Raw genomic sequence first — 57671 nt, 5'->3', positions numbered from 1 at the left:
AATTATAGGGTTAGTTGTGTCAGGCCCTGGTGGATGAGGAACAATAACAGGTGGCACATGCAGTGGATTTGATCTTGGGTTAACTTCATCATCATCACATGATACTAAGCATAAAGCTAACAGTAGCAGGAGATGTATATAATTCTTATTCATAGCAGTAGAATAAAAACTAAGGAAAGCACCCGCACAAACAGCAGCCAAAGCTGACTGCCGTTACTTCAATAGTGAAATAGAAGGAGGAATTCTCATGAAGGCTTCGCTTGCCCTAGAGTAAGGTTATGATTTTGCTCGCAGATCAGGTATCCTAAACGGATAAGAATTTTGAATGACTCAAAATTGATTCGGAGTTTGTACTGTTTTTATCTTTTGTGCCATCAATCCAGAATGGCCGCATAGTCTCTCTTCAACTGTGATTACATCCAGTTTACATTATCTATTTATACGAGATTCCGTAAACTGTCATATTATTAGGATGAGTACATAGCCTTCTTTTCTTTGTGAATGCACCATCAGAAGGGCTAATTATTATTTTATTCTGAGGGAACACACGAAGCCGCAACTTATTGATATAAAACCGTTTAAAACCAATCTGTTCCTTGTTACAGTATTCTCACCCTTATATTTTCCTGCCAGAATCAACTTTCGCACACCGGTACCATTACTCTTACTTCTGCAGGACAACAAGCCAATAAAAGAATAGAAAAAGGTATATAACTACTGGACCACCCCTCGTTAAGGTTAACAGGTACCAGGGAAGAATTTGCTTTAAATAACCTTCTATGGAAACTAGTTTTAGCCTGATATTTGTCGTGTTGTCAGTATGATTCTTACAAAACAGAAGCTTCAGCGGCAGTTTTCGCTGCGCAACCTCCTGCTTCCTGTGCTACTGGGGCTGGGGGTGCTCGGCTATATGCTGTACAAGAACTACGATCCAGGCCATTTACATACGCTGGCACAGGCAAGCCCTTTTTGGATCGGGATGGCTCTGCTTGTGCTCTTTGTCCGCGACTTTGGCTACATGTACCGCATTCGCCACATCACCGATAAGGTGCTTACCTGGAAGCAGAGCTTCAACGTGATCATGCTCTGGGAATTCGCCACCTGTGCCCTCCCCTCGGTAGTTGGTAGCTCCACTATTGCTGCTTACATCCTGACAAAGGAGAAGATTCCATTGGGTAAGTCCATTGCACAGGTAATGCTGACGGCTATGCTGGATAACCTGTACTTTGTGATCGCTGTGCCCCTGGTGCTCCTGTTTACGCATGGGCAGGTATTGCCAGAGCTGGAGGGGCTGGATGAGGCGGTGCGGCAGACCCTGGGTATTGCCTTTTTCATCTCTTACCTGATGATCGCTGTTTATGCCTGCTCCATGTTCTATGCCCTTTTTGTTAATCCCAAAGCCGTAAAGCGCCTTCTGATAAGGTTAGGGCAGCTAAAGCCCCTCCACCGTTGGCGCGAGCCGCTGTTTCGCCATGCCAATGAATTATTGATCGCATCTAAACACATGCGCACCAAAAGCATCTCCTACTGGTGGCATGCCAGCATTTCCACAGTATTTGTATGGACGGCCCGCTACGCCATCATCGGTTTCCTTATTGCCGCCTTCACCCAGTTAAGCGCCTACGAGCACCTGGTGGTGTTTGCCCGTAACCTGATCTATAAGATCGTGCTGTTTGTTTCGTTCACTCCAGGTGCTGCCGGCTTTGCCGAGATATCGTTTCCGGCTTTCTTCGGGGTGTTCATCGGGAGCTTCACAGTAATTATAGTGCTGCTCTACCGGCTGCTTACCTATTACCTGTACCTCCTGGTAGGAGCCTTGATCTTTCCGCGATGGGCATCAAGGGTATATAGCACAGGTACAGCAGCAGAAGAGCAACCGAAGAATATGCCAGCCCAATCTCAACCATCTACGGAGCCAGTGGTGCAATAACATTAATTGGCTGCGCCTACCCTAGGAAAGCGCCTGTGGAGAAGGATCGCCCGCCGGTTTGGAGCGGTCTTCAGGAAGCGGGACAAACTCTGTGTTATCTGAAGGAGGTAGAAGAATTCTACCTTCCTTCCAGTCTGCCTTGGCCTGCTCAATCCTTTCTTTTCTCGAGGACACAAAATTCCACCAGATAAATCTTTCCCCCAGCGGCTCCCCTCCCAGCAGCATCAGCGTGGAGGCTTCTTTAGCCAGAACCAGAGGGTCTGCCCCTTTGTTGAACACCAGCATTTGCCCTGCAGTATAAGCTGTACCAGCCACTTCAAGGCTTCCTTTTGCTATATAAATTCCCCGCTCCGAATGCTCCTTGGGTAAACCGAAACGTGCTCCCTGCTCCAGTACTACATGAAGGTAGAACAGTGGCGAGTGGGTTTTGACATCGTTCTTCAGCCCATAAGCATTTCCGGCTATCAGCCTCATCCATACACCGGTATCCGTAAAAACCGGGAGCTGCTCAGGCTGGTAATTATTAAAAGCAGGTGCTGCCTCCTCTTCTTTCTCCGGGAGAGCCACCCAGGTCTGAATCATTTCCAGTGTTCCACCTGCCAGCGCTGCAGGATCCTCGAACCGTTCTGAATGAGCAATTCCGCTGCCGGCCGTCATCCAATTTACCTCACCCGGACGAATTACCTGCTGCACTCCCAAGCTGTCGCGGTGTGTTACCTGCCCTCCGAACAAATAACTGACGGTTGATAACCCAATGTGCGGGTGCGGCAGCACATCCATGGAGTGAACCATTTGCGGCTGCACATCCACGGGTCCGGCATGATCCATAAAAATGAAAGGACCTACCATTCTGCGAAGGCGAAAAGGAAGTATACGGCGTACATCCATTCCCGGGGCTAAAGATGCCTTCCGGGCTTCTATTACAAGATCCAGCATAGCGCAAAGGTTTGTTCTTTAACTGAAACGAAAAAGGCTTAGGCCCGGCCATATAATTATGTCAGAATTCAGGACACAAAAAAGCCGCTCTTCCCAGAGCGGCTTTTTTGCTTAAATCCTTTGTAGTCCCTAGACTGAATATCTGTTTTGAACTAAACCATGTTTGCTACCTTTTTGCCTTTACAAGGTAGGAGGCAAGATAGCTCCATATACTCCCTTGTTTACTACAGCTCTATAACCATTGATAAATTAAAAGCAGCTCCTTTACCTTTTGTATATAGCGTTGGAGAGGTAAACCACTGTGATCTGGCAGGGAAATAATCCTCATTAAACAGGTTCTCCACACCCAGGTTGAAGGTAGCATTTTTGCTAAACCTGTAGCTGGCCGACAAGTTCACCAGATGATATGGCTCAACAGGGCCCTGGTAGAAGTTATAGGTACCTTTCTCATTTATCTCAAACCTTTCTCTTGCACCGATCCCTGTGTACTGCAGGTTTAACCCGAGCTTGTTATCTAAAAGAGCATACCGAACATAGGCGGTATACTTTGGAGGAGAGATGCGCTCACCACCCAGGTATACATCTTCTTCATCCCGGAAACTGTCATTTTCGTTTACATCTCTCTTTCCCTCTACATAAGAGAAGGTAGCGCCCAGGTTCAGGGTTGGCAACACTGCAAGGTCTGCTGTAGCCTCAAAACCATGTATTCTTTCCGGCGAACGCATTACAACAAACACACCATCTTTATACTGCCCGCTGGCTCCCAGTTCAGAAGTACTGATAAAACCTACACCTTCGAAGCGTAGCCTGCTGTACTTGCTTACAAAGCCAGCCTCATAGTTGTTGATTACGATTGCCTCTGTGTTTATTTTGTTCATGTCGTCAACTCTTGCTGAGCGCAACATTACGCCAATATCGGCCACAGAAAAGCCTTGGGAGAAGCTGGCATAGGGAGTAAATAACTCAAACTTGTTGTACCGTAGTCCTGCATTAAAAAGGTATGCATTGTAGCTTAGGTCTCCACCCTTCACCTCAAAGCCAGGATTATCGATCTGCCCTGTTGCAGGGTTTACAGTTCTGAGGGTCGTATAATCTTCGACGGCAATGTTCACTTTCTCAGCTCTGAAACCACCTTTAAAGATCAGATTCTCGGCCAGAGCCGTTTTTAACTGTACAAAAGGAGCAAGATTCATCATATCCATTTCTGGCACCCAGGTTCTGCCGTCCACAAGAGGCTGAGAAGTAACATCATTCATGACATCCACACCATAGGTCACGTCACCATCCAGGCTGTTCGTAATTTTATAGGGTGTTGTAAAAAGAACCCTGGCTCCTCTTTTCTCTGAAGAGATCATGGACTGGCCGCCATTCTCAAACGAGGGAGACCAGAAGAAAACGTTGTCAACGGATTGATAATAAGCATCAGCCTCGTAGCGGCTGTTCAGGAAGGCGTTTTCGCCGGAAAAGCGCAGGTTCAGGTTGTGGTTTCCCCTTACCCCCTGTGGAACACCCAGCGTTTCCCCCAGTACGGCTATAGACTTTTGCCTGTTCTGGTAGTTGCCATACTGCGGCACATAGTTTGTTTTCTGCTCACTGCTGTAATAGTTGTAGGTCAGCTGCACACGGTTGAATGGAGTAAAGTCGTATCCCAGTTTCAAGAATCCGTTGTAAGAGTCTGTTTCTCCTAAGCCGTAATCCGGGGGAAGTACATCACCCTCGGCATCTTTCCATTCACCTGTCTGCTCATAAGCGCCACTTACAACATAATCGAACTTACCAGCCTTGCCATAGAACATCTGGCTTACCCGGGCACCGATGCTGTTGTCTCTGCTAACTAAAGACCCTGTCATGCCAAGCGATGTTCTGGAGGCAAAAGGCTTCTGCTGCATAGGGGTCCTGGTGATATAATTAATCAGACCTCCTGCAGCTCCGTTTCCATAAATGGCAGTTGCGCCTTTTACCACCTCAATCTGCTCAATTGCATCCGGGTCCAGGGCACGCATGTCAACAGCACCGTTTCTTAGAGGCGTAGACTGTGGTACGCCATCAATCATCACCAACATTGCCCGCCCCCTGAGCGTCTGCCCCCAGTTACTACTTGTACCCGTGCTTGGAGCCAGTCCCGGCACCTTATTACTCAGGATATCAATGATGTTAGTGCTCACCATCAGATCCTCTTCTATGGCTTTTCTGGAAAGCACTGTGATGGAAGATGGAATCTGGTCTATGGTTTCCGGTGTTCGGCTAGCGGAAATTACCACCTCGCTTAACCCCTGCTGGCTGGCAGAAAGAGTAACCTGTATTTCTGTTGTCTCCCCTTCTTTAACTACTACAGGAAGCGTCTGCCGCTCATGGCCCACGGCGGATATAATGAGTTTGTGGTCTCCTGCTTTTACGTTTGAAAGCTGAAACGTCCCCAGTTCATTCGTAGTAGCGCCGGTATTAGTTCCCTGAAGAAACACGCTGCTGTATGCTACTGGTCTTTTATCGGTGTCAAGTATGGTTCCTCTTACACTACCTGTCTGGGCATATAAGCTAACTGATAGGAAGAGCAAGGCGATTAGCAGTGGTATAGCTTTTTTCATCTGTGTTATTTAGAATGATTATAAACAATATCTGCAGCAAAAGTAAGAGGGAAATTTAAATAGCAAAAGCTTATTTAGAATTATTTTAAATAAGCTTTGAGATTAGCCGTTTTAGATATAGCTTTGCCCTATGTTTAGCGGAAGCAGGCGACGCTAAAGGCTGGTACAGAAAGGCTGGCTACTGAAATATTAACAGAAAAGGAATTGAAGAAGCGGATTAAGAAGACCTTTACCATACACCACTGGCTAGGATTAGTGGCAGGTATATTTCTGCTTATTTCCAGTATAACAGGTTCTGTACTGGTATTTCACCATGATATTGACCATGCCCAATTCTCTGAACAGAGCACATTGCCAGTACCTGCAAAAGCTCTTAAAATAGATAACTCCATTGAGTTGATCAGACAGGCCCACCCCGGCTCCGACATACGCATACCCGAGCTTCCTGAAGACCCGAACCAGGCTTTAAAGTATGAGATTCGCCAGGGCAGCCGCCGCAAGTGGGTCTTCGTACATCCGGAAACCGGAGAAACACTCTCTACAGTGGCAAAGGCAGACAAACGCCTGGTGCATGTGTTACTAGACATTCATTACAACCTATTATCAGGCACGCCGGGTAAAATATTAGTGCTTTTAGGCGGTCTTTCCCTGATTATACTCTCCATTACCGGGCTGCTGTTATACAGAAAGTCCCTCTTAAAGGTACTGCGGTTCCGGCAGCGGATCTCGTTTAAAAGCAGGCGTGCCTTTTTCTCCAGCTTGCACCGGGTAGTAGGTGTTTGGAGCCTGGTGTTTAACCTGTTACTCAGCATAACCGGCACCTGGATAGCTTACACCATTGTGCAAAGCGCATTAACTCCGGCAGCCAGTCACGCTGTAGCAGAAGATACATCCGTTGCAACAGTATCTGTGGATGGAATGCTGAAGAAGGTTAGAAAAGATTATCCGGGTTTTGACATTAATTACCTTAGGTTTACGGGTGGTACAATGACAGTTTTAGGAAGGATGGCAACAGACCCGTCCTATTACGGAGCAACCTACAGTAACCTGCAGGTAAACTTACCCTCTGGTGAAGTACGGGCAGTCAGTTTTGTACGGGATCAACCCTGGTATAAGCGGGCGATAACAATTTTAAAGCCACTACACTTCGGTGATTATGCCGGTTTAGCGGTTAAGCTGCTCTACAGCTTCTTTGGCCTGATGCCAGGTCTGTTGGCTATCTCAGGATTCTTTATCTGGAGGCTGCGAAACAAAATGTCTTCCAGGCAGAAAAATAGCCCAAAGGCTAAGGTTGCTTACTCCTCTTCTATACCTACTACATTATCATAGTAAACAACAGGTATCACGTATCCTATCTTAGTCTTAAACCTTTGGTTGTAGGTTAATTACAGAAGCTACCTTTGATAGCTGCATTTTTAATTTACCACACCTTACCTTGTTTCAAGTTTGCCAAGTGAGGTCGATCTGGCAAATATTTTCCGCAAGCCCATCACCTGGGCAAAAGGATGATGTTTTAACTTTCTTTTCTTGTTCCTATTTTACTTTTTTGTATTTTAGTGTTGAAAAACACAGTTAATATATTGTGTTTCCTATATAAAAGCTAGTCATCAGTATTCTGCACTTCCGCTAAGTAACCCTATTCCTGCAATGACCCCCGAACAGAAAATCAGGTTCTTTGACGAGATCAACAAGTACTCACGTGAAATGATATGCATCTTCGATAGCAAAGGATGCTTTACATACCTAAGCGATGCTTGTCAGGAAGTATTAGGGTATGAAAGTGAGGAACTTGTAGGCCGTAGCTATCTGGAATTTGTTGTTCCAGAGGAGCGTACAGCTACAGAAATAGCTGCACATAATACGGCAAGGTTCGGCTCACTAAATGAATTCCAAAATACCTATATCCATAAAGAAGGCCATGTTGTTCACCTGCTCTGGAGCGGCACCTGGTCTGAAGAGGATAAGGCGTACATCAGTATCGCCAGGAATGTTTCAGAGGAAATACTTGCACAGCAAAGGCTGAAGGAAAAGGATGAGTTTTACCGGGCATTAGTAGAGCACGGCACCGACATGACCACACTGCTTGACTCTGAGCGCAAGGTTCTTTATAGCAATGGCTCAGCCCTGAGAGACTTTGGTTATGAGCCCGGCTATTTGGTTAGTAAAGATGTATTCAGTTTTCTTCATCCAGAAGATACCTTGAAGGCTACTGAAGCACTCCTGAAACTTTTTAATGGAGGGAAGCATGTATACCTCCCGGAGTTGCGCTTTAGAACTATTGATGGTACTTACCGCTGGATAGAAGCTACTGTAAGTAATCAGCTTCACAACCCTAGTGTGGAGGCTTTGGTTGTCAGTTCCCGTGACATAACAGAGCGAATCGAGAGCAGAAGAAGAATTGAGGAGAGCGAACAGCGCTTCAAGTCGCTTTTCGAAAACCACGTAGATGCGGCCGTATTCCAGGACAGCCATGGAATTATAGTTGACGTTAATCCTGCGACACTTTCTTTGCTTGGGATGCAGAAACAGGAGATCATAAACAAGTCCTTTTCAGAGTTCCTACCTGCTGAAGCTGCCTCTGTTTGTGAGCAGTCTATTAAAGAAGCCCTTGGTGGCAGTGCTATACGCTTTCAAATTGCCATACCTTCCTCTGACTCTGGTGAGTATTATTTTGACGTCATTAAAATTCCGGTAAAGGTTAGTGGAGAAACGATAGGCGTTCATAGTATACTCAGGAATATGACGGATGCTCACAGCTACCGAAAGACAATTGAGAAGCAGTCAGTAGAACTAAACTCTATCCTGGAAAGCATTACAGATGCTTTTTTCGCTCTGGACAGAGAATGGCGGTTTACTTATGTAAACACTGTATTTGCAGATCATGAAGGCTACAAGAAGGAGGAGATGATAGGAAGATGCATCTGGGAACTCTTCCCTAAGCTGACATCTTCTAAGTTTCGTGAAGAGTGTAGTGTAACAGCGGCTACAGGTAGTGCAAGTCATTTTGAAGAGAGCTATGCTCATTCCGGGGTAACGTACCAATTCAGCATCTACCCCTCTGCCGAAGGCGTGTCTGTGTATTTTACCGACATCACTGAAAAGCTGAACACAAGGGTAGAGCTTGAGAAGCTATCACTGGTGGCCAGTAAAACTACCAATGGTGTTGTTATCATGGATACTGACCGGAAAATAGAATGGGTAAACGAAGGATTTACCAGTCTTACCGGATACACACTTAAGGAGGCGGTTGGAAAGAAACCGATTGACCTTCTGCAACATGAACAGACAAACAATGCAGTTCTTGTCTCGGCCCGGGATCAGATGCATCATGGCAAGTCAGTTGTTTATGAAGTTCTGAACAGACGTAAGAATGGAGATGACTTATGGCTTTCTGTAGAAGTTAACCCTGTTTTCGGAGCAAATGGTGATATTTTACGCTTCGTAACCATTCAGACAGATATAACGGCTCTGAAAAAATCGGAAATTGAACTTAAAAAGCTATCGCTGGTAGCAAGCAAAACAAACAATAGCGTATTTATAGCCGACAAAGACTGGAAAATTGAGTGGATAAACGATGGCTTTATAAAGTTGATGGGTTACACCATGCAAGAAGTGATTGGCAAAAGACCATCGGAGCTGCTGCATAACAACAAAACTGACAGAGCGGCTTTTGAAGCATTGCAGGAAAATCTATTAACAGGAGAGCCTATATCTTTTGATGTCATAAACGTCAAAAAAAATGGGGAGGAGGTGTGGGTAAATATCAACATCACCGCCGTGTTTGATGAGCAAGGGGAACTGACAAGGTTCATAGAGGTACAGACAGACATATCGGCTCTTAAGGAGAAAGAACGGGAACTTACCAACTCTGCCATAGACCTATACAGGCACAACAAGGACCTAGAGCAGTTTACTTACATAGTGTCTCATAATCTTCGGGCACCAGTTGCCAATGTTTTGGGATTATCGAACCTACTTACCAAAGTAGATAAGGAAAGTGTACTGTACGATAAAACCTTGGCCAACCTGACAGAAAGCGTAAACAGGCTTGATACAGTTTTACGGGATATTAATACCATACTTAGCATCCGGGACAGCAGATTAGCCTTAGAACAGGAACAGGTAAATGTAAAGACTACGCTGCAACAAACTATTCAGTCGTTACAGGATCAACTTCAGAAGTGCGGAGGCAATATCCTTGTTGATTTTGAAGATGACATTCATATCAAGGCAAACAGGGCATATTTGTATAGCATATTTTATAACCTGATGTCGAATGCTATCAAATATCGTTCTGAAGAACGGGTGCTACAGGTACACATAAGTTGTGATAGAAGCCCCGAAGGAAATACGGTAATAACCTTCTCAGATAACGGGTTAGGAATGGATCTTCAGAAAATAGGCAGCAACATTTTTAAGCTTTACAAGCGGTTCCACACCGACAAGAAAGGTCGAGGTATTGGGCTCTATTTAGTGAAATCGCATGTGGAGGCAATGGATGGCCAGATTGAAGTGGACAGTACAGTAAATAAAGGCACAAAATTTACAATAATCCTTAACTGAACCCTAAAGATCTAATTATCGAATATTCAGGACAACTTACTCAGTATCATATTCCTTTAGCCATTCTTCAGCCAGCTTTCTGTTTGGAAAAGTGAGAGCATTTACACCTGTTACCTCAAATTTCAATGTTTCTTCTATACTGAGCTTACTTAATGGGTTGGGAGATTCCACCCAGGCAAACAATTTGCAGTTGGCCTCATGCATTCTTGGAAACCAATCTACTGCCACCCACCAGGAGGCCTCCAGCCATACGCTTGTAACATGGGTGTTATCATTGAGCACTTTCGTACACTTATGCTGCTTGAGAAAGTGGAGCATCTTTTCACAGCCATCCATTACGGTTGCTTTCGTCTGGTCACCGGTCCAGTTGGCGTAAAGAATACCAGCTGAAGAATCGTATTGAATTGTAATGTGCTTTTCAGCTACCAGAGTTTCCTTAAACATTGCTGTACTTAATACCGAACTTACTGCTATAACATGAATTCTGCTCAGTTAAAAACCTAACAGTCACACCTCTCCATACAGTTCATACCGCGCCCTTTCACACTTGCAGCACTACTATTCTTTGCCCAAAAAGGGTTAGGCGCACAAGCTAAATTGTGTTGAAGTTTGGTTTCAGGAGAATTTGTATCGGCAGTGATTTAACGGGCGGTAAGTTGATAAAATATGATATACCAAAAAAGGTTTTTTTTCCCCCTCTTGTAACATACAAGAGCGGAGCATTAGCATTGCTTTACTTTTGGAATAATAGCTTATATGATTATATGGGCAGATTTTTTTCTGCAAAAAGCATATCATTTGCAACATCAGCATTCTACTTTTTTAACAGCTTTTCTGTCCTAAGCAGGTTTCCGGTGGTGCTGTGTTATAGAAACAGACTTGCCATGAAGCTTAATTATTCATTTGCCCCAACCTTTACTCAGGAATCACAGGTGATTAAAATATTTTCTTGACCGTCAGGATGGTAAGAAGGCTATCGCCGGTTCCGTTACACTGTAATTTGTTAGCAACTCTTCTATTTCAACTATATCCGGTTGATAAGCGTATTTACCTCACCACAAATAAATTGTGTTTATCAACTCTGGAATGAAGAATTAAAGAAATGGCAGAAATAAACATTGAACGTAAAAAGAAACCTGTATGGCCCTGGGTACTCCTGCTTTTACTTGTAGCGCTCCTTGCCTGGGGCCTGTATGTACTGACCAATGAACCCGAAGAAATAGAAGTAGAGGAAATCCCGGAAACAGGGATGGTTGTGCCTGCAGAAGCGCCACAGCCCCTATACTCCTATGTCGCCTAGTTAAATTTAAACAAGATCATAGCTATGAAAGATAATGAAATAAGAAACGAGCGTCTGGCACCGCTTAGCAGTCTGAAAGACTACAAAGTGGCAAAGGACAACACCGATGTACTTGGCTGGAGAGTGGTAGGTGCCGACGGGGAAAGCCTGGGTATGGTGAAAGACCTGATGGTGGACATGAAAGCCATGAAGGCACGCTATTTATCAGTTGTTGCAGACAACAGGTTTTTCAACACAAGTATAGATCAGTACCTGCTTATACCGATAGGTGCTGCAGCTCTTGATAAAAAAGGGAAAAAAGTCTTTGTATCCGCCATAGACTCCAAATCAATTAGTCGCTATCCTGTATACCCTGGTGGTCCGATTCCCGAGGATTATGAGTATGCTGTAAGAGATAACTTCCTTCAGTCGCAGCGGGATAGCCTTGATACTAACTCAGGTAACTACAATGATGATTTCGATGATTCCGTTAGCCGGCAGCCTGTGAAATCGGAGCCAGACACCTTTTATGATAATGACACTTATAACGAGGAACGGTTCTACACATCTGATACTGATGTTCACCGTGACAGAGAGTACCATAACAAGGATTATGACACAGATGACACTTCCACTGACTTTCAAAATGAAAGCAAGAAGCCTAAAAATGTGGAGGACTCCATTGCCACGATTGAGAGGTTGGAGCAGCTGCGTGAAAGAGGCTCAATTACGGAGGAAGAATTTATCTTACTAAAGAAAAGAGCACTGGATTTGTAGTCTTTGCCTTTAACTAATTCCCATTATTTTGCTTTCCCCTCAGAGTACCTTTTTAGCAGGGTACTCTGAGGGGAAAGCTTTTTTTATTACTGGTAAGTAAGAACAAACCTCTTGATTTATATACCACTCCCTATTCCCTCCGTATGAAATATTAATATTCCTATCTTAAACTTAATAAATTATAAAACTATGGCTATTATCAAAGTAATAGAGGTTATCGCCAGTTCTGATAAGAGCTTCGATGATGCAACACGAAACGCACTGAACGAAGCGGCTAAAACAGTTAAGAACATTAAATCTATCTACATCAAAGAAATGAATGCCAACGTCACGAATAATCAAATTGTGTCGTATGGGGTTAATGCGAAAATATCTTTTGAAATAGAAAGTCTGTAACAACTCAGCTGCTGCCTTACACCAGGTAAGTGACTATTTTCAACCCTTAACTGGTGTAAGGCAGTAGCTATTACACAGTGTATTAAACCAACTACTTATTTATGATCTCCAGATAAATGCAGCCTGTAAAATGCTTTTGTGGTTAGTATAATGTAATTTGGTGTATCCGGACTGCAGCCCAGTTACTGGGCACGATTCTAAGTATCTGCTGTACCGGCACAAACGAGCACCCATGACCACAATGCCTACAGACCAAACTCCCCGCCTACCCTCCATCCTGGACAATGACTTCTACAAATTCACGATGCAGCATGCGGTGGTTAAGTTGTTTCCACGCACACAGGCACGCTATCAATTCATCAACCGAGGAAAACATTCCTTCCCTCCTGGCTTTGCTGATGCCTTGCGTAAAGCAGTGGATGCCATGGCTACTCTTCGACTTACAAAAGAGGAGAAAAGCTTTCTGGCTGTCACTTGTCCTTACCTCGACCCCACCTACCTGGATTTTCTGCAAGGCTACTGTTATGATCCGGAGGAGGTAAACATTTCACAAAGCGGTGACGAGCTAAGCTTGACTATTGAAGGTTACTGGTACAGAACCATTCTTTGGGAGGTACCTCTCATGGCCCTTATTTCTGAACTGTATTACCAGATGAGCCAGCTACAGCGCTTCAGTAACGACGAAGTTGTTCGTGTAGCTCGTAACAAAATAGAGAAGTATAAAGAACTTGGAGTAATAATAGCAGAGTTTGGCACCCGCCGCCGGCATTCTTACCAGGTACACGATTTGATTGTTGACACTTTAAAAGAGCATGGCAGTGGTAGCTTTGTAGGAACAAGCAATGTGCACCTGGCTCATGTAAAAGGGGTTAAACCAATCGGCACCCATGCCCATGAATGGTTTATGTTTCATGCTGCCCGGTATGGCTTTAAAATGGCTAACACATTGGGCCTGCAGCATTGGGTGCAGGTATTTCGGGGCGACCTTGGCATAGCGCTTTCCGATACATACACCACCCGTGTGTTTATGAGCCAGTTTGACAAGATGTTCAGTAAGTTGTTTGATGGTGTAAGGCACGACAGCGGTGATCCTATAGAATTTGCTAAAAGCATTATCAGCCACTATGAGCGAATGGGAATAGACCCACGGGCAAAGACCATTGTATTTTCGGATGCGCTCAACTATGAAAAGGTGGCCCGCATCACTGAGTTCTGCAAAGGCAGAATAGGTGCTTCTTTCGGAATCGGCACTAACCTTACCAACGACGTTGGCCTTACTCCTTTAAATATGGTTATCAAAATGACCGAAACTCAACCAGAGGGACTAGAGTGGATGCCTGTGGTAAAGCTATCCGATGAACCTGGAAAACATACTGGCAACGAAGCTACTATTCACCTGGCTAAGCTTATTTTACAGATTAACGACTAAAACTTATGAAAGCCTTACTTCTTATAGATATTCAGAATGATTTTTTACCGGGTGGTGCCTTGGCTGTACCCGAAGGCGACCAGATTATCCATATAGCGAACAACCTGCAAGATAAGTTCGATTTGGTTGTTGCCACACAAGACTGGCATCCGGCCGAACATAAAAGCTTTGCAGTGAACCACGAGGGAAAGCAACTTTTTGATGTTATTGAGCTGGTGGGTATGGAGCAGGTACTCTGGCCGGCACATTGCGTGCAGGGTACTTCGGGAGCAGACTTTTGTGCTGCATTGAACACTGATAAGGTAGAGGCAGTTTTTCGAAAAGGCACTAACCCGGAAATAGATAGCTACAGTGGCTTTTTTGATAACGGGCATCTTAACTCCACTGCGCTGGCTGACTACCTTCGCAGTAAACAGGTGGAACAGGTTTACCTGGCAGGATTGGCCGGAGACTATTGTGTTTACTTTTCAGCGAAGGATGCTCTTTTGGAAGGGTTTCAAACTTTCCTTGTAGAAGATGCCACACGGCCAATTGATCCATTAGGATTTGCGAAAGCAAAGGAAGACATAAAAAAGCGTGGAGGAAATATTATCAGCAGCAGTATGCTTTAATATGTGATTTTTAAGCCTCTATCCTGTCTACTCATGCACTGAAAAAGTAAACTTTAGCCAAGCAGCATACTTGTAGGCCGGAAGATATTTGTCCTAACTATAATGCCTTTTGTTGAAACGAAAGCCCCTTACGTTGTCCTTACACCGTACTCATAAAGTGCTTTTATAGATCTGCCTAATTTTCAAAGATTAAATTTACTTTCAAAAAAACGCTTCTGCTTATCCCAAAAATAAACTCTCGCCGTTGGTGCAAATTCTACAACCTACAAAAGAGAGCAACGTACAAGCATATTGTAATTATTTAATTTATTCTTAAACTATTCGATTCTTTACTTAGCACTTTGACCTACTAGTAATGGTCATTTAGATTGTAACACACCCTAACTTTTTATGGAATGAGAGTAAAACTACTACAAATAGTTCCTTTTTATATAGCTATATTACTCTTTACCTCTTGTACTAAGTCAACGGACTTCATCTACTTTGGCAAAGCCGAAAAGAGTGAGTACGGGAGTTCAATGGAGAGTTTAGAGCCGGTAGTCCAAAAAAACGACCTTCTCAGTATTACTGTGAACAGCCTGAACCCAGATGCCTCTGAGATCTTTAACGTCAATAGTACGAACACCATCAGAAGTGCGAGTGCCTCTAACACTGTTTCACCGGTAACAGGTTATCTTGTAGACCAGGAAGGATACATCCAGTTTCCTATGCTAGGCAAAATAAAAGCTGCCGGCTTAACGAAGAATACACTAAAAGAAGGCATTGAAAGCGAACTTATCAGGCGAAAGCTCTTGATCGAACCTATTGTAGATGTTCGTTATCTGAACTACAAGGTTTCTGTTTTGGGAGAAGTTGCAAACCCTTCCGTACTTACTGTCCCTAATGAGAAAATAACGTTGCTTGAAGCAATAGGTTTAGCAGGAGACTTAAGCATTTATGCCAGCCGCAGTAATGTGTTATTAATCAGAGAGGAAGCAGGTAAAAAGAAGTTAATTAGAATCGATTTAACATCAGATGAATTATTCACCTCTCCCTATTACTACCTTAAATCCAATGACATAATTTATGTAGAGCCGAACAAAACCAAAATTGCATCTGTGAGTGCTGCAAGGCAATGGTTACCACTGGTTATCAGCTCCTTGACTTTGGTTGTTGTGAGCGTTGACCGACTAACAAGATAGATTACAAGAAACTTGAATTATGGCTAAGTCTGAAGATAATCTTTTTGCTGCTCTTCTGTACAGGTACTTTCCTTACTGGCCTTTGTTTGCACTTCTACTTGTAATGTCAAGTGCAGTAGCGTGGGGCTATTTGACATATTATGCAGTTCCTTCCTATGATATAACAGCATCATTGCTAATAAAAGATGAGCAGAGGGGGGTGAATGATGCTAAGCTTACAGAATCTATCGATGCTTTTACTTCGAACAAAACTGTTGAAAATGAAATAAATATTATTCATTCTTATGCTTTAATGAAACTTGTTGTAGATGAGTTAAATCTTTATGCACCGGTTTATGAGGAGGACAAGTTTAAATCCATACCTGCCTATACATCATCCCCTATTACAATCAAGTTGAAAAACCCGGAAAGAGCGATTGAATATGGGCAGGTATATTTTACTTATGACAGTAGACAAAAGACTGTCAGCATAGATAACAGTAAGTATAAACTTAACACTTGGGTTGAGACACCATACGGTGAAATGATGTTTACAAAAAACAAGCAGTTCTTATACACTACTGAAAATCCTCTATATTTTTCAATCATCCAACCAAAAACGATTACAAATCAACTACTCAACCGTATTGTAATTCAAGCATCAGGTAAGCTATCCACCGTTATAGATATCAGACTATCCGATCCTATTCCACAAAGAGGAGAAGATATACTGAACGAATTAATCAAAGTATATACTAAAGCAGCAGTTGTTGAGAGAGATAAACTGGCAACAAATACACTTGCCTTCGTAGAGAACCGAATCAAACTTGTTGAGGAAGAGCTAAAGAATTTAGAAAATAGAGTTGTAGAATATAAATCAAAAAATGGAGCCGTAAATTTAAGTGAACAGAGTAAGTTATTCTTGCAAAATGTTGGTGAAAATGATCGTGCTATCTCTGGAATTAATTCACAGCTGGCTGTCCTCGATAAAGTAGAAAGTTATGTAATCTCCAAAAGTAATGCAGCAGGCATTGTGCCATCCACTTTAGGAATTAACGATCCTGTTTTATTGCAGTTGCTAGAGAAATTATATAATTCAGAAATTCAGTATCAGAAACTAAAGAAGATCACAGCTGAAAACAATCCTTTACTGGTATCTATCACAGATGAAATCGAGAGTATAAGACCTAGTATTCTCGAAAACATAAAAAATCATCGTACTAATTTATTGGCAAGTCGGGATAATTTGTCCTCAACTAGTAATAAATATACCTCTGAGCTACAAACTATACCCCAAAAAGAAAGAGAGCTACTAGAAATCAGTCGACAACAATTAATTAAAAATAATGCATACAGTTTTCTCCTCGAGAAGAGAGAAGAAACAGTACTCTCCTACGCTCCTAGCGCAGGAGATGTAAGAATAGTTGATTTAGCCGTTTCCTCTGTCCTGCCTACAAGTCCAAAGCCTTTATATATTTATTTGGTTGCTTTAGTAGGATCGTTTGTTGTTGGTTTTGTAATAATAATAGGCAAAGAACTACTGAACAGTAAACTCTTATTTCGTTCTGAGATTGAAAGTTTTACCCGTGCACCAATAGTGGCTGAACTAGCATATGTAAAGCAGTCTAAAGAAATATCTTTTAAAGAACCTACAGATGTTACCATAATTGAGCAGTTCCGGCAGCTGAGGGTAACAATGGGTTTGTACGGGCGAACTTTCACAAAGAAGAAAGTCATGGTTACCTCAAGTATACCCGGAGAAGGAAAGAGCTTCATCAGTACTAACCTAGCTTTCAGTCTTGCTGCATCAGGCAAGAAAGTAGCACTTCTGGACTTTGATCTGCGTAATCCTTATACATCAGCCTTTTTTGATCTTTATAAACAAAGTGGGATCATTGAGTATCTAAACTCAGAAATTGAACCAGCTGATATAGTCAGAACAACTCCTTTTAATAATCTATATACCATACCAGCAGGTGTTGATGTAGGAGATCACACTGAGTTACTATTAAATGGCAAATTAGAAGGGTTCTTTAAGTACCTGGAAAAAGAATTTGACTATGTAATTATTGATACTCCACCATTAGAACTTGTATCAGACGCTTACCTTCTAACAGAATACTGTGACATTACGCTTCTAGTAATGAGGCATGATTATACTCCTAAAGCTGTAGTACAGCGATTAGCTGAAACTAACAAAATAGAATCTCTTAATAATCCTGCCATAATTTTTAATGGTGTAAAGCTAAACGGGCTTGTAAAAAGCTTGTACGGCTATGGGTATGGATACGGCTATGGCAAAAAGTATGGTAACAAGAGCTACAGCACAAAGAGTGCAACTTCAAGAGCTTGAGAGTGATGTGTAGTTATACTATTACTGTGGTATAGCCATAAGAACAGAATCTCCTTACAAACTATCAAAGTTTTGTATCAAGTGATTCTTCATTCAACCAGTTACAGTGTGTGACTGAGGGAGGCGAAGCCGTATAGAAAGATTTATGAAATTAAAAGTATGTAAAGGGTATGAGTGAAAAATGGTATGCTGTGTACACAAAGCCGCGCTGGGAGAAGAAAGTAGCTGAGTCTCTTGCAAAAAGGAGTTTTGTGTGTTATTGTCCTCTTAATAAAGTTGTAAGACAATGGAGTGATAGAAAGAAAACTGTTTTGGTGCCACTTTTCAATTCTTATGTATTTGTTTTTTTAACTAAACAGCAAATAGGTGAGTTAAAGAAAATTGATGGTATACTTCAAGTTGTCACCTGGCTTGGACAACCAGCTGTCATCAAAGATGAAGAAATAGCCACTATAAAACGTTTTCTTAATGAGTATGAAAATATACAGGTTGAAAAGACTACAATAAATATTAACGACAGTATAAAGATTACTAATGGTCTTCTTACTGATACGGAAGGTACTGTAGTTGCAACAAAAAATAACATGATCAAAGTTGCCCTACCATCCCTTGGTTATACATTATTCGCAGAAGTTGACAGAATAAATATAAAAAAAGTAACTGCAGAGATATAAGCAGAAATCATTCAGTTATATAGTCTATCGAGAAAAGGTTATTCTTATCTCACTTCCTCGAGTGCAACTTGTCCATTGACAACTAAAAATACCATAATAAGGATTCTCCATTTTGTTACTTAACTAACCTTATAGCTTTAGCAAAATAATATCTTTTAATATGAAAATAGCTTTTTTTTACAGAAGACTAGATCAGGGAGGTATACAACGTGTAATATTAAACAGTGCGGAGTACTTTTCACGTCAAGGACATGATGTTAGCATTATTCTCATGAAAAAAGAAGGGGAATATTTAGATATCATTGATCCTTCAATAAAGATTATCCCCTTCAAGAGTTCAAAAAAAATAAGCTTGTATGCATCTTTCAAAGAAATTCTCTTACAGGAAAACTTTGATATACTTTTCACTGCCTCACCACCGCTAAATATTTTTGCTGTACTGTCTAAACTGATGATGAAGACTAAAACAAAAATAGTTATTTCAGAGAATAACAACACAGTGTCTCTTTTCGGGCAGAATAGAAAACTAACAATCACAAAACTCACTTTTTTTGGGATACCCTTATTTTATAGGTTTGCTGATAGTATAGTTGCTGTCTCAGAGGGTATATCTCACAATTTATCTTCTTTAGCATTGTTGCCGAAACACAAAATTGACACTATTCACAATCCAGCCTATACTAATCAATTACTCACTCAAATGAATGATGAGGTAAATCATCCATGGATATTAGATAAGAAGGAACCTGTCATCATAAATGTAGCTCGCTTAGCTAAGGCAAAAAATCAAAAACTGTTGATCAATGCATTTGCTAACGTATTGAAAAAAAGAAAGGTAAAACTATTGATCGTAGGAGAAGGACCATTGAGAGAAGTACTTCAGGAGGAAATCAATAGACTTGATCTAAAGGAACATGTTGATCTTGTTGGCTTTCAAATAAATCCAGTAGCATGGGTTGCCAAGTCAGATTTGTTTGTTTTGTCTTCAGATTTCGAAGGGTTTGGAGTTGTGTTAGTAGAAGCTTTAGCAACAGGTATTACAGTAGTTACAACAAAATGTAATTATGGTCCTTCTGAGGTAGTTAACAATGGTGAATTTGGATATTTAGCCGCAGTAGGTAGTGAAGAAGACTTATCAAATAAAATTTTACATGCACTGGATTTCCCCTTACCCAAAGAAAATCAGATAAAAAGAGCTAAGGATTTTCATGTAGATACTATTATGCAAAAGTACAGTGATCTTTTTACAAGCCTGACAGCTGTTTAAGTCTACTGTTTTTCACTCTCTGTTACAGAAGTCAGCCGATTTAAATGAAGTTTTTTAAAAACTATATCATTTTAATATTACTTCTAGCTATAGTCATGAATTGGGTAGTAGAAGGAAGTGATATGATGGGCAAGGCCGACATGAACCTAGGTCTTCTACCAAAATTCTCCATAATAGTCATAGAGGGTTTACAAGTAGCTATGCTTGTTCTCATTATATTAATCTTCAAAGAAGTAAATTTCATTACAGCTACTGTAATTTGTGTCGCTCTTTTTTGTCTTCTTCAATATGGTGTTTTGAAAGCCCTAGGTGCTCATACAAGTATATTAATATCTGGAATAAGGTACTATTTTTCCTTTTTACCCCTCTTTTTATTAAGCTATCTGTTAGCTTTCAAAAACATCTCTATTAAAAGGGAATTTAATTGGCTTTTAGCCTTAATTCTCCTACAGATTCCGGTTTCAATTTACCAATATTTAAATGCATCGAAGATAAAATTGAACAGCTATCAGCTACTATTTGATATGATTTCCGGAACTATGGGAGGTATAGCTCCTAACCTGATGTCATTAGTAATTGGGTTGGGTTTACTTTATTTCCTGATAAAGCTGTTTGAAAAAAAAGAATATAAATATTTAATAATATCACTGTTACTACTTAGTCCCTCAATCTTAGCAGAGGCCAAAGGGATGCTACTTATTATCCTTATACTACTAGCTTATCTGGCATTCATTTTCAAGTTTAATCTTCAAAGGATACTTGTGTTGGGAGTTGTTGCCATAATGATGATAGCTGGTTTTTCCTACACCTATACCTTACTTGGCTATGGCGACACACTAAGTGCATCTTTCTTAATTGATTATGCTAGTAGCGAATCAGGAAAAGGTCGCTTATCAAGAGTTGACTCAGTAATCTATAGTTTCTCGCTCCTGTCTGACAATAATACTCTTCCCTTAGGAATGGGTATAGGTAACGCAAACAAAAGTCCCTTGAATCATCATGGACAGTTTTATGATTTTTTTACGATTAGACATAGTATTGATATTTTTATCACTGAAACAGGATTACTTGGTATTACCTTCTTATCATTTGTGCTTATAAAAATGATAACAATAGCTCATTCTTTGACTAAAGAAGATATTATAAATGAAGATGAATTAATTATAGTACGGGTTTTCTTAGGCTCAATTTTCATGTTCATTTTTGGGCTTTTTTGGGTGGATGTACTCTTCCGTATACAGTTTATGTACCCTTTTGGCATGTTGGCTGGCTATGTGTTAGGCATATACCATAGAACTAAACAAGAGCATAAATTCATTCCTAGTAAAGCATCATTAGTAAAATATCAAACTTCTATGATAAAATGACAATATAACAAATTACTTCTTTACCTAACGGCAATCTCCTTATACTTAATTTTCATTAACATATGAAGCTATTAATAATTACACCATTCAAGAATGAGGAGGATTCTATAACCCAGACCATAGATTCCATTAATAAACAAACCACTAAACCAGAAGGCTGGATTCTAGTTGATGATAACTCCACAGATACTTCACCTGGAATAGTGAAGCACTATAGCCAAAGGATTGACCACTTCCATTACTTTTTAAAAGAAAATGAAGGAGCCAGAGCTACGGGGAAAAATGTTATTGATGTGTTCAACTTTGGTCTTTCAAAAGCTAAAGAGTTAGGTATAGAATGGGATGTTGTTCTAAAACTTGATGCTGATCTTGTTATAGAACGAGTTGACTATCTAGAGTTTATACTAAATAAGTTTAAACAGTACCCTGCTTTGGGAATTGCTAGTGGAACAACCTATGTATTACATGATGGGAAGAAAGTAGTAGAGTCTAAACATAAATGGCATACACAAGGACCGAATAAGTTTTACAGGAAAGAATGTTTAGAGGCAATTGGCGGACTTAAACCCTTCAAAGGATGGGATGGTATAGATAATGTTTTAGCCAGACACCATGGTTTTATTACTGAGAAGTTCTTTGAACAACCTATTTGGCACCTCTATCCTACGCAAACCCGCAGTACTGAAGGTGGTTTCAACAAAGGAATAATAAGAGAGGCAATCAGCTATCAAAACAGGAGTTATCCTTTCTATATGTTTCTGTTGAAGGCTGTAAAGTTAGCAAAAGCAAGAAAGGGTATATCAGCATTAATCTTTCTTTTTTATGGCGTAAAACTCAAAGTATTCACCAAGCCACTAGTCACTAAAGAAGAAGGAAAAATCGTTCGTGAATTTCTTAAACAGAGGTTCTTAAATGGATTTAAATACACTTCCTGAAAACCTCAGTATCTAAAGAGTTGGCTATAACTTCTTATTCACTATTATTTTTTACCCTGCAAGCAACAGAGAATGCTTTATTCATTAAACTCTGTTCCTACAACTGCTCATCTTTTACCTTTTATTTACCACTCATTTAAAATGGATTATGCTATTTGGATATAACGTTTACTTAAAAAACAGGAACAGTCTGATTGCAGAACTAAAACAGAGGATTTCTGAAGGCAAATTGTCTACCATTATTTCTCTCAACACTCTCAAACTGCACCAAGGTGCAAAAAGAAGGGAACTAAGAGAACTCTTCCAGGCTGGCACCCACACCATTCCTGATGGTCAATCAATTGTTTTTGCAGAATACCTTGTCCACGGCAACAAAATCTCTTCAATATCTGGTGCAGAACTAATGGTTGAGTTAATTAAGGAGTCGAGCAGGGAAGGTTATAAAATATTCTTTCTTGGATCACCAGAAGAGTTACTAGGTAAGGTAAAAGAAAAGATCAATTGCGATTATCCATCACTGGTTGATAATATTAGCTTTCAACACGGGTACTATGATGTAAAAGATGAGCAAGAAGTAATTGACAGAATTGCCTCTTTCAGTCCTGATTTTCTTTTTGTAGCCTTTGGATCCCCTAGAAAGGAAGAATTTATTATAAAATACAGCAGCATGCTTAATGCAAAAGTAATCATGGGCGTTGGAGGAAGCTTTGAATACTTCGTTGGTGATGTAAAACTTGACCGTTTATCTAAGAAATTAGGCTTACGATGGTTCATGAGAACTATCCAAGACCCTAAAAGATTGGCAAAACGATACGCTATTTGTAACACATATTTTCTTTTTGCTCTCTTAAAAGAAATCATAAAGAAAAGAACGCAGCAAATGGGATTCTAAATTTTGATGATAGTATAGAAGTCCCATTTATAACTTCTAAAAAGCACTTTAGAAACAAAACCTATGAACATAACAATCGTTGCAGGAGCCCGTCCTAACTTCATGAAAGTTGCTCCGATCATTAAAGCTATTGAAAGAGTTAATAAATCAGAAAAAATAATTTCATTCAGGTTAATTCATACTGGCCAGCATTATGACAGTAAAATGTCTGGAAACTTCTTTGAAGAACTTGGTATACCTGAGCCAAATGCAAACTTAGAGGCAGGAGGCGGAACTCAGGCAGAACAGACTGCGGCAATTATGGTAAGGTTTGAGAAGGAGTTGATGGAAAATCGGCCTCAAATTGTATTAGTTGTAGGAGATGTTACATCTACCATGGCCTGCTCAATCACTGCCAAGAAGCTTAATATAGAAGTGGTACACATAGAAGCTGGCATTCGATCAGGGGACTTAAGTATGCCTGAAGAAATAAACAGGATGGTTACAGATAGTATCACAGATCATTTCTTCACAACATCTGAACATGCCAATGAAAACCTGCTAAAAAATGGTGTTCCACAGAACCGAATACACTTCGTGGGAAACACCATGATTGACACGTTAATGGCTAATTATGATAGATTGAAGAATCCGAACATCAGCGTTAACGGAAAAGCTCTAGAAGCTAAAGGTTATTTCACACTAACATTACACAGACCTTCCAATGTAGACCAGGAAAACCAGTTCATCGAGATTATGGATGCTATTTTAGATGGTACAGGTGATTATCCAATAGTATTCCCTGTGCACCCCAGAACAGCTAAGCTCCTTGAGAACCTAAACATCAAAGATCCTCGTCTATGCTTTGTGGAACCGCTCTCTTACTTAGAGTTTAATTTCCTTGTAAAAAATTCCAAAGGTGTAATAACAGATTCTGGAGGAATAACAGAAGAAACTACTGTAATGGGAATACCCTGCCTAACTCTCAGAAACAACACAGAAAGACCAGAAACAATTACAGTTGGTACTAATGAATTGGCAGGAACAGATCCTGACAAAATCAGAGCTTACTTAAGGCAAATAGTTAAAGGTGAGTGGAAGGAAGGCAGTATCCCTCCTTTATGGGACGGGAAAGCGGCAGATAGGATTGTGGCAAGCCTACTAAGAATATATGTTGAAAAGCTATCCTCAGTTTATTAAAACGATATTACACATTTGAAAGGCTTAGGTATGAAACTACCTCTCCTCATTTAGAATTTATAACATATTGCTAATGCTTATGCTTTACCAAAAGCAGTCCTCAGAATCATACCATTCAACTTTTCTGGCATATGTCATAATACCTGCATAACCTGGAGTAGAAACTTATGTTACAAGTAAACATTTATGGAACCGAAGAAACTAAAGGGTAAGATTATTAGCGGAATTATCTGGAGTTCTATCGAATTACTAATAAGTAGAGTTTTCGCCTTTGCTATAAAGCTGGTGCTGGCGAAGCTGTTATTTCCTGAGCAGTATGGTTTAGTAGGTATGGCGATTGTTTTCACCAGCTTCGTACAAGTTTTCAATGATATAGGCATTGGAGCTGCACTGATCCAACGAAAGGATAGCAGCCTTAGAGATGTGCATTATGACACAGCTTTTTGGACGGGTGTAGTTTGGGCAATAGCTATGTATTTAATCATTTTCTTCATTGTTGCCCCGCTCGCAGCTGCTTTTTATAATGAGCCACAGATCCGTGACATAGTGCGGATACTCAGTCTAGGAGTATTGTGCAGCCCTGTTAACCTTGTGCATAAGGCTCAGCTTTCAAAAAAAATGAATTTTAAGAAGCTGGCACTAATCGAAAATACTTCATCTATAGTTGCTGGTATATTGGCAGTGGCACTGGCTTTTATGGGTTTTGGCGTGTGGGCTTTAGTTTTTAATACCCTTGCCCCACTGGTTATAGCCATTCCACTATATTTTAAAGCAACCAAATGGCAACCAAAGTTACAATGGGAAAGGCAGGCTTTTAAGGATGTTTTTGGTTTTGGTATTTACACCACAGGTACAAACTTCTTAACTGTCCTGATGTCAAGTATTGATTACCTGCTCATTGGTAAACTTGTAAGTGCCTCCGCACTTGGTGTATATACACTCGCTTTTATGCTTACTGATACATTCAGAAATCAATTGACTAAAATGATTAACAAGGTTATGTATCCAGTTTATGGGCAGAACCAGCATGACCCTGGCATCCTTCAACGGATGTATTTTAAAGTTGTAAAGTACAATAGTATTGCCTTGTACCCTGTTATGACTTTCCTAATAGTCCTTGGAGAACCTTTTATTTTGGGCTTCTTCGGAGCTAAGTGGGTTGAGTCTGTTCTTCCGTTAAAAATACTTGCCTTCTCTGTAATGATACATTTACTTGTAAACAGTCATGCTGTACTACTTAGAGGTTTAGGAAAACCTAAGATTGAAATGCGCATGCAGTTTATTAAATCAACTCTTTATGTACCAACAATTATGCTAGGTGTATATTGGTATGGAATAGTTGGAGCTGCGTTAGCCTATGTTCTTAACAAAGTACTTGAAGTGGCAATTGCACAGTATTATTTAAAGAAGTATTTAAATGTAACATTAATAGATCTTTTCACAGCTGTTAGCCCGCCTTTGGTAGCTAGTTTATTTGCAGCTGCAATTAGTTTCTTACTTGAAAACTCTGGAGTTCATTATCTAATAAACGTGATAGCTTTAGTTTCTAGTTATGGCCTTATTATCTGGTTTATGATGAAAGCCGAGTTGATCGGTCAGGTTAAAGGGGTACTAAAACTTACAAAAAAGAAAACAGTTAATCCTTAACAGTCCTCTGTTTTTTAAGCTATACCAACAATAGTACCTTAACAAAAAATGCATTAGCTGGCTTATTTTAAACCAGATTAGCTAAAGGCAGCATACAGTTAAGTTCTTATATTCTTCTATGTTCATAATGCACTTAGATGGTGACATAATCATAAAGGATTTCATGAACAAAACAAGTAGGATAAACTTATAAGGTATAATCAGATAAAATTTCTAGTGTCAAATAAACTTATAAATCTGTAATCATGAGTTCCAACTTTTCGGTGATAATACCTGTGCACAACAAGCTGCCCCATCTAGAAAGATCAATTTCATCTGTGCTTAACCAAACGTTACCTGATTTTGAACTCATTCTTGTTGATGATGCATCAACAGATGGGTCGTCGGAAAAGCTTTTAGAATTCCAGGATCCAAGAATAAAGCTACTTAAGAGAGATATTCCAGGTCCTGGTGGTTATGCGGCACGTAATCTTGGGATTAAAAATGCATCGTATGATTGGATATGCTTTTTAGATGCTGATGATGAGTGGGAAACAGATGTGTTAGAAACAATCTGTAATATAATGAGCAATGATACTTCTGTAGATGTTTTATGCTGGGGATGGATGAATGTGAAGGATGGTACCATGTACAAAGACAAGTATTCAACTAAGTATCAAAATGAGCCAATTAGGAAATACACCTTAACCGATTTCTTTAAACAGCCTCAACCTATGTGGACAGGTAGCATATCTATGAAAAAAGAGCTACTTGAGAAGGCGGGAGGCTTCCCCGAGGAAGGATTCAAAAGAGGGGGCGATATGGATACATGGATAAGATGCCTCTGGCATAGCCATAAAAATCTAAGACTTACGAGGTCAATGACTTACTATCACCTCGATTCTGTGAACATGGTAACTAATTCCATAGAGAAAGATATATCATTTTCATTTTCCGTTTTCGTAGAGTACATCTTACAGAACACTCACGATAAGAAGCTTATAAAGACTATCAGAAAATTTCAGAATAGACGTATTTATACCGTTTTAAGAGAAAGGGTAAATCAAGGGAAGGGTATAGATTACGACTTGCTATTCAAGATGAACAGAACCTTTACTTTTTATTATCTCTCAATGAAGCTTCATCTAAAAAGATTATTTATTGAGACAAAATCATCTAAAATATTTCCACGAATTAATAGCAACATCAGAGGGCACGCGAACTGAGGCAAGTCGCTTTTACCCTCTCTCCGTATGATAGCTATTGCAGTGAAACTGTACGTTAAAGGCTATAATTTATCTTATACTGAAAGCACACTTCAGTTAATAAACTTCACGTTCCCCTTCTTTTATCAAGCAAAAGACATCTCTGCTACAATGTCCTCCCAAGACAATATAGTTGTAAGCATATGTCATTTCTCATATATCTAAAGGAATCCACCTCCCATTGCCTAATCCTGGGCAACAAATTAATTATTCTAACCAGCAGTTAATACCTACATTATAGATAATAATTTAAAAACATGTCTATGTTACACTTCTTCAATTTTAGTTCATTTATAAAGTAAGTAAACATGCAATTTTTCCATGTAGACTTAAAGAAGCTTTTTTAGAAAATAACGTAAAACATTATATGTGATATTATAATATTTTTTTGAACATAATTTTGACACTGTTTTATAAAAATCATATAGAATATTAATAAATAAACCAGATAAAGCTATTGCTGATTAGATACAGTAGGATGAGAAAAATCAACCTAATTAGCCACTCCCTATTTTAATAACCCTCCAAACCGATTACCTATGAAAAAGACTTATACTTATTTACCTTACTATAAGTGTTCATCAAAATCAGAGTTTAAGGCTTTGATGTCCGTAACTTTTCTATTTATACTTGCGGTATTCCCTGCTCAAGTATTAGCTAAAGTTGATGCTGCAGCGGTTATACAGGATAACTCAGGGAGTTTTAGTACCATTTCCTGGTCTACTGCTGCTAGTCAACCTTATTCTGTTAGTGAAGCGCAGGGGGAAGTAGTAAATGGAAAGCTATACACCTTTGGGGGATTTGATAGTCAAAAAGCCTGCTGTACTCCGACCAGCCGGGCTTATGTTTATGACCCTGCAGCAAATAACTGGTCTGCTATAGCCTCTATGCCTCCTATGAACGGCACCAGTTATGGAGGAGTAACGCATGCAGGTTTCACGAACGATGGTAAGGATATTTACTTTGCAGGCGGTTATACATCTAATTCAACAGGAACAGGTCAAATATTCGGCACAAAAGAAGTGTGGAAGTATATCGTTGGTGAGAATCGCTATGTGCGTTTGCCTGATCTTCCTATCGCTATTTCTGCAGGCCAGCTTGAGTATTTAAATGGCAAATTGTATCATATTGCCGGTTCCAACACTTCGCGTACGATTGACTTAGGAAACCTGTATGTTTTAGATTTAAATAATCTTGCCTCCGGATGGCAGACATTGGCTTCACTGCCGAACCCAAGGCAGCATGCTGGATCAGCAGTATATGAGGGTAAAATCTACTATATAGGAGGACAGACTGGGCACGACGACCATCTAACTGCACAGAAAGAAGTACACCGTTATGATCCGGTAACAAACAGTTGGAGCAAAATGGCAGACCTCCCCGTGCCGTCAGGGGCTACTGGACGTGGCCACATATCCTCTTCTGTGGTTATAGTTGGAACACGAATCCTGGTACTAGGCGGGGAAACAGTACATAAGACAGGTCGTACCAATATGGTTTCGGCATACTCACCTGCAACAAATACCTGGGAGAACCTAACTCCATTACCTCAAAGCCGCTTTTCTGGAGTTGCTGGAGTAATGGGAGGAAACATTTATTATACTGGAGGTTCAAATACAAGCACAACATACAAAGGAACCCCGGAAGGCGTAACCAATATTCAGCAAACAGTTAATTCATTCACTTTGATTAATGCTGATACAGACCAAGATATACAAACCCTTACTAATGGTGCTACCCTTAACTTAGCAGCATTGCCAACAAAGAACCTTAACATTCGCGCTAATACAAGTCCAGAAACAGTAGGAAGTGTAGTAATGGAGTTAACAGGTGCACATACTAGAACGGTTACTGAAAATATTGCTCCATATACTCTTTTCGGAGACAACAATAACTGGGACTATTATAGTTGGACTCCGGCTGTTGGTAGTTATACCTTAAAAGCTACACCTTACTATGCATCTAACGGAACAGGCACTGTTGGTTCAGCGCTAAACATCAGTTTTACAGTATCTGATGAATCCACTACACCTCCACCGACAACAACGGCCGCTAAACTCATTAACTCAGGCGGCAGCCAGTTCATCGACGGCCAGGCGCGTACCTGGTCGGCCGACGCCGGCTTCTCGGGCGGAGTGGCCTCCTCTAAATCTTTCGATGTTGTCGGCACCACCGACGACGCCCTCTACCTGAGCTACCGCCACGCTGACCTCGGCGCCCCCTTCAGCTACAGCGTACCGCTGAGTGCAGGCACCTACACCGTCAGGCTCCACTTCCTGGAGCCCTGGTACGGCGCCCCCGGCGGCAGAACCGGAGCAGCCGGCAGGCGCGTCTTCCACGTGGACGTGGAGGGCCAGCGGGTGCTCTCTGACTACGACATCTTCGCCGAGAGCGGGGCGGCCACCGCGGCCGTGAAGACACTGGAGGGCGTCTCCGTCGCCGACGGCACCCTCAACATCGACTTCACCTCCCTCAGGGACAACGCCATCATCTCGGCCATCGAGATACTGGGGGGAACAGCGACAAACCTCAACACCCTTCTTTTCACACCTAATTCGTCGACAGTGAACCTGCCGGTAGGCCAGCAGAAGGAACTGAAGGTGAACCTCAACAACTCTGATGAGGACCCAGTGACCGTGCAGTTAATAGCTACGGAAGGAACTACCTCAAGTGCCCCAGCCTGGCTGCTGTACAATGGTAAAACACTTTCCAGTACAAACAACGCAACCTTTGCCTTGGGCACATCAGGCAATGAAGTGCTCTTCACAGTTGATGCCAGTTCCCTTGCCCCAGGCACCTACACGGCCACAGTCACTGCCTCGGCCGCAGGCTACACCTCTGCAGAGCTGCTGGTAACCTTGCAGGTGGCCACCTACGAGGAAAGCCTCAGGCCGTACGTGACAGCAGTGCGCCCGGCAGACGGCTCTATCAGTGTGCCTTTGAGCCAGTCTGTATCCGTGGACGTGGCCTACCCGAGCGGCAAGTCCTTGGACGGCAACACGGTCACCACCTCCACCGTGAAGCTCTACAAGGTCTCCGGCACCACCAAGACGGAGGTGACCGGCACGGCCGTGAACGCCACGGCGGCCGGTGACGCCATCACCCTATCGGCCACGCTTGCCGTGAACACCACCTACGAGTTCAGTGTCAGCGACCAGGTAAAAGATCTGAATGGCTATATGATGAAGCCGTTCACCTCGCGCTTCACCACCATCACCTCGACAAGCGACACCCCAACGGACCTGACGGGGGTTTCCTTCACCGAGCAGATTTTGGTAGACAACACCTTTGGCACGGACGGCTTTACCTCACTGGTTATCGGTCCGGACAGTAAGCTGTATGCAACCACCTCCGGTGGCAAGATTGAGCGCTGGGACATCAAAGTTGACGGCACCCTCTCAAACCACATGACCATCTCACCTTTCGGGTCTACAAGGCGCCTGCTCATCGGCCTGCGCTTCGATCCCTCGGCCACGGCCAGCAACCTCATCGCCTGGATCAGCCACTCCTCGCCTGCGTTCGCCGACGCACCAGAGTGGAGCGGCAAGATCTCGCGCGTGAACCTGACCAACCCTTCCAGCCCTCAGGTGACGGATTACGTGATTAACCTTCCTCGCTCCACCAAGGACCACGCCACCAACAGCATTGACTTCGGACCGGATGGCGCCCTTTACTTTGTGCAGGGCGGCAACACAGCTATGGGGGCTCCGGACGGAGCTTGGGGCTATAGGACAGAGAAGCTGTTGTCGGCGGCGGTGCTGCGGCTGGACATTGCCAAGGCAGCGCAGCAGTCGCTACCCATCAACGCCAAGACAGAAGAGGGAGGCTCTTACAATCCCAAGTCTACAAGTGCTCCCCTGACCATCTACGCCACTGGCATCCGCAACGCCTATGACCTGGTATGGCACTCGAACGGACAGCTGTACGTGCCCACCAATGGGTCAGCTGCGGGCGGCAATACGCCAGGGCTGAAGTCCGGCAGCGTGTGGTCCAACGGGCAAACATATACTGGGCCTGACGTGCCGGCCATGACAGACGTGCGGGACACGCAGAGCGATTACCTATTCCGCGTGGTGAAGGGCGGCTACTACGGCCATCCTAACGTGCTGCGCAACGAATATATAATGAACGGGGGCAACCCTACCTCGGGCACAGACCCAGGCGAGGTAATCTGGACGGCGGGCGGAAAAACCTACGGCTACCCCGTGGGAACGCCTAAGGAGCCGAACCACAAAGGCTGGGCCTACGACTTCGGTCTGAACAAATCTCCTAACGGAGTGATCGAGTACAGGAGCAGCGCCTTCGGGGGCAAACTGAGCGGTAAGCTGCTGGTGTGCCGCTTCAGCGGCGGCGACGATATCATGGTGCTCGAACCGGGGACTTCCAACCTGGACATCATCCGCGCCACTGAGGGCTCCGCGGTGCCGGGCCTGCGCCGCCCCTTCGCAAACCCGCTCGACGTGATCGAGGACGTGCGCAACGGCAACCTCTATATCTCTGAGTACTTTGACGGCAACGGCGACGGGCAGCCGCGCATCACGCTGCTTAAGGCTACAGATCCAGGCACACTGCCACCGACAGCAACGGCCGCTAAGCTCATCAACGCCGGCGGACCGCAGTATACCGACAGCCAGTCGCGCACCTGGGCGGCCGACGCGGGCTTCTCAGGCGGGGTCACCACCTCCAAGTCCTTCGAGGTGGCCGGCACCACCGACGACGCCCTCTACCTGACCTACCGCTATGCGGCAAGCGGGGCACCCTTCGGCTACTCCGTCTCCCTGCCCTCCGGCACCTATACAGTTAAACTCCACTTCATGGAGCCATACTTTGGCGCTCCCGGCGGCGGCACCGGAGCAGCCGGCAGGCGCGTCTTCCACGTGGACGTAGAGGGCCAGCGGGTGCTCTCTAACTACGACATCTTCGCAGAGAGCGGGGCGGCTACCGCGGCCGTGAAGACCTTTGAGGGCGTCTCCGTCGCCGACGGCACCCTCAATATCGACTTCACCTCCCTTAAGGACAACGCCATCGTCTCGGCCATCGAGATATTAGAAGGAACTGTAACAAACCCAGGAGATGATACAACGCCGCCTGTTGTGGCTGTTGTATTGACAGGTAGTGTTCAGTCACCTGGTGTGTATGCAAACGAAGTCACAGTCTCAGTTGATGCTTCAGATAATGGTGGTTCAGGAATAGCTTCAGTCCAGTATAGCCTGAACGGCGGGGCCTATATTAATTATACCTCACCTGTAAGACTCACACAACTTGGCGATTATACTGTGCGAGCTAAAGCGGTTGATAATAACAATAATGAAACGATTACCGGGGTAACTAATTTTAAAATTGTAAAAGCTACTCAGAATGATACCTATATGGTACTCCAAAACACTGATGGGTTTCCTGCAGATGATCGTTTAACTTTCTCACTTATTCAAACACCGTGGCGAAGAACAGATCCAGTTACACCATATAATGAGAACCATAGTAAAGTTACTTTAAAGATTAGCAACAAAGGAAAAAACACGCTTACCGTCAATAGTTTATCTTTATCAAATTCAGCAAGCTGGAAAATTGCTCAACTCAATGGTAACAGTTACAGTAGCTCGTCATTGCCTCTAAGCATAAGCCCTGGTGCATCGGCAGAAGCTGTAGTAGAATTCATTGCCAAAGATCAGGCTACCAGGGTGAAAGTGCTCAATGACACGCTCTACATTAGTTCTAATGATGATAAAACGCCTTACAAAAAAGTAGTTTTACATGGTTTATGGCAAAGTAAAGGAGAGGGTAACAATGAACCTTATGCAAAGGAAATTATAAGTGCATTCGGGTTGAAAAGCAATGTAGGTTTTAGTAGTAATGATGGTACCAACGATGGTAACAGTATTGTATCTAACTCTGATGAGGTGGCTGTCTCCTTCTTTGTAAGAGCTGATTTAAGCAGACCTGTTACGGTCGTTCAACTGGCTGCATATCATGGATGTTGCTCTGCAACAGAAACAATCCGCAGGTACGACAAAGCGAGTCAAACAGAAACGACTATCTTTACTCATGACCCCTTATATGGACAGTCGTTACTGCCTCTTAAAAATGGGACTACAGAGGTAGCTAAAGGCTCATTCTCACCTGGCACTAGCTCCAGCAACCCTAATGGTGCCTTTGGCTTGAGAGTTCATAAGCAATACACTGATCGAACAAGGAATTCAGAAGGTAAAATTGGTCTCCGTATATGGAAGGCAATAGACAATAACGGCAATGTAATTCCGAATGCCTACATTGTTGGACACGATTATATTGGTTCCGACTTTACTAACTATGATTACCAGGATAACGTTTATTTTATAAGTAATGTGAAGCCTGAGTCTGGTTCTGCGAATTATCCAATACTGTCTGCTACACCTTCGGCAGCCTCTCTAGGATCTGTTGTAATAGGAGCGAGCAAAACCACGACAGTTAAACTTTCCAACGCAGGTACTTCCAGTGATCCATTGGTACAGATCAAAAGCGCTGCAATTGTAGGTCCGAATGCTGATGAATTCAGCGTTACAGGTGTAGTAGGAACTACATTGGCAACACAGAACTATATTAACGCAACTGTAAAATTCATGCCGAAGAGCCAGGGAATCAAGAACGCCGCTTTGCTAGTCTATTACAACAGCTCTGACTCACCGCTGCGAATTCCACTCTATGGAATAGCAGATAACTCTACCTCAGTTATAACGGCTGTGAAAAGGATAAAAGGCGGCTCAGATAATTCTGTGAACATAGCTGGCAACACCTGGGAGTCTGATGCATCTTATAGGCAGGGGTCAATAAAGCTTGACAAGCAGATAGTAGCTGGTCCTATTTCCTGCACAGATGACGATCTGTTGTATCAAACTTATTTATCAGCAGCGAGCGATCTGGCAGAGACTCGTTATTCCATTCCTATACCAAACGGCCAATACATGGTACGAATGCATTTTGTAGAGAACTATTTCCCTATGAATGGAGCAAGAGTCTTCCATACCACAATAGAAGATCAGTTGAGGCTTCCGAATTTTGATATCCACAACGAGGTTGGCTACAGGTCTGCCTTAGTGAAAGACTTTGTAGTAGGCGTGACGGATGGGAACATGAATATTAAATTTAATCCGACTGTTAATAGGGTTGCAATAGCCGGTCTGGAAATATTTAAAGCTTCCTCTTCGGTGAGTACCACTTCTCAAAGTTCTCTAAGCTCTATAGAAAGCCAAAAGATAGCTACTACTGAGCGCACTTTGAAAGTATTCCCTAACCCTATAAACTCAGGATCAAAATTCTATATTGAAGTGAATAATTTAGAAAAGAATGAAGATCTTGTCATCACTATGCATGATATAACAGGTCGCCTAATAGCCTCATTAGCAGCCAAAACTGACGATTTGGGTTTCTGTAGTAAAGAAATCATACTTGACAAGTCTTTAACTCGTGGGGTATATCTAATTCGTGTGGTGGCTCCTTCCGGTGTCATGGATACAAAACTGATCGTTAATTAATATCACAACATAGATCATGATAGACAGAAGTAAAAAAAGATCGTAGTTCTTCTTCTGATAAAGCGAAAGTCACAACCAAAGAATCTTTGGTTGTGACTTTCGCTTTGTTTTATAAAAGACTCTTACAAATACCCTTTAGTGTTATAGCAGATTATACCTACAACTGAGAAAGAAGAAACCATTGTAATCTCTAGCTGAACATCTGAAGGGGGAACTAACTGCTTTCGCTAATCCTTGACCAATTATGAAGACTAGCCAGTTTAAAAAACTCAGCAAAATCAAACACTACCTTATATTTAGTGGTTCTACAGTTCAGCTACAGTTAGTGGTCTGCCTGATTTTATGTACTTCTAATTCTTGGCAGGTTTTCGTTTTATTTTGTATTTACTGAGCTCTCTCATGGCGATACAGAAAAGAAATAGCCGTGGATTTATGTATAGCTCACATGAGTTATCCATAAGTCTACAGCATCAATAATAATAATAGTATTGTAAGATTAAATCAATATCCGTAAATGTAGCGCACCTTTTGGACCTTTACACCAAATTGGAGTGAGTTATTTGTTTAAGCTGTTTACCTTATTAAATTGGAATAGATAGTACCTGACCTCTGCATGGGTGTAGTAACATTTATGACAGCTTCTAGGCCAAGCCTATTTTGTAATTGTGCCAGATAAAGGCTTCTTGGTAAAACTTGTTTACCTAGTAGTTCAATATATCCATTACCAATAACTTGTGCGGCTTGTCCTCCGACTATCCAATTAATACTACCTGGCGGGTTCTCAACTGTCATGCCCATGCTGGACGTACTGACACAGTTCCAGAACATAGTCTGAGCTCCTGCCCACCCATGTCTCGTCTTACTACCCCTTCTGCTTCTGTTTCGTACACGGAGGTTTTGTCCTTGTACATTATCAAATAGGGTGCCTGTAGCCCATCGTTGGTGGGGCCCGATATCAGACTTAGCACTATCAGCATAACAATCTAAGAATACGTTAGGTCCAGAAACTCTTGCGCCTGTTACAAAGTCATGACGACCTCCACGGGTATAGCATCGTTGAAACAAATTAAAACTGCCTAAACCCATATTAAAGGAATATTTTCTTTTACCTTCTGTCTTGGCCATAGGGTCAAGCATTGCACAATCCTCAATAGTGTTGAAAGCAGAATTTTTATCTACTGTTACAGCTGAGAAACCAAAATAAAGAACTGTTACATTTCTCACCCAACAGTTCTCAGCCATCTGCAGCTTAATTCCATTCCACCCATGCTCCTCGTCTTCATCATGCATATAAGACGAAACCAATCTGATATTTTCGATTCCAGATTGTTTCGTTGCTCTGTTACTTATAAACTTATAAATTGTACCTCCGCCATCCTTTGCCTTTATAGGATCTACTATAGGTATGTTTATCGTAACTTGATTACCCTTGATACCACTAATTATCCTCTCATGCAGAACCTGATATGCTTCAGGTGTCCACCCATACTGACTCATGCCAAGCCTTATTATCCAGTCCTCATTAGGGGTCTTTTGAATCACAATAGTGTCACCGACTTCATATTTTAAAGCTGTTTCAACAGTAAAGCTATTGCTCCCGGTTGCTACATAATCAGAAGTTATACGCGTAGCTGTATCCTCAATTTTCTTAGATTTGTTCGAGGCATTTCCCAAATAAATAAAGGTATGTTTAGACTCTTGGGTTGCTATCAAAACTGTTCCCTTTTCATCATGTCCTTCACCAGCTAAGATTACACCATTTGTTTTGATTCTTAAACTGCCATTTATATGATAGTTACCAGCCTTTAAAAGAATCTTTCCTCTGAACCCGCTGTTATCAATGGACATAGAACTGACTCTGTCAATAGCATCCTGTATCTGCTTTTTGTTATCTCCAGGTTTAGGTTCCAAAACTAATTTAACAGGTACATTAGGTATTCGAACACCTCCTCCCATATATCCTGCATAAGAAAAGTCGGGAATTCGATTAATTTTATCAGATTCCCCTTCATTTGCATAGAAGCCATACATTAACCGGCCTGTATCCGATTGCTTTATAAGGTATGATTGATGTAAAGAGGATATATGATGCGCTAGTAATCCTTCTCTGTGGTAATATTTATTAATGAAGAATAGAGAAATGACAATAATAAAGCTTGCAAGTACTTTCACCATTAGTAAAATTTTGTTTTAAGGTATAGTACCCAAACTAAAAGGCAGATTTATGCACTTTAGTATCAAAAATCGTTAGGAAAATAATCTTTAAATCAAGTAATAAGGACCAATTTTCCATATACCATATGTCATGAAGAGTGCGCTGCGTCTTCTGCTCTTCGGTTTCTGTAGGCCCTCTCCATCCGTTTACCTGTGCCCAACCTGTTATACCAGGTTTAAAATAATGTCTGATCATATACTTATCTACACTCTCCTGCAATTGTTGATTAAGAAATCTTCTATGAGGCCTTGGACCAACAACGCTCATCTGGCCTAAAAGCACATTTAAGAATTGAGGAAGTTCATCTAAACTATATTTTCTCATTATTCTTCCTATTCTGGTTATTCTTTTATCGTCTTTCGTAGTAGAAAGCAGCCCTCCTGTTGGAATATCATTTTCTCTCATACTTCTAAATTTATATACTTTAAAAGGCTTACCAGCTTTACCTATCCTCACAGGGCAGTAAAAAACAGGACCGGAAGAATCCAGCTTTATCAAAACAGCTAGAATGATAAATATAGGCATCAATAGTAGCAATGCCACTATTGAAAAAACTCTATCAAAACAGTTCTTGATGATTGATGAATAGCTTTCATCCAATGGTAACTGACGAACATTAACAGCCTCAATATGTCCATAGCGGACAGTTTTATAATGCTTACCGAACAGACTTTCATAATCTGGTACATATTTAACTCTAACACCATAATGATCTGCAGCCAACATAATGTTTCGTATCTTTTTTGATGCCTTCAAAGGCAAAGCAATCACAATTTCATCGATAGCGTTATCTTTCAGATAATCATCAATACTTTTAATATCACCGATTATTTTTTCCTCCCCTACCAGGCACTCTTCATTATGACATTTAATAAATCCCTTGATAGTATTGCCTTTGAATTCTTTCTCAACACTCACTGCTAGATTACCAATGCCAGCAACCAATGTTTTTTTGCCTACCTCTTTATCGCTTATGTGCTGTTCAATAATACTAGCTGCAGCGAAGTAGAGAAAAAACCCAAGTATGGGAAGAGCTAGAACAAAGACTACAATTGAACTGCTATTTTGTAAAATTTCTGGAAAAAAATATGCAAATACAGATGTAACGCAAACTATTATTATATAAGTAACAATAAATTTATCAAGCTTTAAATAAATTATTTTTGGAATTTTAGTCTTATAACTTATGAGTATAAATAGAGATATAGAAATAAGATATATATCTATATAATCATATGATAACTCCTTATTGTTTAATAAATAAATAAAAATAAAAGCAACAAGTAAAATTGTAAATGAATCCACCCCAACAAGCTTAACCGGATTTTTTGGTCTTGAATTTATCATAATATAGTTAAATATTATTTACTTAAAACACATAAAAGAAGCACATTAGCTGAAAGAATTTTATGACAGGCTGTACCCCTATCGGATACTACATTGCCTTTTTAGCTAACTTTAGATACTGATTACCAAGAGCTGTCTTAATAACTCTTAATAATGTAACAAGGGTGGGTTTTCTTTAGTGGGCTTAGTAGCAATAGCTCTATATAAAGCTGTCTGCAAATAAGTAGAATAAGCAAACTAGATATAACTACCGAAGTTATCTAACTTTGTCTTTTGGTTTGCTTTATTTCTTGAGTGGCTAAAACGAGTTTACTTAATTAGCAGCTGTTAACAGGATTTAAACAACTACTGCTCGTGCGGCTCTTTTGGTTTGTTAGGGTGTAAAATTTTTCCATAATCGTAGTGACTTATATTATTTCTATTATCTAAATACTTCAAAAACCATATAAAGAAAGACGTAACTTACTTCCCAGGGTCTTCTAAAATATTTTATAATTATACTTACTATATTTCCACGATTTTGGATGCCAAATAATTGAATTTATTAGGCAACAGTCACTTTAAGGATGTGAAAGAAAAAAATGGCTTGTTATATATATAGTTATTTAATATTTACTTAACACTGTTGGCAAGTAAATGCTCCTACAATTAAAACGTGAGTGGCGGATTGTTTACTTACTACTGTGTTAAATGTTTAAGTAATCCTAAAATCAATCTGAATAGAAGTTACTTTAGAATTAACGTAATATTCAAATTGTTATATATTAAGATTTGCTTTATTAAGGTAAACGAATTAGTAAAGCAATTTCCCTTGAAAACAAGAAAGCGGTGCAGGAATATCCTGCACCGCTTTCTTGTTTTCAAGGACTAAACCAAATCATATAGTTTAAGTGCTGGTTCTAGTCATACTTGCTTCCTCTTCTTTAAAGAAGTTATTGCTTTATGATTTCTACTGCTGATAGTATGGCATTGTTTTTTACTGAATATAAATCAAGATCGAGTTTACCATCTGTTATAGAAACATTAGTAAAGGTTTTAACCAAAGCTCTGCCAAAGCCTGCTTCAGCATAGACGTCGAAATTGCTAAGCACTTGATTTGTCTCCAGGTTTATATTAGAAACCCTTTCACCTGACCTCTTGAAGTATGGCTCCATGAAGTGTAGTTTTATAGTATAAACTCCTGACGCACTAACTGGAATGTTATAATTTATAGTAGCGCCATTAGAAGCATAACGGTAGCTAAGGTAAAGCGGATCGTTAGTTGTGCCAGCCACATCAAAAGACTTTGAACTAGTCTCTCCTGTATTGAAATTTGCATCAGCAGACCAAGTGCGTGAATTACCATCTACAAATTTTAGTCCGCCTACGTTTGTAAGTATACCTGCGCTTTGGCTAGTAGTTGAGGTCTGGCTACTAATAGATGATGTAGTCTGGTTAACAACAGTAAACGATACATTCAAAGCTGCTGATGCCGAACCATTAACGGAAGGTGTTGCTTTTAACGTGTAGCTACCAATTGAAGGAGTCCAATTATAGTAATTCCCACGCATATCATCACCTGCCATAGCAAATGGCTTTCTGTTCTCAGTTACAGTTTTACTTTGCGCACCAGAAAGAGAGAACGTCACACTAGACACGTCAGAACCTGTGTTAGCGCGGATATTTAAATTCTTAGTTGGTAGGCTTGCTAAATTAAGCGTTGCACCCTGCTTTAATTCCATAATATCTTGATCAGTATCTGCGTTCACCAGTGTTAAGCTAGTCACTTTACTAGTAGTAGTAGTAGTAGTAGTAGATGTAGATGTAGAACCTTTTCTAGGAGTCATCTCAGCTAAGGTAGCCCTCTCATTACCCATTCTAATCTCATCGAAATACAGAACTCTTTTACTTACATCAGTTGTGTTGCTTTCATTCCAAGGAGATTTGTAAATACCCAACTTCCATCTTGGAGACTCATAAGTAGAATCATAGCTGTTACCACCTTTGTGTGTAAAAACTTTTACTCCATTGTGCCAGATTTCAATCACGCCATCAGAGCCATGTGAATGGTTTATATGCATAACAAACGTGTGCCACACATCTTTAGCTATAGGGTTAAGCAGATACTCCTTTTGAGGTGTTCCTGGGTCTGTCCTGAAGTCTAGTAAAAGTTTATCGTACACAGTACGTAAAGAAATCGACGGATTTTTACCGCCACCTTGGTGCCACTGAGAAATCACATCTCCTTTAGAGTCTTTTTCATAGCCATTGCTAGGGAAATAAACAGAAAATGCATACCATCTGTTTTGATTGCTTTGAGCAGGAAACACCACTTCAGTTCTTGTTCCGTTACTAACCATTGGGTCCGTGTCACGCAACTCGAAACGACCAGACTTGCTTCCATTATATACAGGACTATTAGCTGTAGAGAATGCATAGCTGGTTCCAAACTGCTCCCTCAGACCCGAGAATAGAGTACTACCTTCAAAAGTTTCTTCAAATAAAATATTTGCAGATGTTGTCAGGTTTGAGGTTTCAGAAGTTGATAGCTGATTAGGGGTTAGTTCCTCAAGCTCTTTTTTTTCACAAGAAATTGCTACTGCTCCTATCAAAAGGGGCATAACTAGGTTACGAAATTTAAAATTCATTACTTTGGCTAAAAGTGAAATTTGTTTAAGGCTAATTTTATTATTGCTTTAGATATTTATTAATTCATATTTAAAGCATTGATTTAGATTTTGGATTTAACGATTTATTAAAATAACATTATAACTACTTACTTCCCACTTAAAAACATCTCTAACACATTTCATAATAATCTAACATTCAATACTATTAAACAACACACTTACTCATTACAGGCTGCAACCGATTTTGTACATTTCATTTATAAGTGTTTGACAAATATAAAGAAGCAGATTTTACAATTAAAAACCCTTTACAAATTATCTCTTAAAATACTTCAAAAAGAACCACAACCTCATTCTTTCTTACAATTTTCCACAGAGTGTGGAACCTATTTTATTATATATATAAAATAAAAAGTACAACACCATAATTGGTATTTTTTACTAAATATGTCGTTATCAAATTTTTAATCAGTTTGTAAGAATGAGCAAGTATGCTAGCCTTTAGATAAACTTATATAAGTGATGAAGGAATATAATCGGGAGCTTTGATAAGATAGGATTATTTTAACACAGGGTATAAATGCAATTAAAAAAGCTAATTGCATTCTTATAACATAACCTCTACTATAACGATAGGAATTTTAAATGGCCCCTCATTCTATATGTTTGATTATTAAAATTTTAGATTCAAAAACAAATTGTAAAGAAGTATTAGATTCTTGATTTGATAAGCTTCATCTAAAATTTTATCAGGGAGGCATTTGTAAGCACTAAATGGAGTATCTGCTTTTATCTCTTTTCACTAAACATTTATTTCACAACCTAAGTAATAATGCTTACTTGCAATTAAATATTAATTTATGACAAACAAAGCAAGATGGGAATGGGAAATAAATAACAAAACAAACTTTTGGGGCAATGGGCTTAAGGAACTGTGGTTGTACCGTTATTTATTGGCAGGCTTAGTAAGACGACATTTTCTGCTAAATTATCAACAGACTGTTCTAGGTCCTTTTTGGGTGCTTTTACAGCCAGTTATAACCCTTATAATTTACGTTGTGGTGTTTAATAAACTTGTAGGAATATCAACAGAAACAATTCCTCCAGTTGCCTTTTATGCATCTGGTATTGTTTTATGGAATTTCTTTAGTGAAAGCTTTACTGGTACTGCCACCACCTTCCGAGATAATGCACAAATATTTAGTAAAGTATATTTTCCAAGAATTATAATGCCTCTCTCTGTAATAAGCACATATTTTATGCGCTTCTCCTTACAGTTATTACTGTTTCTGCTTATCCTAACCTACTATCATTTCTTCACTACTTTTGAATTCAGAATAACTTTCTGGATACTTGCTTTACCGATCTCAGTTCTGTTTACAGGCGCTATTGGTTTAGGAATGGGATTGTTTTTTTCTGTTATCACGGCTAAATACAGAGATTTTATTAATATGATAGCTGTCGGCGTCCGACTGCTAATGTTCATCACCCCTGTTATATATCCAATGATAGCCATTCCTGAAAAAGCTCGATGGATAATTCAACTAAACCCCCTGACCCCTTTATTTGAGTTATTTCGTTTATCCTTATTAAACCAAGGATATGTAACTCCCTTACAGGTAGCGTACAGTGTTACATTCTCAGTTCTTATTCTTTTAGGCTCCGTATTATTATTTAATAAAAAAGGAGATAAACTTATTGATATAATATAAAGCCTCAGGTATGTCAGAAGTTGTTATCGAAATAGAGAACCTGTATAAAAAGTACCACCTGGGCAGCATCGGCACAGGCACATTCCGGCGTGACCTGCAAAGGTGGTGGAGTACAACTGTTCTAAAAAAGGAAGACCCTTACTTTCAGATACAGGAGGAAAATTCAGCATATGATGATAAGGATATTATACTGGCCCTGCATAATGTCAGCTTTGAGGTAAAACAGGGGGAGGTTATCGGCATAATAGGCAGCAATGGTTCTGGCAAATCTACTCTTTTGAAGATTATCTCCCGGATCACAAAACCTACACAAGGAACTGTAAGAGGAAAAGGCAAGGTTAGCAGCCTGCTGGAAGTGGGAACAGGCTTTCACCAGGAACTGACGGGCCGGGAAAACATCTTCCTCAGCGGGTACATACTTGGAATGACCAAATGGGAAATCAGAGAAAAATTTGATGAAATAGTAGCCTTCTCCGGCGTGGAAGATTTTATTGACACTCCTGTTAAACGCTATTCCTCCGGTATGTATGTGAGGTTAGCTTTTGCCGTGGCAGCTCACCTGGAGCCAGACATTCTTATAGTAGATGAGGTGCTTGCCGTAGGAGATGCTGACTTTCAGAAAAAGTGCCTGGGGAAAATGCGAGAGGTCTCTGAGAAAAATGGCAGAACTATACTCTTTGTGAGCCACAGCATGCAGGCCATCAAAAACTTATGTGACAAGGCTCTCTGGCTTAAAAAAGGGAGAATGCAAGCATTCGGGCCAGTTTCCGAAGTAGTCACGAATTATCTTTCCAATGTACAGCAGGCAAAGCTCAGGCAGCAGTGGCAAACACCGGAAGAGGCTCCCGGGAATGAATGGGTTCGAATGAAATCAGTTGAGCTTATACCCCACCTGGAAAGTCCTGAGGCACCTTTGGATATAAGAGTTCCTCTTACGGTTAGATTTCAGTTCTGGAACATGAAAAAGGTTATGTATTTAAGTGCGGGACTTCACCTTTTTACCTCAGCCGGAGAATGCATTTTTGATGTGCCATCCCCCTCTACTTATTTCGATAAAGGTATCATAGAAGGAGAATGCCACATCCCGGGTGACTTCCTGAATGATGGAGCTTATTATTTATCAATGGTGATTGTGAGAGACACGTCTGTACCCCTATTCAATTTTGAGGAATGCCTCACATTTGAACTGGAGGACTACCGGGAGAACATTGATTGGTATGGCAAATGGTGGGGAGCAGTCAGACCAAAACTGCCCTTCCATCTGAAGCAGGCAGAAATGGTATTTCAGTAATCGTTGAACCTTCACCCTTATGCAGAATTTCCCGCTTTACCATATTGCCCATATCGACCTGAGCAGAACCCTGAAGCTTCCGGCTCTTGATACAGACCACCAGGGAAACTACATAGTTTTCTGGTGGCAAAATGTTGCCTTGGGCCATCTGTTTCTTGAAACAGGTGAAAACCTGTCCCCTGCTGATTATCTTGAGAGGGTAATAAAAAGCATTGAACCTACTATTTGCTTTTATGCTAAAGAAACAGGTTCTCCAGAGAGTAAATGGCAGCTGTGGTTGAGAAACCAGCAGTTTGAGACCTGGTCCGACTGGATAGAAAGATCCTTCTCAGGTTTGACCTCCGCAGCCATTCCTCCCACAGTTCCGGTATCAGTTATTGTTTGCACCCACAACAGACCCCGGCAATTACAGCAGTGCTTAGAGAACCTTAAACTGCTTTCAACTCTTCCGGAGGAAATAATTGTAGTAGACAATGCCCCTTCTGATGAGGCAAGCCTGAAAGTGGTCCGGCAGTATCAGGACCTCCTTCAGATTGTTTATGTAAAAGAATCACGGAAAGGGTTAGATATAGCTAGAAACACAGGTATCAAAAACGCCTCTACCCCTGTTGTAGCTTTCGTAGATGACGATGTAGCAACTCACCCTTTGTGGCTTTACCAGGTTTGGGAAAGTTTCAAAGATCCTCTTGTAGCAGCTATGACAGGCCTTGTGATTGCCTCAGAACTGAAAACTGAGGCCCAGTGTATTTTTGAAAAGCATTGGAGCTTTAACAGGGGATATACTGACAAGTTATATGACCAGGGCTTCTTTAATGATACACTGCGCAAAGGCCCTCCGGTCTGGAGAATAGGCGCAGGTGCCAACATGGCATTCCGAAGAGAAGTGTTTGAGCAAACGGGCTGTTTTCATGAGCTTTTGGACGCCGGAGCAGCTGGTTGCAGTGGCGATTCAGAAATGTGGTACCGCCTACTGATGCATGGATATAAGATTCATTATAACCCAAGAGCCATTGTTTTTCATGAGCACAGAAAAGAGACAGAAGCCCTGAAGAGGCAAATATTCTACTATATGCGGGGGCATACTGCAGCTGCTCTTATACAGCAGCACTACTACCAGAAAGCTGACTACAGTCGTTACCTGGCAAAGCTGTTTCTAAAAACCTACACCCGCTCCATTATTAAAGGCTTTCCTGGTTACAGCTTTAAGTACAGCACACTTTGGGCACAAATTAGCGGCGCTTTGGCGGGACTTGCTTACTACTATAAGAACAGGAAGAAATCTACTGGTGAATTAGTAAAATAGGATGAGCATTAATAACCATATAGGTAGCAATCCGCTGGTCTCGGTAATTATTCCGTGCTTTAACCATGGTATGTATTTACATAAAGCTATCGAAAGCGTTTTGAGGCAAACTTACCCCTCCACAGAAATCATCGTTGTGGACGACGGTTCTATGGATAACACAAAGGCCGTAGCTAACCAATATCCAGGAGTTAAATATATCTACCAGCAAAACCAGGGTCTTTCAGCAGCCCGGAACACCGGAGCAAAGCATAGCTCAGGAGACTTTCTTGTATTTCTGGATGCTGATGACTGGCTTTACCCAAGGGGGATCGAAATCAATGTCAGTTACCTAGTGAAGAACCAGGACGCAGCCTTTGTATCGGGTTTATATGATGCTGTATATGTTGAAGAAAATGCTATCCGGGAGGGAAAGCATGAAGTAAATTCCGACCACTACAAACGCCTGTTACAATGCAACTACATTGGTATGATTGCCGCTGTCATATTCCGGCAATGGGTTTTCAAAGAGTTCTCTTACGACACCTCGCTTCGCAACTGCGAGGACTATGATCTGTACCTTAGAGTTGCCCGCAAGTATCCTGTCTTCCATCACCAGAATAAGATTGCCGCCTATAGGTTGCACTCCTCAAATATGTCAGCCAACATTCCTTCTATGCTAAAGGGAGCACTCAGAGTGCTGAAGCGCCAGAAGGATCAGCTAAGATCAAAAGAAGAAAAGCAAGCTTACGAAGCGGGAGAGGTAATCTGGAAGAAGTACTACAGCAGAGAACTGTATGAAACGCTTCGCCAGAAAAGAAAAGCAGCATCTGGCGAGGAACTACAGATGCTAATGAGATACAGGCCCAAATATTTTCTCCGATATACCATGAAGAACAAGAAAGCTATAATAAAATCCGGCATTAAAGACCTCACCCCTGCCTTCGGATTAAAACTATTGAATAAGGTCGGGTTGCAGAACCATTATGTCCCACCTGTTGGCAAGGTAGATCTTGGGGATTTTAACCAGGTAAAGCCCTTTAGCAAAGAGTTTGGGTATGACAGAGGTGGACCCGTTGATCGTTACTATATCGAAAACTTTCTGAGGGAGGAATCTGGAAGTATAACAGGCAGAGTTCTGGAAATAGGTGATAACTCTTATACGATGCAGTTCGGCAACGGAAGAGTTACCCATAGTGACATACTGCATGTAGACGAAAGTAACCCTTCAGCTACCTTTGTCGGGGATATCAGCAATGCTCCTCACCTGCCTGACAATGCTTTCGATTGTATCATACTAACTCAGACATTGCACCTGATCTACGATTTTAAGGGAGCCCTTCACACTTGCCACCGAATCTTAAAATCAGGGGGTAATCTTTTACTTACTGTACCCGGCATCACACCGATAGATCATGGGGAATGGAAAGAAACATGGTACTGGTCCTTTACTGATAAGGCTATGCAAAAATTAGTGGCAGAGACTTTTCCTGATGGCACTTCAGAAATCAACACGCATGGCAACGTGTTCGCTGCAACGGCTTTTCTTTATGGAATGGGATTAGCAGAGGTGTCAAAAGAAAAGCTGGATTATAACGATCCTCACTACCAGGTAATAGTTTCTGTTAAGGCACAAAAAGCAGTTACACCTTGAAAAACCTGCTGCGTCATATCTTCAGAAACGGTAAGGAACCAAAAGCTTTGGTACTGATGTACCACCGTGTTGTTGAAACAGACACAGACATCTGGGACATAGCAGTGAGTCCATCAAACTTTGAGCAGCAGTTACAGATACTTCAGGAATCAGACAATGTTATCTCACTTGCCGAATTAGCCAAAAAAGTAGTGCAAAGGAATATAAACAAGAACTATATCGCCATAACTTTTGATGATGGCTATAGCGACAACTATATTTCTGCTAAACCGCTTCTTGAAAAGTATGATATGCCTGCTACCTTCTTTATTACATCATCCAATGTCGACAAAGACGACGCCTTTTGGTGGGATGAACTGGAGCTCCTTATTTTACACAGCAAGCACCTCCCCTCCTCTTTCTTTATGGCTATTGGTGAAGACTCGATAGAGTTTGACCTACTGGAAGATGCGCAATTAACGGATGAGCAATCCAAGGTTAACGCTGCCTGGAAAGCCTGTGACGAAGCACCTCCCTCCAGGCGTTGTGCACTTTTCCTCCGGCTGTGGCAGTGCCTGAAACCACTTCCTCAAGAAGAACAACAACAGCACCTTGTAAAGATCAGAAACTGGGCAGGCGCTGTAGATCCCACTCCTGAAGCGTTGAAGAGTATAACAGCTGAACAATTAAAAATCATGAGCAACCACAAGCTATTTGATATTGGTGCGCATACTCTTTCGCATCCTGCACTAGCTTCGCACAGCCTTGGCTATCAGAAACAGGAAATACTGGGCAGTAAAAGTGATTTACATGCTATAACAGGCAGAGAGATTTCTCTGCTGGCCTATCCCTATGGAAACTATAACGCAGAAACATTGAAAGCAGCAGCTGAAACTAATTTTGAAGCCGCTTTCACCACAGAAGAAAAGCTGGTAACCAATAAGTCGAACAGATATGCCCTTGCACGCTACCAGGTTAAGAATTGGACTGGTTCAGAGTTTAATGGATATTTACAACAGTGGCTTTCAAAATCAAAGTAAAACGTGAAAAGCTCTGCTGCACATAAGGTTTCGATCATCACTTGCTTTCTAAATATAGAGCCCTATTTAGAAGAAACGATCAATAGTGTATTACAGCAGGATTACGAGCAGTGGGAGTTGCTTTTAATTGATGACGGGTCTACTGACGGAAGTACTGAGATAGCAAAAACTTTCGCATCACACTACGCTGAAAAAATAGTTTACCTGGAGCATCCGGGGCATATCAACCGAGGCTCTAGCGCCAGCCGAAATCTTGGACTGGAAAAAGCAACCGGAAGTTTCATTGCTTTTATAGATGCCGATGATGTGTGGCTTCCTTCTTATCTTTCTATCCAGGTGAAGCTAATCCATCAATATCCGGCAGCTATGGTATGCCAGGCAACGGAATATTGGTACAGCTGGGAAAATCCGCAGAAAAAGAACATCGTAATTCCAGTTGGTGCAAAGCAGGACCACCTGCATTTACCACCGCAGCTGAGTTTGAGCCTGTATCCATTGGGCCAGGGAGCCGCCCCCTGTATTTGTGGTATGCTAATTAAAAAGGAGGTGATTGACAGGCTTGGTGGGTTTGATGAATCGTTTATGGGTATGTATGATGAACAGGTGCTACTAAGCAGGCTGTACCTTCAGGAGCCGGTTTTTTTGTCCTCTCTCTGCCTTAACCGTTATCGCCAACGTCCGGGCTCTTTGGTACACTCTTCGCAGGAATCAGATTATCACCAGGTAAGGAAACGGTTTTTAGAATGGTTTGAGGAGTATTTGTATAGCCACAATGATTCAAGCCCTGCAGTAGTGCGCCAGCTGGAAAAGGCACTCCTACCTTATCGAAAGCCGTTCTTATATTTTGTTAAAAGCCTTTCTGCTCAAAATACAGGACATAAGATCAGGAAAGGGATGAAAAAGCTCAGAAAAAAGGTCAAGAAGTATAGCACAGATATTAGCAGGAGGTTCTCATGACTCAACTTACAGTTTTGATGCCGGTATTCAACGCTGAAAAGCATCTGAAAGAAGCAATGGACAGTATTTTGAGTCAGACTTTTGAAGCCTTTGAATTCCTTATCATAGATGATGGTTCCACAGATCACAGTGCAGCCATTGTTCAATCTTATAAGGACCCCCGCATTCGCTTTTACCAGAACAAGGTTAACCTAGGATTGACACCAACCCTGAACAAGGGTATCAAGCTGGCAACTACGGAGCTTATTGCCCGGATGGATGCAGATGATATCAGTTACCCTAATCGCTTATTTAAACAAGTTGAGTACCTGCAGGCAAACCCTGACTGTGCTTTTGTATCCTCCCTGGCTAGAGTTGTTACCGAAGATGGTCAGTTTGTTCGGGTTGATAGATTCAAGAGCGAACACTTCTATTATAATCTAACCTTCTTTAGCTGGATTTACCACCCAACAGTTGTGTATCGAAAAAAAGCTGTAGAGGAAGTAAACATGTACACAGTAGATTATTCAGAGGATTATGAGCTTTTCTGGCAGCTTTCCCGCAGGCACAAATTCTACAACCTTCCGGAGGTACTACTGACATACAGAGAATCTGCAGAAAGCCTGCACATGGTAACAAAAAAAGCGGAGTACGATCGCGCACATTATGAGCAGCTACTACGAAATCTCCGCTACTATGCTGGAGATAATTATGATTTGCCCCATAGTTACCTAGAGTGTTTCCGTCATAATTTTGAGCCTCTGCTAGCACAAAGGAAACTAGGAAACATCATCTCCTGTGTAAAAGAACTTGACTATATAACAGGCTGCATACTTTCTAAAAAAGAAAATATCAATTATGATGCTGCAGCAATAAAAAAGGCAGCAAAGTATAAGAGAGACTACATCATTTCCCACTTTACCAGACACCTTTCTATTTTTCAAAAAGCTTTTCTTATTCTTCAACTTATTCCTTCTAAAGAGATATTGAAGTCTTTAAGAGCATATTTATATGTATCTATAAAAAACTAAATTGATAACATATAGCAATGTAAGTAATACATTTTTTTACAGTAAAACCCTTTTATATTATTAAATATTTCCACTAATAATTTAGATATTTTTAGTTTTAGAACGTAAAAGGAAGGTAATACTGATTCATTATACAATGCTTCCTACTCCTTCCTCTCCTCCAGTTATACACAAAGTGACTCCAGGATATCAGAGACCTCTTTGGTCTGTTATGATTCCAGTTTATAACTGCGGCCCCTTTCTGAAAGAGACACTAGAGAGTGTACTAGTACAAGCACCTGATACAGAAAATATGGAAATAGAGGTCGTAGATGATGCAAGTATGGATATAGATGTGCAAGCATTAGTCAATGAAATTGGGAAAGGCAGAATTAAGTATTTCAGACAGGAACAAAATGTTGGTAGTCTTCGAAATTTTGCAACATGTATTAACCGATCCAGAGGAATATATATTCATCTCCTACACGGAGATGATAAAGTAAAGGAAGGATATTATAAAAAGATAGAACAACTTTTTGAAAAATACCCTGATGCGGGCGCAGCTTTCACGAGGTTTAGGTGTATCAATGAGGTGGGTAGTAAAATATACGAGAAAACACCAGAGATGTACCGAGAGGGTATTCTTCCAAACTGGTTACTCAAGATCGGAGAACATCAAAGAATACAATATGCTGCGATAACTGTAAAAAGAGAGGTATATGAAAAGTTAGGAGCTTTTTATGGCATAACATATGCCGAAGACTGGGAAATGTGGGTTCGTATTGCCAGCAATTATTCTTTTGCATACACTCCTGAGATTCTTGCAGAATACAGAAAACATCAAGAATCAATTACTGGTAGTAAAATCATAAATGGCGAAAATATCAGTGACTTGCTTAAAGCAATGATGTTAATTCAAAAGCACCTACCACAAGACCAGAAAAAAAAAATATTGAAAAGATCGAGAAAATATTATGCTGCTTATGCTTTAAAAACGGCCAAATCTTTATGGGATAGACTGCATGACAAAGACATAGTGCATACACAGGTCAAACAAGCTTTACATTTGTATCAAAGCCCTAAGTTGTACCTAATGGTTCTAAAATTATATTTATTACTAAAATTAGAAAGGTAATGAGAGTAGGCATCACTGTAGTTATTTGTACATATAACGGGGCGAGGCTTCTGCCTGAAACTTTACGCTATTTAGCTAATCAGAGGGTAAGACAAGGAATCGACTGGGAAATTATAGTCATCAACAATGCTTCCACTGATAATACATCAGAGATAGCCGTAACTGAGTGGGAAAAGTATCAGAATAACATTCAGCTGTCTCTATATAACCAACCTAGGCAAGGACTAACTTTTGCAAGGGAGTTAGGTTTCGAAAAATCAAATTTTGAATTCGTATTGTTTTGCGATGACGACAACTTACTATACCCCGACTATCTGAATTTATCATATGACCTAATGGTGATGCGTCCATCTATTGGTGTATTAGGCGGATATGGTGAATTGTTGTTTGAAGTTACTCCTCCAAGTTGGGCTAAGAATTACAGACTTTTTGCAAACGGACCACAAGCCGAAACATCAGGTAAAGTACCTAATAACAAAGTATATGGGGCTGGATTTATTATCAGAAAATCAGCTTACGATTTATTGATTAAAGCTGGTTTCAAACCTTTACTAACTGATCGAAAGGCTGAATACCTTAGTTCTGGGGGAGATTATGAGATTTGCTATGCGATTGCCTTAGCTGGTTATGACATCTGGTATGAAGAGAATTTAAAATTTAAGCACTTTATGCCTAAGGAAAGAATTAACACCAAATATTATAAAAAATTTGTCAAGCAAAGTCCTAAAAGTTTTGAAGTACTAATACCTTATAGAATAAGAGCTAATAACGGGTTTGATAGTATTATCCTTTTCTACCTAAAGCTAATAAAGATTTTTTTTACTTACTTTTTCATGCTTTTCCCGTTATTAAGGGAACATACAAGGTCTCATCCTGGAACAGCAAGAGCTAAGCTAAATTCTTTAAGGCTTGCGTCTTTAAAGTATAAACTCCTTAGTTTTAGAAATTTTTTTACCATGAGAGACAACTTTTTAAAAATAAAAGAATTTGAACAAGTAAAGTTGCAAGCATATAAGAAGAAAAATACAGTTGTTATAGAAAAGGAATCACAAGCATTAAATTATAAAGCTTATCAGATTTAATGCTTTTAATATGATTAACTAAGTAACTGCTGTTGAGTGTTTTCTAAAACAGACATATAAAGGAATATCTAATTTTTTCTTCTAAATTTTAGCAGCTTCAACGTTTTATCAATTGGCAGGGCTTCTACAACGCGCTGCTCCTTCCCTTCCATTGTCTCTGCTTTAAAAAGAGAGTTGATGATAGCCTCTTCCGTTGCCTCTATCACTGCCATAAAAAGAGGCGACATTTCATCATTTCGGAGCAAGGTAACTGTTTCCGTTCTTTCTGAAGAGGTATAAGGGACCCTCAGATCAGGGTTAGAAGAAAAAGCTATAACATAATCGCCACTACCGTTGGAGGCAATGCCTCCTGTTTTTGCAAGTCCCAGCATTGCACGCTTTGCCATCCGCTCCAGGTTAAGAGCATCAACCGGGGCATCGGTAGCCACTACAATCATACAAGAGCCATCTGCTTTATCCTTTAGCTGCTTACTCAGGTAAAACTGACCAAGCTCCTCTCCTACCGCAGCCCCATCTACTTGTAACACGCCGCCAAAATTTGTCTGGACCAGCACTCCTACCGTGTATCCTCCAAGGTCGTCAGGTAGTTGACGGGAAGAGGTGCCAATACCGCCTTTAAACCCAAAACAGACCGTGCCCGTGCCTGCTCCTACGTTACCTTCTTCCACGGCACCGTCTTTAGCCTGCTGTATCGCATTAAAAACGTGCTCTTCTCTCACATGCCTTCCCCTAATATCATTCAGGTAACCATCATTTGTCTCCCCTACCACCGCATTTATCGACTGTACTCCTTCGTTGCCAGGCTGTTGTAAAGTGTAACCAATAACAGCATTCATGGCAGTACCTACACTCAAGGTATTCGTAAGAACAACAGGTGATTCAAGAGTTCCTAACTCCTGCACCTGCGTGATACCGGCCAGTTTGCCAAAACCATTCCCAACATAAATAGCTGCAGGTACCTTTTGCTGAAAGATGTTACCCTCGTGTGGGAGAATGGCAGTCACACCTGTTCGTATGTTTTCACCTTCTATCAGTGTAGTATGCCCCACCTTTACTCCCTTCACATCTGTAATAGCGTTGTTCTTGCCCGTTGGGAGAACACCAATACGTATACCGTACGCTCTTACCCTTTGTCGCTCCTGGCTCATAGCCTGCGTTGTTAAAAAGATTAAAAATACAATGATGAAAGTAACACGCATGAGGTACAATTATTTTGCCTGTTTTGAACAAACAACAGGCGGAAGTTTATTTACCAATTTATCAACATATCAGCAATTTACCTATTTATGACACTTATCTTTTTGTAATCTGTACACTAATTAGTCATCTACTTTATGCAGGTTTATTAGCAACAACTCAAAAAACGACGAATGGAATTAGAGGGTAAATGGACAAAAGATGAAGAAGGCTATATGGATTTTGACAGGCCGGAACTACAGCGCTACTATGAAGCAGTAACGGGCAAATACCACCAGGTATACAACCGCTACCTTGAGGATTTTGACGACGAAGAAGAGGCTTACTATAAAGCAAAAAGTGATGGGTATGAAATGGTAACTGACTACAAGTTTATCAAAGACAAAGAAGAGTTCGCCACCACTTATATAACTCCGGCACATGTTGTAGAGGTATGGTACCAGACAGATGTACTTACTCAAAAGAGAGTGTATGACAAAGGGTTCATAAGGATCTACAGCAGATAACCCGGAGTCGTTTTGCCTCGTTCAACTTTCCTGACCACATAAATAATATTAAAACAGGTAAAACACATGAATCCCGGTAACGAAACAGACAAATTGATTAGGGAACAACTGGTAGAATTGTTAAAAGGAGGGTTTGCCCCCAATGTTATCCTGCTGCGGGAGTTTGATTATAAAAAGGCGGGCATCATACTGGATGGCCTTCACTTTTCTGCCTGGATCTTGTTGGGGCACATCCGGGGCCGACAGCTAACCCTGCTCAAATTCATGAAAGACCCGGAGAATAACCTTAATGTGTGGCCCGATGCTCCATGGCCTGAAAACCATATACCTGAAAACGAGCAGGAATGGAATGATGCTGTTACTAAGTTTGAAGATGAACTTGAAGAAATGATACAACTTGTAAAAGACCCCTCTACAGATTTATTTAGTATCAGGAGCAATGGCAAAACAATATCCTGGGCAGCAATGACCTCTCTCCACCACACAGGTTACCATATTGGTCAGCTCAAGACAATCGGCCGTCAGCTAGGCGTCTGGTAGTTGATCCTGATACAAAAGATGCTGAGATGCAATAATTTCCTGCTTCAACTCCTCAAAATCCTGGTGACTTGGTATACGCGAAAATGTCATTTCCTGGTCCTTATGGTCCGGGTAGCCCAGAAACCGAATCAGCGGACCAGCAACTACTTCTGCCTTCTCTGTTTGCTCCTCCGTCAGGTGCTCCATCCAGTAACCTGACTGTCCCTTTTTCAGGTGCTTTGGGTTCTTACTTTTTAACTTAGCAAAACTCATTGCCTCCTGTAGGTCCTGTCTTTCATTTGCATCTAAATCAATTTCCAGGTAGTCCAGCAGCAACGATAGCTCTTTCTGAAAATCGGAAAGCAATCCTTCATAAAAGCAGATGTGTATGTTGTACTGCTGACTCAGCCTCAAATGGTCAAAAACATGCCATACCCACTCCTGCATGAGTTCTTCAAAGTTCCTTTGCAGGAATCGTTGAGGATCTTTCTCTTCCTGTGGATAGTACTTCAGCATATAATCAGAGGTGTAGTATTTAGATGCCGAAACAGCTCTGTCCCTGGGGTCTCTTACGATATATACTTTCTTATCAAACAGCTCCAGCAGCTCACCACTTTTTTTGCAGATAGGTGAATGTGTCCATACATGGTTTGTTTGCTCAATATACTTTCTTAAATCTACAATTGGCATTCGGTAAATACTGCTTATACGATAGCTATACTGGAGATCCGTTACATCTACAACATCAATGCTTGCCTGACTAGGGTAGTTTAAATCCCAATCCTTAGCCAGGTCAAATATTGGTTGCTTTTGTATAAAGCTTGTCGTGTCATGGCCTGTTCTTGACAGGATCTGCTGTATGATCTGGTATAACCAGAAGTTACCACACTTTGGGGCTCCACCCTGCAGGATTTTCATAGTTTGTTTTCTTAAGTGATTTTAAAAATCCACTATACGAGTACACCTGTACTTCAGGCTTAAAAAATTGTCATTTTAAGACGGGCAAACGTAGCATAGAAAATAAACGTTAAAACTGCATGCAACCAACAAAGAATCTTTTCCCTTTTAGGTCCAGGATCAGTTACGACCAAAGAATGAACATGATGGAACAGAAGCCACTTATGGTTTGGTTTACCGGCCTGTCAGGATCAGGGAAAAGCACACTCGCTTTACGCCTTGAGCACTATCTGTTTTATGAAGGCTATAAAGTGTTTTTACTAGATGGAGACAACATCCGCAACGGACTGAACAATGATTTATCTTTTTCCGAAGAAGACCGGAAAGAAAACGTGAGGCGTGTAGGTGAAGTGGCAAAGCTGATGCTGGATTCCGGACTGATCGTACTGTGCGCCTTTATCTCTCCCTACAAGGAAGAAAGAGACCTTGTAAAGAAAATTGTTGGAGAAGAAAGGTATAAAGAGGCCTTCATTAACTGTTCTCTTGAAGTCTGCGAAGACCGCGACACCAAGGGGCTTTATGCAAAGGCCAGACAAGGGGAGGTACAAAATTTCTCTGGAATTAGCGCTCCTTACGAGGTTCCTATTAACCCTGACATAGAGATAAACACAGACCAGGAGTCAGTTGAGGAATCTCTTTGCAGGCTGGTTAATTTCCTGGAGCCGATCCTGGAGAAAAAAGGAAAAGGAGATGCTCTTTCAGAACAGGCCACTCGCACTACTAAAGCATAATGAGTTAAAATTCTTTTACAGAAAATAAGCCTGTCTTCAACAGACAGGCTTATTTTTATTTAGTTCTAACAGTTCGCATCTTTGTTAATATACCCTCCGCGATCTGAGCCAGCTGCATACCGGTCATACCTGCTTCTGTTTAGGTCCTCATCATAACGTTCAGAAGAACGGCCATAGGAGCCACTACTGTGTGTGTTGCTTCTTCCGGCACCATAGTCTTTGCCAATATTGTGCATGCTGTAATCAGGAACTCCTCTGTCAGAATATCCTGAAGTACTTCCTGGTCGTCTGTTATAAATATTTCGCTCCCTGTCCTCGTCACGGTTGTTGTAACCTGTAGATCCATACCCTGTGTTACCATAGCCTCCAATGCCCCTGTCATAACCATAGTTAGAATGATTTGAAGTACCGTAACCGGAGCCCCTGTCATAATAGCCACCTTGCCCGCGGCTCGGACCAGCGCCGTAATTGAAGTTCATAAAATCACTGTAATCATTGTTCCTGTCGGAGCCGCTTGATTCTCTGCTTCCGGGACTATTATAGTCACCTCTCCTTTTTCCATACCTATTTTCAGACTGGCTGACTCTATCAGTGATTTCCTGTCTGCTGTACCCCTTGTAGTAGGAGTGCCCGTAAGAAGAGCCGCCTCCGAAGGTGCTGCCACCTTCACCATAGCGTGTTCCCCCACTATAATCGCCATAGGCACGTGTCCCATAAGGAGATCGGCTTTCACTCCGGTAGTTATTTTCTATGTCACCATACCGATCCAGGTCTCCATAGTGTTTTATGTTCGGATTGTAATGATCTTTGTCTCTGTTCATAGCTTGCGTGTTAAAATGTTACTTCTTTAACGGAGCTACTTATGGCATGTTCCAAGTAATAATAATCTCTTATTTCTACTTAATAAATCCATTAAAACAGACAGAAGGTCAGGAAGTGGTAGTACAATGCTGGCAGCGGCACCCTCCTCCCCTCCTTCATTTTTCATAAACATCTAAAGCATATGCAGTAAAATTTAGTATAGCCGCTGATTTTTTTAGTACCTAATTTACCTGCATAGGGCTTTTTTAAATTTTTTTTCAAAAAAGCTGTTTCTTCATTTTATCTTCATCTTGACAATATAGTTTTGGATCATAAACTTTTAATAAACCTTAAGAGCAATGAAAAAACTAACATTCTTAGCCGCCGCCTTTTTTACAGTAGCAACGGCTTTCGCCCAGAACAACTCAACTGATATAAACGCTAAAGCTAAAACATCAACAGAAGTAAAAGCAGAGCGTAAGGACAAAGCTTCCCGATCTTCATCAGCTTCATCTGAAGCAGAGGCAAAGGGGAAAGCGGAAGTAAAAGGAGAGAAAACAAAAAAGACTCCTGAGACTACACCTGAAAGAGAAGAGAAAGCTCCTAAAGAGAACCATGGTCAGGCAGTAGCCGAAGTTGCCCAGCAAACAGAAGCTACAGCAACTATCAAAGGTAAAGAAGCCGAAAATCATGGCCAGGCAGTGGCAGCAATAGCCAGAGAAAAAGCAACAGAGGTGGCAGCCAAAGGTTCTGAGACTACTGAAGCTGGTACTCAGACGGCCCTTAACGTAAAGCAGCAGTCTGAAGCCACTGCTAAAGCACAAGGCAAAGCCAGTGTTAAGGTGGCTCAGCAGGCAGAAGCTTCAGCAGAAGACCAGGCAAGAAAAGCAGAGACTCATGGCGCAGCTGTAGCAGAAGTGGCTCAAAATACGC

General features: G+C 41.2%; 42 protein-coding genes (1 of these 42 only partly in view). 32 read left to right on the top strand and 10 right to left on the bottom strand.

All coding sequences use genetic code 11. The features are described from left to right. A protein-coding gene (locus tag ACFSRY_RS15090; protein ID WP_377509438.1) for a hypothetical protein crosses the window boundary here: on the bottom strand, positions 1-153 show its start. Its footprint begins 756 nt before the window's first position; 153 of the gene's 909 nt are visible here — the first part of the coding sequence; the start codon lies at positions 151-153; its stop codon lies beyond the left edge, outside the window. A gap of 667 nt (positions 154-820) precedes the next feature. Here ACFSRY_RS15090 and ACFSRY_RS15085 point away from each other — a divergent pair. Beyond that, positions 821-1930, top strand: coding sequence for a lysylphosphatidylglycerol synthase transmembrane domain-containing protein (locus tag ACFSRY_RS15085; protein ID WP_377509435.1), 1110 nt, complete (start codon positions 821-823; stop codon positions 1928-1930). 21 nt (positions 1931-1951) lie between these two features. Here ACFSRY_RS15085 and ACFSRY_RS15080 read toward each other — a convergent pair whose 3' ends face one another. Both ACFSRY_RS15080 and ACFSRY_RS15075 read right to left on the bottom strand, forming a co-directional pair. Next, positions 1952-2866 carry a pirin family protein gene (locus tag ACFSRY_RS15080; RefSeq protein WP_377509432.1) on the bottom strand — a complete coding sequence of 305 codons (915 nt, stop codon included), beginning with the start codon at positions 2864-2866 and terminating at the stop codon, positions 1952-1954. Between the two features lie 224 nt (positions 2867-3090). After that, positions 3091-5451, bottom strand: coding sequence for a TonB-dependent receptor (locus ACFSRY_RS15075; protein WP_377509429.1), 2361 nt, complete (start codon positions 5449-5451; stop codon positions 3091-3093). Between the two features lie 204 nt (positions 5452-5655). Here ACFSRY_RS15075 and ACFSRY_RS15070 point away from each other — a divergent pair, with 204 nt between their 5' ends. Together ACFSRY_RS15070 and ACFSRY_RS15065 are read left to right on the top strand one after the other, a co-directional pair. Continuing rightward, positions 5656-6780 (top strand): PepSY-associated TM helix domain-containing protein, encoded by a 1125-nt coding sequence (locus tag ACFSRY_RS15070; RefSeq protein WP_377509426.1) that lies wholly within the window; start codon positions 5656-5658, stop codon positions 6778-6780. A 318-nt stretch (positions 6781-7098) separates the two neighbouring features. After that, entirely contained in the window at positions 7099-10014 is a 2916-nt protein-coding gene (locus tag ACFSRY_RS15065) for a PAS domain S-box protein (protein WP_377509423.1), read from the top strand. 36 nt (positions 10015-10050) lie between these two features. On the opposite strand, the gene ACFSRY_RS15060 is transcribed toward ACFSRY_RS15065, so the two are convergent. Further along, positions 10051-10458 carry a hypothetical protein gene (locus ACFSRY_RS15060; protein ID WP_377509420.1) on the bottom strand — a complete coding sequence of 136 codons (408 nt, stop codon included), beginning with the start codon at positions 10456-10458 and terminating at the stop codon, positions 10051-10053. A gap of 658 nt (positions 10459-11116) precedes the next feature. Between ACFSRY_RS15060 and ACFSRY_RS15055 the strand changes: the two genes are divergently transcribed. The 16 genes from ACFSRY_RS15055 (at position 11117) to ACFSRY_RS14980 (ending at position 34735) form a co-directional block, all read left to right on the top strand. Then, positions 11117-11314 (top strand): hypothetical protein, encoded by a 198-nt coding sequence (locus ACFSRY_RS15055; protein ID WP_377509417.1) that lies wholly within the window; start codon positions 11117-11119, stop codon positions 11312-11314. A 24-nt stretch (positions 11315-11338) separates the two neighbouring features. After that, positions 11339-12070, top strand: a complete 732-nt coding sequence (locus tag ACFSRY_RS15050) for a PRC-barrel domain-containing protein (protein ID WP_377509414.1) — start codon at positions 11339-11341, stop codon at positions 12068-12070. A gap of 189 nt (positions 12071-12259) precedes the next feature. Then, positions 12260-12466, top strand: a complete 207-nt coding sequence (locus ACFSRY_RS15045; protein ID WP_377509411.1) for a dodecin family protein — start codon at positions 12260-12262, stop codon at positions 12464-12466. Between the two features lie 232 nt (positions 12467-12698). Further along, positions 12699-13895, top strand: coding sequence for a nicotinate phosphoribosyltransferase (gene pncB, locus ACFSRY_RS15040; RefSeq protein ID WP_377509408.1), 1197 nt, complete (start codon positions 12699-12701; stop codon positions 13893-13895). A 5-nt stretch (positions 13896-13900) separates the two neighbouring features. Further along, the gene (gene pncA, locus ACFSRY_RS15035) at positions 13901-14506 is read left to right on the top strand and encodes a bifunctional nicotinamidase/pyrazinamidase (RefSeq protein ID WP_377509405.1); all 606 of its coding nucleotides are present in this window, start codon (positions 13901-13903) and stop codon (positions 14504-14506) included. A gap of 395 nt (positions 14507-14901) precedes the next feature. Next, positions 14902-15687, top strand: coding sequence for a polysaccharide biosynthesis/export family protein (locus ACFSRY_RS15030; protein ID WP_377509402.1), 786 nt, complete (start codon positions 14902-14904; stop codon positions 15685-15687). Between the two features lie 19 nt (positions 15688-15706). Next, positions 15707-18019: a GumC family protein gene (locus ACFSRY_RS15025; RefSeq protein ID WP_377509399.1), complete on the top strand. Its 2313-nt coding sequence runs from the start codon at positions 15707-15709 to the stop codon at positions 18017-18019. 170 nt (positions 18020-18189) lie between these two features. Beyond that, positions 18190-18693 carry a UpxY family transcription antiterminator gene (locus ACFSRY_RS15020; protein ID WP_377509396.1) on the top strand — a complete coding sequence of 168 codons (504 nt, stop codon included), beginning with the start codon at positions 18190-18192 and terminating at the stop codon, positions 18691-18693. A 160-nt stretch (positions 18694-18853) separates the two neighbouring features. Next, complete coding sequence (locus ACFSRY_RS15015) at positions 18854-19960, top strand: glycosyltransferase (RefSeq protein WP_377509393.1); 1107 nt, start codon at positions 18854-18856, stop codon at positions 19958-19960. 44 nt (positions 19961-20004) lie between these two features. Further along, on the top strand, positions 20005-21327 hold the full coding sequence (locus tag ACFSRY_RS15010; protein ID WP_377509390.1) for a hypothetical protein: 1323 nt from the start codon (positions 20005-20007) through the stop codon (positions 21325-21327). Positions 21328-21389: 62 nt separating this feature from the next. Next, complete coding sequence (locus ACFSRY_RS15005) at positions 21390-22262, top strand: glycosyltransferase family 2 protein (protein WP_377509387.1); 873 nt, start codon at positions 21390-21392, stop codon at positions 22260-22262. A 148-nt stretch (positions 22263-22410) separates the two neighbouring features. Beyond that, positions 22411-23154 (top strand): WecB/TagA/CpsF family glycosyltransferase, encoded by a 744-nt coding sequence (locus ACFSRY_RS15000; protein ID WP_377509384.1) that lies wholly within the window; start codon positions 22411-22413, stop codon positions 23152-23154. 63 nt (positions 23155-23217) lie between these two features. Then, positions 23218-24333 carry a non-hydrolyzing UDP-N-acetylglucosamine 2-epimerase gene (gene wecB, locus ACFSRY_RS14995; protein ID WP_377509381.1) on the top strand — a complete coding sequence of 372 codons (1116 nt, stop codon included), beginning with the start codon at positions 23218-23220 and terminating at the stop codon, positions 24331-24333. A 186-nt stretch (positions 24334-24519) separates the two neighbouring features. Then, complete coding sequence (locus ACFSRY_RS14990; RefSeq protein WP_377509378.1) at positions 24520-25980, top strand: lipopolysaccharide biosynthesis protein; 1461 nt, start codon at positions 24520-24522, stop codon at positions 25978-25980. Between the two features lie 245 nt (positions 25981-26225). After that, positions 26226-27185 carry a glycosyltransferase family 2 protein gene (locus ACFSRY_RS14985; RefSeq protein ID WP_377509375.1) on the top strand — a complete coding sequence of 320 codons (960 nt, stop codon included), beginning with the start codon at positions 26226-26228 and terminating at the stop codon, positions 27183-27185. A gap of 578 nt (positions 27186-27763) precedes the next feature. Continuing rightward, positions 27764-34735, top strand: a complete 6972-nt coding sequence (locus ACFSRY_RS14980) for a malectin domain-containing carbohydrate-binding protein (protein WP_377509372.1) — start codon at positions 27764-27766, stop codon at positions 34733-34735. Between the two features lie 573 nt (positions 34736-35308). Here ACFSRY_RS14980 and ACFSRY_RS14975 read toward each other — a convergent pair. The 3 genes from ACFSRY_RS14975 to ACFSRY_RS14965 form a co-directional block, all read right to left on the bottom strand. Then, positions 35309-36910 (bottom strand): hypothetical protein, encoded by a 1602-nt coding sequence (locus ACFSRY_RS14975; RefSeq protein ID WP_377509369.1) that lies wholly within the window; start codon positions 36908-36910, stop codon positions 35309-35311. A 34-nt stretch (positions 36911-36944) separates the two neighbouring features. Then, positions 36945-38297, bottom strand: coding sequence for an exopolysaccharide biosynthesis polyprenyl glycosylphosphotransferase (locus tag ACFSRY_RS14970; protein ID WP_377509366.1), 1353 nt, complete (start codon positions 38295-38297; stop codon positions 36945-36947). 932 nt (positions 38298-39229) lie between these two features. After that, positions 39230-40924: a heparin lyase I family protein gene (locus ACFSRY_RS14965; RefSeq protein ID WP_377509363.1), complete on the bottom strand. Its 1695-nt coding sequence runs from the start codon at positions 40922-40924 to the stop codon at positions 39230-39232. An 842-nt stretch (positions 40925-41766) separates the two neighbouring features. Between ACFSRY_RS14965 and ACFSRY_RS14960 the strand changes: the two genes are divergently transcribed. The 9 genes from ACFSRY_RS14960 (at position 41767) to ACFSRY_RS14920 (ending at position 52027) form a co-directional block, all read left to right on the top strand. After that, entirely contained in the window at positions 41767-42618 is an 852-nt protein-coding gene (locus ACFSRY_RS14960) for an ABC transporter permease (protein WP_377509360.1), read from the top strand. A gap of 10 nt (positions 42619-42628) precedes the next feature. After that, complete coding sequence (locus tag ACFSRY_RS14955; RefSeq protein WP_377509357.1) at positions 42629-43909, top strand: ABC transporter ATP-binding protein; 1281 nt, start codon at positions 42629-42631, stop codon at positions 43907-43909. Positions 43910-43928: 19 nt separating this feature from the next. Beyond that, entirely contained in the window at positions 43929-45212 is a 1284-nt protein-coding gene (locus ACFSRY_RS14950) for a glycosyltransferase family 2 protein (protein WP_377509349.1), read from the top strand. Between the two features lies 1 nt (position 45213). Further along, entirely contained in the window at positions 45214-46845 is a 1632-nt protein-coding gene (locus tag ACFSRY_RS14945) for a glycosyltransferase (protein ID WP_377509345.1), read from the top strand. Then, positions 46842-47864: a polysaccharide deacetylase family protein gene (locus ACFSRY_RS14940; protein WP_377509342.1), complete on the top strand. Its 1023-nt coding sequence runs from the start codon at positions 46842-46844 to the stop codon at positions 47862-47864. The genes ACFSRY_RS14945 and ACFSRY_RS14940 overlap by 4 nt, the downstream gene beginning before the upstream one ends. A gap of 3 nt (positions 47865-47867) precedes the next feature. After that, the gene (locus ACFSRY_RS14935; RefSeq protein ID WP_377509339.1) at positions 47868-48821 is read left to right on the top strand and encodes a glycosyltransferase family 2 protein; all 954 of its coding nucleotides are present in this window, start codon (positions 47868-47870) and stop codon (positions 48819-48821) included. Then, on the top strand, positions 48818-49831 hold the full coding sequence (locus tag ACFSRY_RS14930; RefSeq protein WP_377509336.1) for a glycosyltransferase family 2 protein: 1014 nt from the start codon (positions 48818-48820) through the stop codon (positions 49829-49831). The genes ACFSRY_RS14935 and ACFSRY_RS14930 overlap by 4 nt, the downstream gene beginning before the upstream one ends. Positions 49832-49967: 136 nt before the next feature. Beyond that, positions 49968-50945: a glycosyltransferase family 2 protein gene (locus ACFSRY_RS14925; RefSeq protein WP_377509332.1), complete on the top strand. Its 978-nt coding sequence runs from the start codon at positions 49968-49970 to the stop codon at positions 50943-50945. After that, positions 50945-52027 (top strand): glycosyltransferase, encoded by a 1083-nt coding sequence (locus ACFSRY_RS14920; protein ID WP_377509329.1) that lies wholly within the window; start codon positions 50945-50947, stop codon positions 52025-52027. The genes ACFSRY_RS14925 and ACFSRY_RS14920 overlap by 1 nt, the downstream gene beginning before the upstream one ends. A 68-nt stretch (positions 52028-52095) precedes the next feature. On the opposite strand, the gene ACFSRY_RS14915 is transcribed toward ACFSRY_RS14920, so the two are convergent. Next, on the bottom strand, positions 52096-53226 hold the full coding sequence (locus ACFSRY_RS14915) for a DmpA family aminopeptidase (RefSeq protein ID WP_377509326.1): 1131 nt from the start codon (positions 53224-53226) through the stop codon (positions 52096-52098). A 171-nt stretch (positions 53227-53397) separates the two neighbouring features. Between ACFSRY_RS14915 and ACFSRY_RS14910 the strand changes: the two genes are divergently transcribed. Both ACFSRY_RS14910 and ACFSRY_RS14905 read left to right on the top strand, forming a co-directional pair. Further along, the gene (locus ACFSRY_RS14910) at positions 53398-53730 is read left to right on the top strand and encodes a hypothetical protein (protein ID WP_377509323.1); all 333 of its coding nucleotides are present in this window, start codon (positions 53398-53400) and stop codon (positions 53728-53730) included. 66 nt (positions 53731-53796) lie between these two features. Then, complete coding sequence (locus tag ACFSRY_RS14905) at positions 53797-54270, top strand: hypothetical protein (protein WP_377509320.1); 474 nt, start codon at positions 53797-53799, stop codon at positions 54268-54270. On the opposite strand, the gene ACFSRY_RS14900 is transcribed toward ACFSRY_RS14905, so the two are convergent. Next, positions 54256-55167: a sulfotransferase domain-containing protein gene (locus tag ACFSRY_RS14900; RefSeq protein ID WP_377509317.1), complete on the bottom strand. Its 912-nt coding sequence runs from the start codon at positions 55165-55167 to the stop codon at positions 54256-54258. The genes ACFSRY_RS14905 and ACFSRY_RS14900 overlap by 15 nt on opposite strands. A 119-nt stretch (positions 55168-55286) precedes the next feature. On the opposite strand from ACFSRY_RS14900, the gene cysC reads away from it, so the two are divergent. Then, positions 55287-55937 carry an adenylyl-sulfate kinase gene (cysC, locus tag ACFSRY_RS14895; protein ID WP_377509314.1) on the top strand — a complete coding sequence of 217 codons (651 nt, stop codon included), beginning with the start codon at positions 55287-55289 and terminating at the stop codon, positions 55935-55937. 65 nt (positions 55938-56002) lie between these two features. Here the strand turns inward: cysC and ACFSRY_RS14890 are convergent, their stop codons facing one another. Continuing rightward, positions 56003-56758 carry a hypothetical protein gene (locus ACFSRY_RS14890; RefSeq protein WP_377509311.1) on the bottom strand — a complete coding sequence of 252 codons (756 nt, stop codon included), beginning with the start codon at positions 56756-56758 and terminating at the stop codon, positions 56003-56005. A gap of 339 nt (positions 56759-57097) precedes the next feature. On the opposite strand from ACFSRY_RS14890, the gene ACFSRY_RS14885 reads away from it, so the two are divergent. After that, positions 57098-57671 (top strand): hypothetical protein (locus ACFSRY_RS14885; RefSeq protein WP_377509308.1); only part of this gene is annotated, 574 nt, incomplete at its 3' end.

Source organism: Pontibacter locisalis, from assembly GCF_042684605.1.
Taxonomy (GTDB): Bacteria; Bacteroidota; Bacteroidia; order Cytophagales; family Hymenobacteraceae; genus Pontibacter; species Pontibacter locisalis.
The sequence above is the reverse complement of the archived record's forward strand: the minus strand, read 5'-3'. Positions and strand labels throughout refer to the sequence as shown.

Coding starts and splice junctions, on each gene's coding strand:
- ACFSRY_RS15085 (WP_377509435.1), top strand. CDS start 821: ATGATTCTTACAAAACAGAAGCTTCAGCGGCAGTTTTCGCTGCGCAAC.
- ACFSRY_RS15080 (WP_377509432.1), bottom strand. CDS start 2,866: ATGCTGGATCTTGTAATAGAAGCCCGGAAGGCATCTTTAGCCCCGGGA.
- ACFSRY_RS15075 (WP_377509429.1), bottom strand. CDS start 5,451: ATGAAAAAAGCTATACCACTGCTAATCGCCTTGCTCTTCCTATCAGTT.
- ACFSRY_RS15065 (WP_377509423.1), top strand. CDS start 7,099: ATGACCCCCGAACAGAAAATCAGGTTCTTTGACGAGATCAACAAGTAC.
- ACFSRY_RS15060 (WP_377509420.1), bottom strand. CDS start 10,458: ATGTTTAAGGAAACTCTGGTAGCTGAAAAGCACATTACAATTCAATAC.
- ACFSRY_RS15055 (WP_377509417.1), top strand. CDS start 11,117: ATGGCAGAAATAAACATTGAACGTAAAAAGAAACCTGTATGGCCCTGG.
- ACFSRY_RS15050 (WP_377509414.1), top strand. CDS start 11,339: ATGAAAGATAATGAAATAAGAAACGAGCGTCTGGCACCGCTTAGCAGT.
- ACFSRY_RS15045 (WP_377509411.1), top strand. CDS start 12,260: ATGGCTATTATCAAAGTAATAGAGGTTATCGCCAGTTCTGATAAGAGC.
- pncB (WP_377509408.1), top strand. CDS start 12,699: ATGACCACAATGCCTACAGACCAAACTCCCCGCCTACCCTCCATCCTG.
- pncA (WP_377509405.1), top strand. CDS start 13,901: ATGAAAGCCTTACTTCTTATAGATATTCAGAATGATTTTTTACCGGGT.
- ACFSRY_RS15030 (WP_377509402.1), top strand. CDS start 14,902: ATGAGAGTAAAACTACTACAAATAGTTCCTTTTTATATAGCTATATTA.
- ACFSRY_RS15025 (WP_377509399.1), top strand. CDS start 15,707: ATGGCTAAGTCTGAAGATAATCTTTTTGCTGCTCTTCTGTACAGGTAC.
- ACFSRY_RS15020 (WP_377509396.1), top strand. CDS start 18,190: ATGAGTGAAAAATGGTATGCTGTGTACACAAAGCCGCGCTGGGAGAAG.
- ACFSRY_RS15015 (WP_377509393.1), top strand. CDS start 18,854: ATGAAAATAGCTTTTTTTTACAGAAGACTAGATCAGGGAGGTATACAA.
- ACFSRY_RS15010 (WP_377509390.1), top strand. CDS start 20,005: ATGAAGTTTTTTAAAAACTATATCATTTTAATATTACTTCTAGCTATA.
- ACFSRY_RS15005 (WP_377509387.1), top strand. CDS start 21,390: ATGAAGCTATTAATAATTACACCATTCAAGAATGAGGAGGATTCTATA.
- ACFSRY_RS15000 (WP_377509384.1), top strand. CDS start 22,411: ATGCTATTTGGATATAACGTTTACTTAAAAAACAGGAACAGTCTGATT.
- wecB (WP_377509381.1), top strand. CDS start 23,218: ATGAACATAACAATCGTTGCAGGAGCCCGTCCTAACTTCATGAAAGTT.
- ACFSRY_RS14990 (WP_377509378.1), top strand. CDS start 24,520: ATGGAACCGAAGAAACTAAAGGGTAAGATTATTAGCGGAATTATCTGG.
- ACFSRY_RS14985 (WP_377509375.1), top strand. CDS start 26,226: ATGAGTTCCAACTTTTCGGTGATAATACCTGTGCACAACAAGCTGCCC.
- ACFSRY_RS14980 (WP_377509372.1), top strand. CDS start 27,764: ATGAAAAAGACTTATACTTATTTACCTTACTATAAGTGTTCATCAAAA.
- ACFSRY_RS14975 (WP_377509369.1), bottom strand. CDS start 36,910: ATGGTGAAAGTACTTGCAAGCTTTATTATTGTCATTTCTCTATTCTTC.
- ACFSRY_RS14970 (WP_377509366.1), bottom strand. CDS start 38,297: ATGATAAATTCAAGACCAAAAAATCCGGTTAAGCTTGTTGGGGTGGAT.
- ACFSRY_RS14965 (WP_377509363.1), bottom strand. CDS start 40,924: ATGAATTTTAAATTTCGTAACCTAGTTATGCCCCTTTTGATAGGAGCA.
- ACFSRY_RS14960 (WP_377509360.1), top strand. CDS start 41,767: ATGACAAACAAAGCAAGATGGGAATGGGAAATAAATAACAAAACAAAC.
- ACFSRY_RS14955 (WP_377509357.1), top strand. CDS start 42,629: ATGTCAGAAGTTGTTATCGAAATAGAGAACCTGTATAAAAAGTACCAC.
- ACFSRY_RS14950 (WP_377509349.1), top strand. CDS start 43,929: ATGCAGAATTTCCCGCTTTACCATATTGCCCATATCGACCTGAGCAGA.
- ACFSRY_RS14945 (WP_377509345.1), top strand. CDS start 45,214: ATGAGCATTAATAACCATATAGGTAGCAATCCGCTGGTCTCGGTAATT.
- ACFSRY_RS14930 (WP_377509336.1), top strand. CDS start 48,818: ATGACTCAACTTACAGTTTTGATGCCGGTATTCAACGCTGAAAAGCAT.
- ACFSRY_RS14925 (WP_377509332.1), top strand. CDS start 49,968: ATGCTTCCTACTCCTTCCTCTCCTCCAGTTATACACAAAGTGACTCCA.
- ACFSRY_RS14920 (WP_377509329.1), top strand. CDS start 50,945: ATGAGAGTAGGCATCACTGTAGTTATTTGTACATATAACGGGGCGAGG.
- ACFSRY_RS14915 (WP_377509326.1), bottom strand. CDS start 53,226: ATGCGTGTTACTTTCATCATTGTATTTTTAATCTTTTTAACAACGCAG.
- ACFSRY_RS14910 (WP_377509323.1), top strand. CDS start 53,398: ATGGAATTAGAGGGTAAATGGACAAAAGATGAAGAAGGCTATATGGAT.
- ACFSRY_RS14905 (WP_377509320.1), top strand. CDS start 53,797: ATGAATCCCGGTAACGAAACAGACAAATTGATTAGGGAACAACTGGTA.
- ACFSRY_RS14900 (WP_377509317.1), bottom strand. CDS start 55,167: ATGAAAATCCTGCAGGGTGGAGCCCCAAAGTGTGGTAACTTCTGGTTA.
- cysC (WP_377509314.1), top strand. CDS start 55,287: ATGCAACCAACAAAGAATCTTTTCCCTTTTAGGTCCAGGATCAGTTAC.
- ACFSRY_RS14890 (WP_377509311.1), bottom strand. CDS start 56,758: ATGAACAGAGACAAAGATCATTACAATCCGAACATAAAACACTATGGA.